Raw genomic sequence first — 55,423 nt, 5'->3', positions numbered from 1 at the left:
CGTCGCCGCTCGTGATGCGAGAGGCGACGAGATCGCGGACGAGAGCCGGGACGGTCTCGTCGATCGCGACACGCGCCGCTCCCGACGCGTGGATCGCGAATGTCATCGCTGGGCCTCCAGCGCCTCGGTCACCTGACCGAGGAGGTCGTGCCACGAGTCGATGAACTTGGCGACGCCCTCGTCCTCGAGCACCTGGGTGACGTCGACGAGGTCGATGCCGACGGCGGCGAGCCGGTCGAAGACCTCGTGGGCCTCGGCGTACCCGCTCGTGATGGTGTCGCCCGTGATGACGCCGTGGTCGAACGTAGCGTCGAGGGTCTTCTCGGGCATCGTGTTCACGACGCCGTTCGCGACCAGCTCGGTCACGTAGAGGGTGTCGGGCAGGCTCGGGTCCTTGACGCCGGTCGACGCCCACAGCGGACGCTGGAGGTTGGCCCCCGCGGCAAGGAGGTCCTGCGCGCGCTTCTCGGCGAAGGACTTCTCGAACAGCTCGTATGCGAGACGGGCGTTCGCGAGTCCGGCCTTGCCCTTGAGTGCGGCGGCCTCGTCGGAGCCGATGGCGTCGAGACGCTTGTCGGTCTCGGTGTCGACGCGCGACACGAAGAACGACGCGACCGAGTGGATGGTCGACAGGTCGGTGCCGGCATCCTTCGCCTTCTCGAGGCCGGTGAGGTATGCGTCGATGACCTCGGCGTAGCGCTCGAGGCTGAAGATCAGCGTGACGTTGACACTGATCCCGGCCGCGATGGCCTCTGTGATGGCGGGAAGTCCGGCCTTCGTGGCGGGGATCTTGACGAGCAGGTTCGGGCGGTCGATCTTCGACCACAGCTGCTTCGCGGAGGCGACCGTGCCCTCGGTGTCGTGCGCGAGGTCGGGGGAGACCTCGATCGAGACGCGGCCGTCGACGTGGCCGGACTTCTCCCACACGGGGCGGAACACATCGAGCGCGTCGGCGACGTCCTGCGTGGTTGCCGCGAAGACGGCATCCTCGGCGGTGGTGCCCGACGCAGCCAGCTCGGTGAGCTGCGCGTCGTACGAGGTGTCGTTCTTGTTGGTGATCGCGTTGGCGAAGATGGTCGGGTTCGTGGTGACGCCCACGACGTTCTTCGTGTCGATCAGCTCCTGCAGGTTTCCCGACGAGATGCGCGTGCGGGAGAGGTCGTCGAGCCAGATGCTGACGCCGGCTGCCGCGAGGTCTGCGGTGGGGGTGCTCATGAAATGCTCCTCAATCAGTTGGCGCTGTCGGCCAGGGTCTCGCGGGCGGCGGCGACGACCGCCTCGGTGGTGATCCCGAACTTCTCGAACAGGGTCTTGTAGTCGGCGGAGGCGCCGAAGTGGTCGATGCCGACCGAGCGACCGCGGTCGCCGACGATGCCGCGCCAGCTCAGCACGGAGCCGGCCTCGACCGACACGCGCGCGGTCACGCTCTTCGGGAGGACCGACTCGCGGTACGCCTCGTCCTGCTCGTCGAACCACTCGAGCGACGGAGCGGAGACGACACGGACGTTCACGCCCTCCTTCGCCAGCTCGGCGCGAGCGTTGATCGCCAGCTGCACCTCGGAGCCCGTTGCCACGATGATGACGTCGGGCGTGCCGTTCGGCGCCTCCGCGAGCACGTAGGCGCCCTTCGAGACGCTGTCGGCGGAGGCGAGCACATCGCCGGATGCCGCGCCCTCGCCGCGCTCGAACACCGGGATGTTCTGACGGGTGAGCGCGATACCGGCCGGGCCCTCATGGCGGCGGAGGATCTCGAGCCACGCGGCGGCGGTCTCGTTAGCGTCGGCGGGGCGCACGAGCGTGAAGTTCGGGATGGCCCGCAGCGTGGCGAGCTGCTCGACCGGCTGGTGCGTGGGGCCGTCCTCGCCGAGGGCGACGGAGTCGTGCGTCCAGACGAAGATGCTGGGCACGTTCATCAGAGCGGCGAGACGCACCGGCGGGCGCATGTAGTCGCTGAAGATGAGGAAGGTGCCGCCGAAGGCGCGCGTCGGGCCGTGCAGCACGATGCCGTTGACGATGGCGCCCATGGCGTGCTCGCGGATGCCGAAGTGCAGCACGCGGCCGTAGGGGCTGCCCGACCACTCGTGCGTCGACCACTCGGCCGGGATGAAGGACTTCGCGTCCTTGATCGTGGTGAGGTTCGACTCGGCGAGGTCGGCGGATCCGCCCCAGAGCTCGGGGAGCTCGGCGGCGAGGGCGTTGATGACCTGACCGGATGCCGCGCGGGTGGACACGTCCTTGCCGCTCTCGAACACGGGGAGGGCCGACGTGATGTCGGAGGGGAGCTCCTTCGCCTCGAGGCGGTCGAGCAGCGCCTTGTGCTCGGGGTTCGCGGCGGCCCAGGCGTCGAACGCCTTCTGCCACTCGGCACGCTCCTCGGCGGCGCGAGCGGCGAGACCACGGGTGTGCTCGATCACGTCGTCGGCGACGACGAAGTTCTGCTCGGGGTCGAAACCGAGGACCTTCTTCGTGGCGGCGAGCTCGTCGGCGCCGAGCGCCGAGCCGTGGATCTTGCCGCTGTTCTGCTTGCCGGGCGACGGCCAGCCGATGATGGTCTTCAGGATGATCAGCGACGGCTTGTCGGTCTCACCCTTGGCCGCCTCGATGGCGGCGTAGAGCTCGGCGACGTCCTCGACGTACTCGCCGGTCTTCTTCCAGTCGACGGTCTGCACGTGCCAGCCGTAGGCCTCGTAGCGCTTCGCGACGTCTTCGGTGAACGCGACGTTGGTGTCGTCCTCGATCGAGATCTGGTTGGAGTCGTAGATCGCGATGAGGTTACCGAGCTGCTGATGTCCGGCGAGCGAGCCGGCCTCGCTGGTGACGCCCTCCTGCAGGTCGCCGTCACCGGCGATCACGTACACAAAGTGGTCGAAGGGGCTGGTGCCCGCAGCGGCCTCGGGGTCGAACAGGCCGCGCTCGTAGCGAGACGCATACGCGAAGCCGACGGCCGACGCGAGACCCTGGCCGAGCGGGCCCGTGGTGATCTCGACGCCCTTCGTGTGGCCGTACTCCGGGTGGCCCGGCGTGAGCGAGCCCCACGTGCGGAGTGCCTCGAGGTCGCTGAGCTCCAGACCGAAACCGCCGAGGTACAGCTGCACGTACTGCGTCAGCGAGGAGTGACCCGCGGAGAGGATGAAGCGGTCGCGGCCGAGCCAGTGCGTATCGGCCGGGTCGTGGCGCAGAACCCGCTGGTACAGGAGATAGGCGGCGGGAGCGAGGCTCATCGCGGTGCCGGGGTGGCCGTTGCCGACCTTCTCCACTGCATCCGCAGCCAGCACACGGGCGGTGTCCACCGCGCGCCGATCGATTTCATCCCACTGCAATTCCGACACGGTGAAGCCCTTCTGCAACAGTTCGATAGCGCCTGGATCGCAGCATCGCGGTCCGCTTCGTCACGGAGATGGTGGATGTGCGCCGGGCGCGCGAGTCCCCCCAGCATAGCGCCGCGGGTCTACTCGCTTACCCCCTTTACAACGCTGCATGACGGGGGTAATTCCCGCGCGGGCGGGTGCCCTGCGTCGCTGCCGGGACTGGGGTTCTCGAGGCTTGGAACGCGGTGTCTCAGCAGCCGGGCGCGTCGCGTCTCTCGGCGCAGGTATGGGCGACGAGAGCGGTGCGCGCCTCGAGAACGCGGATGCGCTGCGCGGGACCGTCGGTGCGGACCTCTCCGGGAACGGGCATCCATCCGGCGCCGAGATCGACCTCTGCCGAGTAGCGAACGTCGACGTCGGCGAAGTACACGCCGCGTCGGGCGTAGACATGGCTGGTCGGTGTCGGCGTGAACTGCGCCTGGCCGAGATCGGCCCAGGTGCGACCCGGCGTGGAGAGGGTGGCGGACGACCCGTCGCCGTACGTGTAGTCGTACGCGATCGGCGTGAAGCGCGCCGTGATCGGGGCGCCGAACAGCGTTCCTGCAGTGGTCTGGACGGATGCCGAGGCGACGAAGTTCGTCGGAAGCCCCGCGATGCCGACACCGCCGGGCTCGGTGGCCGCCAGCGTCGGCGCGGGCGCGAACTGCTGCAGGTCCGTGATCGTCACGGCGGGGCGACCTGGCGTAGGTGGGATGCCGGGTTGAGGACGCAGCAGATCGGCGCAGCGGGTGGTGCCGCCGGCGTCGAGGCATTCCGCGAGTTCCTTGGATCGCTGGCTCGGCTCGCGAGGCGTCGCGGGGCCGTTGTCTGCGTGGGGACGCGAAGAGGGCGGCCCGCCCGGGTTCTGCCGTGTGCCGGAGATCGTGAGAGTGGAGCCGTCGGTGGCGCTTGCGGGGCAAGAGCCGATTACCTGCAGCACACTGATATTGCACCCTCTATCGGTCGGCACGGAAAACGATGAGAATGCGAGGGCTAGGAAAACCAGAGCAGTTAGCACGCGAGCTCCTCGGTCGCGGAAGAGGACGCAATCCTCAGGTCTTTCGACGAACCGGTGAATCGGATCTCGAGTTCAGCTCGTGGCGGTCGTTCGACGGGAGTGCGATCAGCTCCGGTAGTGTCTGTCACCCTGGTGGACGCCAGATCGACGCAGACACGCGCGACGAGATCAACGTCGGGCGTCATGCGTTTGATCTGACCGCTGTCGAAGGATCTCAAGGACGCTGTCCCGAGCACCGTTAATCCAGCTTCCCTCAATGCGCGCTGACCCTCGATATCGTCTTCGAGCGCTTGTCCGATCAAGAACTGCTGCGGATCAGCTGTCGGGTCGCCGGCGGCCCTCGCTTCGACTTCGATGAGATACGCCCGGTACACCTCCTCCGCCGCGGCAAACGCCTCCTCCTCGCTCGCGAAGGCCGGAGTGGGCGTCGGGCTCGGATCGGGCGAGGGGCTGCATCCGGCCAGAAGCAGGCTCAACACGACGACCGGACCGGCGAGGAGGGACGAGCGGTGAAGGAGGAGCATCAGGTCACGGTAGACGGAACTCCACCCGGCTCGCCGACGTTATCCACAGGGGCGGGCGGCCCCGCAGCGCGAACGGGGCCGGCATCCGCGTGCCTTAGACTGGAAAAGCTGTCGTGACGCGTGTGGAGGAGGCGATCGAGATCTCGACGATGTCTGATCAGACCGTTGTGAAGAAGTCCATCGGTCGCACGGTGAAGGCCTACGTCGCCCTCACCAAGCCGCGCGTCCTCGAACTTCTGCTGGTGTCGACCGTCCCCGTGATGTTCCTCGCCCAGGGTGGACTCCCGAACATGTGGCTCGTCATCGCGACCGTGATAGGCGGCTCGATGAGCGCCGGATCGGCCGCCGCGTTCAACATGTACCTCGACCGCGACATCGACGCGCACATGCACCGCACCGAGAACCGTCCGCTCGTGACGGGAGAGATCACTCCACGAGGCGCGCTGATCTTCTCGTGGACGCTCGCCGTCCTCTCGACGGTCTGGCTCTGGTTCACGACGAACTGGCTCGCGGCGACGCTGTCGGCATCCGCCATCTTCTTCTACGTCGTGATCTACACCATGATCCTCAAGCGCCGCACCGAGCAGAACATCATCTGGGGCGGTATCGCCGGTTGCTTCCCCGTGCTCATCGGCTGGGCCGCGGTCACAGGTTCGCTCGACTGGCCGGCCTTCATCCTCTTCGCCCTCATCTTTCTCTGGACGCCGCCGCACTACTGGCCGCTGTCGATGAAGTACAAGGACGACTACGACGACGTCGACGTGCCCATGCTCGGCGTGACGCGCAACGCCTCACAGGTCGGCCTCCAGGTCATCCTCTACGCCTGGGCGACCGTCGCCTGCTCGCTGCTGCTCATCCCGATCGCGAGCATGGGCCTCGTCTACACCGTCTCCGCCCTCGTGTTCGGCGGATGGTTCATCTACGAGTCGCACCGCCTGTACAACCAGGCCGTGCGGGGGAACGAGGCGCGGCCCATGCGGGTGTTCCACGCCTCGATCACCTACTTGACGCTGATCTTCGTCGCCGTCGCGGTCGACCCGCTGCTGCCGTTCTGACGCTCGTCGGCATCCGTCGTCTCGACGACAGCACCTTCCGCAACCCCTGAGTCCTCCGCCACCGTCTCATCGACCGGCGCGGCCAGCGCTTCGGCCGTCGCCGGCTCCTGCGCGGTCCAGTCGATCGCCTCCACAGCGACCGGGGCAGCCGACGGAAGCACCGACTGCACGGCGGTGAGTGCGACCGCGATGAAGATGCCGATGACGCCCGCGCCCAGGAGCACCGCTCCCACGACGACGAGCGACTGTCCCACGTACACGTCGACACCTGTCGCGGTGTTGGCGAGCAGCGTCGTGGTCATCGAGCTGATCTGACCGGCGACGAGCCAGCCGCCTACTCCCGCTGCGACGAGCGAGAGGATGAGGAGGAGCCAGAAGCCGATGCTGCGTGTGAGTGACTTGTTCATGTCAGCCACGGTGCCGGACGACGTGATGAGACCCTGATGCGAGCGCTATGCATCACCTGTGCCGGGCTGACCCGGATCCCCGCGTCCCGATCAGCGGACAGGGGCCCGATCGACGGACGGGTCGGCGTCTTCGATCCGCAGAACGGGACCGGATCAGCTGATCTGGGCCTCGACGGCGACCGGCTTCTTCAGGTGCAGCACGACCACCGTGTACGTCGCGGCCGACAGCGAAGCCAGAACCATGTGGATCCCGACGAGCAGCGGCGGGAGCCCCTCGCGCGCCTGCCACACTCCGACGCCGACCTGCACCGCGATCGCGATCACGAGCACGAGGAGCCACTTGCGCGGTTCGAGCTTCAGCACCCAGGCCGACACCGTCAGGGCGAGCACGAGGGCAGCCAGGATGTACCCCGGCCAGGAGTGCACGTGCGCGAGGACCGTCGCGTCGAAACCGTGACGCAGCACGTCGGCGTCACCCGAGTGCGGGCCGGAGCCCGTCGTCAGCACACCGAACACGATGGTCACCGCGAGGGCGAGGCCGGTCACGTGGCTCAGGGCGGCGAACCAGGTCGGCACCGCCCGCTCGCGCGGACCGGGCACGGCGTAGAGGCGCACCAGGAAAGCAGCCGTGACGCACACGAGCAGCAGTGACGAGGTGTAGTGGAATCCGACGATGAAGGGGTTGAGACCCGTCAGCACGGTGATGCCGCCCACGAGTGCCTGCGCCACGACGCCGATGAGGACGATCCAGGCCAGCGCGAGGAGGTCGCGGCGCTCCGGTGAGCTGCGGGTGAAGCGCACGGCCGCGACGATCACCGCAAGCAGCAGCACCGCCGTGGCGACGGAGAAGACCGGGGTGTCCTGACCGGGGGCGACGAGGTTCGCGACGAGCGTCGCGACGCCGAAGGCGACCGCCGCGGCGACGATTCCACCGGCGGCGAACCACAGCGCCGAGACGACGCGGCGACGACCGCCGAAGCGGTGCAGCACCAGCAGCACGACGACGAGCGCGATGATGCCGACGACCCCCGTCATCAGCCGGTTGCCGAACTCGATCAGTCCGTGGATTCCCTGATCCGCATAGATCGGCACCAGGGATTCCGGCGTGCAGAGCGGCCACTCCGAGCATCCGAGTCCCGAACCGGTGAGCCGCACCGCACCGCCCGTGCCGATGATGATCGTCTGCGCCAGGAACGACAGCCAGGCGAAGATCCGCAGCATCCGTCCCCACACGTCGGTGCGTGCCGCCACTGGAACGGCGGAGCGGGGGGAGAAGGCGATGGTGGTGTCGGGCATGGGGTCTCTCCGAACCGCGGGGCGGACACGGCGAGCGGCCCTGTCGTCAGGCGGAACCTGTAGAATCGGATTGTTGCGATGAGCGCTGACCGCGCTGAAGCATCGACAACAGTTTAGGCGCGATGGAAGCGCCGGTGATGAGGGCCCACCAACGGCACCCGCTCCCGCAGACTCGACGGGGATCAGGTGTGTCGGGGCGGATTACACCGTTTTGGGACCTGTGAGGAGAGTGTGTGATGTCGGATGTGCTGATCGACCGCCCGGAGCTCGAAGGCCTGGGGGTGTACGAATTCGGATGGCACGATGAGGACGCCGCAGGAGCGGTCGCGCAACGCGGCATCTCCGAAGAGGTGGTCCGCGGGATCTCCAGCCTCAAGAGCGAACCCGAATGGATGCTGAAGACCCGTCTCAAGGGATACCAGCTGTTCGGACGCAAGCCGATGCCGACCTGGGGCGCCGACCTCAGCGACATCGACTTCGACAACATCAAGTACTTCGTCCGCTCCACCGAGAAGCAGGCGCAGTCGTGGGAGGACCTCCCCGAGGAGATCCGCGAGACCTACGAGCGTCTCGGCATCCCGGAGGCCGAGCGCCAGCGCCTCGTCGCCGGTGTCGCCGCCCAGTACGAGTCCGAGGTCGTCTACCACCAGATCCGCGAGGACCTGGAGCAGCAGGGCGTCATCTTCATGGACACCGACACGGCCCTCCGTGAGCACCCCGAGTTCTTCGAGGAGTACTTCGGCACCGTGATCCCCGCCGGCGACAACAAGTTCGCCGCGCTGAACACGGCCGTCTGGTCGGGCGGATCGTTCGTCTACGTCCCGAAGGGCGTGCACGTGGAGATCCCGCTGCAGGCGTACTTCCGCATCAACACCGAGAACATGGGCCAGTTCGAGCGGACCCTGATCATCGCCGACGAGGGAAGCTACGTCCACTACATCGAGGGCTGCACGGCTCCGATCTACAAGTCGGACTCACTGCACTCGGCCGTCGTCGAGATCATCGTGAAGAAGAACGCCCGCGTGCGCTACACGACGATCCAGAACTGGTCGAACAACGTCTACAACCTCGTCACCAAGCGCGCCGTCGCCCACGAGGGCGCGACCATGGAGTGGGTCGACGGCAACATCGGCTCCAAGGTCACGATGAAGTACCCGTCGATCTACCTGATGGGCGAGCACGCGAAGGGCGAGACGCTCTCGGTCGCCTTCGCCGGACCAGGCCAGCATCAGGACGCCGGCGCGAAGATGATCCACATGGCGCCGTACACGCAGTCGTCGATCGTCTCGAAGTCGATCGCCCGCGGCGGCGGTCGTGCCGGCTACCGCGGCGAGGTCCGCGTCGACGCGAACGCCCACCACTCGGCGAACACGGTGCGCTGCGACGCGCTGCTCGTCGACACCAAGTCGCGGTCCGACACCTACCCGGCCATCGACATCCGCGTCGACGACGTGCAGCTCGGTCACGAGGCCACGGTCTCGAAGGTCAGCGAGGAGCAGCTCTTCTACCTGCAGTCCCGCGGCATGCCCGAGGACGAGGCGATGGCGATGATCGTGCGCGGCTTCATCGAGCCGATCGCGCGCGAGCTGCCCATGGAGTACGCGATGGAACTGAACAAGCTCATCGAGATGGGCATGGAAGGATCGGTCGGCTGAGATGACGACCCCTACGACGACGCCCACCGCGTCGCGCTCCTCCAGCGCGCACGTGGACCCCGCCGCCCAGGTGGCCGATGCCGGTTTCGTGCCGGTTCAGACGCGCTCCGAGCGACCGCATTCGTTCGAGCCGGCCGACTTCGGCACCCCCTCGGGACGAGAGATCAACTGGAAGCACACTCCCGTCGCACAGCTCGCGCCGCTGTTCACGGTCGCCGGCTCGACCGACGGTGTCATCCACTCGTTCGGCGCGGGGGAGCAGTACCTCGCCGCTCCGCTCACCGCCGATGCGGCGCCGCGCGGTGAGGTCTTCCTCGCGGAGGACGTCACGTCGGCCGTCGCCTGGCAGGGCGCGACCGAAGCACTGCACGTCCGCATCCCGCGCGAGGAGGAGGTCGCCGAGCCGATCTTCCTCACCATCGAGGGCCAGGGCGCTGACCGGCGTGCCGACGCGCACATCGTGATCGAGGCGCTCGAGCACAGCGCAGCGACAGTCGTGCTGCAGCACACTGGCTCGGCCCAGTACGCGCAGAACGTCGAGATCATCGTGCGCGACGGCGCGAAGCTCAGCGTCATCAGCCTGCAGCAGTGGCAGGACGACGCGGTGCACGCGTCGGCCCACCAGGCCCGCGTCGGGGCGGACGCCACGCTCAAGCACTTCGTCATCAGCTTCGGCGGCGGCGTCGTCCGAGTGAACCCCAGCGTCGAGCTCGCAGGCGCCGGCTCCGAGGGATACCTCTACGGACTCTCCTACGCGGATGCCGGGCAGCACCTCGAGAGCCAGGTCTACCTGCACCACAAGGGCCCGCACACGAAGGGCGACGTGCTCTACAAGGGCGCCCTGCAGGGCGAGAGCGCCCACTCGGTGTGGATCGGCGACGTGCTGATCGGCCCGGATGCCACGGGCACCGACTCGTACGAGGCGAACCGCAACCTGGTGCTCACCGAGGGCGCGCGCGCCGACTCGATCCCGAACCTCGAGATCGAGACCGGCGACATCGTCGGCGCAGGCCACGCCAGCGCGACCGGTCGCTTCGACGACGAGCAGCTGTTCTACCTGCAGGCCCGCGGCATCACCGAGGAAGAGGCGCGCCGTCTCGTCGTGCTCGGCTTCCTCAGTGACATCGTGCAGCGCCTCGGCATCCCCTCCCTCGAGGAGGAGCTGCTTGCCGCCATCGAGACCGAGCTCGCCGAGGTGAACGCATGACCGCCCAGCGCGTCTGCGGCGTCGACGAGCTCGAACTCGACACCCCTCTGCGTGTCGAGCCGAACGGCGTCCCGATCACCGTGATCAAGGACTCCGAGGGCGTGATCCACGCGATCGGCGACACGTGCACCCACGGCGACATCTCGCTGTCCGAGGGCTTCGTCGAGGGTGACACGGTCGAATGCTGGGCCCACGGCTCCGCGTTCTCCCTGATCACCGGCAAGCCCCAGAACCTCCCCGCTTATGAGCCCGTCCCGGTCTACGTCGTCGAGATCGACGGCGACGACGTGCTCATCGACCCGACTGTGACGAAGGAAGTCTGAATGTCTGTTCTCGAAATCCGCGACCTGCACGTGACGGTCGAGACCGAGGCGGGGACCACCCCGATCCTCAACGGAATCACCCTGACGATGAACACGGGCGAGACGCACGCCATCATGGGCCCCAACGGCTCGGGCAAGTCCACCCTCGCGTACACGATCGCCGGTCACCCGAAGTACACCGTGACCTCCGGCTCGATCACGTTCGACGGCCAGGACGTCCTCGAGATGAGCGTCGACGAGCGTGCGCGCGCCGGCCTGTTCCTCGCGATGCAGTACCCCGTCGAGATCCCCGGCGTCACCGTCACGAACTTCCTCCGCACCGCGAAGACGGCTCTCGACGGCGAAGCGCCCTCGATCCGCCAGTGGACGAAGGACGTCAAGGCGTCGATGGCGAACCTGCGCATGGACCCGAAGTTCGCGCAGCGCAACGTCAACGAGGGATTCTCGGGCGGCGAGAAGAAGCGCCACGAGATCCTGCAGCTCGAGGTGCTGAAGCCGAAATTCGCCGTGCTCGACGAGACGGACTCGGGTCTTGACGTCGACGCACTGAAGATCGTCTCCGAGGGCGTGAACCGCGCCAAGGAGGCCACCGGCCTCGGCGTGCTGCTCATCACGCACTACACCCGCATCCTCCGCTACATCCGCCCCGACTACGTGCACGTCGTCGTCGCGGGCAAGATCGTCGAGGAGGGCGGCCCCGAGCTCGCCGACCGTCTCGAGGACGAGGGATACGACCGTTTCCTCGACCCCGCGGCTCCTCTCGAGGCGTAGGCTGATCGCATGACAGCCGCCACCCTCACCGACGAGAAGTACGACGAAGTCACCGAGGCTCTCAAGGACGTCATGGACCCGGAGCTCGGGATCAACGTCGTCGACCTCGGCCTCATCTACGACCTCGCGTGGGATGACGAGAACGACGCTCTCGTCATCCACATGACGCTCACCAGCGCCGGCTGCCCGCTCACCGACGTGCTCGAGGACCAGACCGCTCAGGCCCTGGACAACGTGGTCGAGCGCTTCCGCATCAACTGGGTGTGGATGCCGCCGTGGGGCCCGGAACGGATCACCGACGACGGCCGCGACATGATGCGCGCCCTCGGCTTCGCGATCTGAGGATGCTCGAGGTCACCGCGCTTCCGCTCGCGGAGCTGCGACAGCGCACGAGCGAGAAGTGGCGCGAGTACCCCGAGGACGTGCTGCCGCTGTTCGTCGCCGAGACGGACTTCCCGCTCGCTCCGGCGATCTCGGAGACTCTGCACCATGCCGTTGAGATCGGTGACACCGGCTACATCGCGTCCCGCACGCCGCTACCGGCGACGTATGCGGCGTTCGCTGAGCGCCGGTTCGGCTGGGCTCCCGATCCTGCTCGCATGCGCAGCACGGCGGATGTCAGCATGGGTATCGTGGAGATCCTCCGCCGAGTGACGCAGCCGGGGGAGCGCGTCGTCGTGACGCCTCCGGTGTACCCGCCCTTCTACGAGCTCGTCGCGGAGGCCGGCGCCGAGGTCGTGCGCGTGCCGCTGCGCGACACCGGCACGGCGTGGGAGCTCGATCTCGACGGCATCCGCTCTGCCTTCGAGGACGGCGCGACGGCGATCCTGCTCTGCAACCCGCACAACCCGACCGGGACCGCACACGATCGTGCGTCGCTCCGAGCCCTCGCCGAGCTGGCTGACGAGTTCGGCGCCTCCGTCGTCTCCGACGAGATCCACGCGCCGTTGGCGCAGCCGGGCACCGGGTTCACACCGTTCCTCGACACCGGGGAGGCTGCTGAGCGGGTCGGGTATGCCGTGGTCAGCGCCAGCAAGGCGTTCAACCTCGCCGGGCTCAAGTGCGCGCTCATGGTGACGGCATCCGACGCGACGAGCGCCGTCGTGCGCGGACTCCCGATCGAGGTGGAGTGGCGCACGGGACAGCTCGGTCTGCTCGCCGCGACCGCGGCGTTCTCCGAGGAGAGCGACCCGTGGTTGGACGGCCTGCTGCGCACCCTGGACGAGAACCGCGTGCTGCTGGAAGACCTGCTCGCGGCTCGTCTCCCGCAAGCGCGGTATCGCATACCGGATGCGGGCTACCTCGCGTGGATCGACCTCTCCGGACTCGGGTGGGGCGACAATCCGTCTCGTCGCATCCTGCGCGAGGCGAAGGTCGCCCTTCACTTCGGTCCCGCGTTCGGCGCGGAGGGCGCGGGATACGTGCGACTCAACTTCGGCACGAGTCCCGAGATCATCACCGAGGCCATCGAGCGCATCGCCGCGCTCGTCGGTCGATGAGCGACTTCGCCGCCGTCGTCTCCATCTGGGACCGCGAGCGGATCTGGGTCACCGCCGGCTCGGTCGCCCTCATCTTCCTCGCGGCCATCGAGGCGCTGGCCGTCACCACGGTCATGCCCATCGTGAGCGACGCCCTCGACGGGCAGGCGCTGTACGCGGTCGCGTTCGCGGGCACACTCGCGACCAGCGTGATCGGAATGGTCGCCGCGGGAGCCTGGTCGGACGCGCGCGGGCCGCGCGGAGCGCTGTATGTCGCGGTCACGCTGTTCATCGTCGGGCTTCTGCTCTCGGGGCTCGCCACGACCATGCACCAGTTCCTCGTCGGCCGTCTCGTGCAGGGGCTCGGCACCGGCGGACAGACCGTGGCCCTGTACGTGGTCGTGGCCCGGCTCTATCCGCCGCACCTGCACGGGCGGATCTTCGCCGCATTCGCGGCGGCGTGGGTGGTGCCTTCGATGATCGGACCGTTCCTCGCTGGAGCGGTCGCCGAGTATCTCGACTGGCGCTGGGCGTTCCTCGGGGTGGCCGTTCTCACGGCCGTCGCGTTCGTGATGATCGCCGTGCGTCTCCGCGGACTCGACCTCGGGCGGGGTGAGCCGCAGGACCGGCGTGCCCTCGTCGTGCGGATGGCGCTGGCGGTCGTGGTCGCGGTGTTCGCCGTCGTCGTCGGTTTCAGCGCCGACATGGATGCCGCGATCGGCTGGCCGGTGGCGGTGGGCGCGATCGCCGTGATCGCCGTCGCCGTGCTGCCGCTGCTGCCTCGTCGAACCCTGCGCGCCGGACGCGGTCTACCGAGCGTCGTGCTCATGCGGGGGATCGTCGCCGGCACGTTCTTCGCGGCAGAGGCCTACATTCCCTACCTGCTCATCGAGCGGTACGGCTTCACCGCGACATGGGCGGGGCTCGCGCTCATGTTCGCCGCCTTCGCCTGGGCGGGGGCGTCGCAACTGCAGGGTCGGTACGGCGAACGGCTCGGAAACCTGCGGATCACGCTGCTCAGCCTCGCCCTGCTGTTCGTCGCCATGATCCTGGTCATCCTGGCCGCTCTCGGCGCTGTCTCTCCGGTGCTCGTCGTCATCGGCTGGGGCTTCGCGGGGGGAGGCATGGGGCTGCTCTATCCGCGGCTCACCGTGCTCACGCTCGCCTACTCGGAACCCGGCAATCAAGGCTTCAACTCGTCGGCCCTGTCGATCTCGGATTCCACCGGCGCGGCCATCGTGATCGCCGTGGCCGGCCTGTCGGTCGCCACACTCGGCGGAGGGGTCGACGCCTTCCCGGTGGTCTTCGCGCTGTGCCTCGGGCTCACCGTCGTCGCGCTCATCCCGGGCCTGCGGCTCGGTCACGCCGGGGAATCCGCGGTAGAGTCGGCCACGACCCCGGGCCCCTGATTCAGGACACGGATCGGGAACGCGCGGAGCCGGCGAGGGCTGCGATCCCCAGGTCGAAGACACGGTCGAGACCCGCGGTCGCGTCGTCGCCGGCGGTCGGCGATGCCGCGCCGTAGCTGTCGGCGTGCATGCGCTGCTGGACGAGGGTCGCGTGGCCCAGGATGAAGTGCATCAGCGCGACGGCTCGATCCGGTGGATCGTCGGCATCCGCTCGTCTCAGCGCGTCTTCGAGAGCGGACTGCGCGTGCGATGACCCGAGTCCGAGCGCCGACGAGCTGAGCACGAGTTCGGCCCCGTCGCGATAGGTGAACAGTGCGTCACGGATGCGGCGGGCGAGGGCGAGCACGTCGCCGTCGGCAGCGCGGAGGGAGGCCGTGATCCGGTCGCTGAGCTCGGCGAGCAGCTCCTGCTTGCTCGAGAAGTGCCAGTAGAGCGCGCTGGGCTGCACATCGAGGCGGGCGGCGATCCGTCGCATCGAGAGATCGGCCAGGCCGACCTCGTCGAGCAGCGAGAGAGCGACGTCGGCGACGCTAGCGCGGTCGTGTCGTGACGAGTCGTGCTCCGGAGTCATGACCTCAGTATAGTGAACACCGCTCAGGTGAACACTGTTCAGGAGGAAACCTATGACCCCGCACCGCACCGAGATCGGCCGTGATCTCGCCCGCATCGCCGTCTTCGCCGCGCTTATCGTCGTGCTCGGGACCGTCACGATCCCGATCCCCGGGGGCGTGCCGATCACGGCGCAGACCCTCGGCGTGATGCTTGCGGGCGCCGTGCTCGGCCCCCGCCGAGCTCCGCTTGCGGTCGCGCTCGTCCTCGTCCTCGCCGCGGTGGGCCTCCCGGTCCTCGCCGGCGGTCGCGGCGGACTCGGGGTGTTGGTCGGACCGACGGCCGGATATCTGATCGGCTGGGTGTTCGGCGCCATCGTGATCGGTCTCATCGTCCACGCGGATCGGATCACGTGGTGGCGCACGGCGCTGGGTGTCGTCGCCGGCGGGATCGCCGTCGTCTACGCCTTCGGCATCCCGGTCCAGGCTCTCGTGCTCGGCATGGATCTCGCCCCCACGGCGCTCTCGAGCCTCGCCTTCCTGCCCGGAGACGTGCTCAAAGTGGCTGCCGCCACCGCGCTCGTGGTGGCCCTGCGCCGCGCGTATCCGCCGGCATTCGCAGCGCGGTCGGCGACAACCGCTCCTGCCCGTGCCGTCTGAAGCTGCCATCCCCGCGAACGCGGTCGACGGGGCTGCCGTCGACCGCGTCTCGATCGACGGCGTGTCGGTCGCCCGGGAGGGGCGGACGGTCCTGCGCGACGTGACGCTGGATCTCTCCGCTCGGCGGACAGCCATCATCGGCGCGAACGGCTCAGGGAAGTCGACGTTCGCACGCCTGCTGAACGGACTGGTCGCGCCGACCAGCGGCAGGGTCCTCGTTCACGGACTCGACGTTCAGCGGGACCTCAGAGCCGTGCGCCGCGAGGTCGGATTCGTCTTCACCGATCCGCAGGCGCAGATCCTCATGCCGACTCCCGCGGAGGATCTCCTGCTGTCCCTGCGCGATCTCCCTCGTATCGAGGCGCGAGACCGTATCGCGGCGATCCTCGATGAGCACGGTCTGGCGGGTCATGCCGACGCCCCGGTATCGACGCTCTCCGGAGGCTAACGACAGCTGCTCGCCCTGGCCTCCGTGCTCGCCACGACGCCATCTCTGATCGTGGCGGATGAGCCCACCACGCTGCTCGATCTCCGCAACGCGCGGCGGATCGGCGATCTCCTGCTCGCTCAGGACGCACAGGTGATCATCGTCACGCACGACCTCGACCTCGCGGCGAGATGCGACCACGCGGTGCTGTTCGATGACGGGGGTGTCGCCGCATCCGGCGAGCCCGGCGCGGTCATCGACGACTACCGCCGGAACTGCGCGTGATCCAGCTCTATCGCCCGGGCACCAGCATCCTGCACCGACTGCCGGCCGGACCGAAGCTCACGGGGCTCGCCGTCGTCGCGATCGCCGTGTCGACGTTGGCGCACGACGTGCGGGCGTCGTCGGGTGTGCTCGTCGGTGTGTGCGCTCTGTATGCGCTGGCCCGGATGCCGTGGCGAGTCCTCGCGGCTGAGGTCTGGCGTCTCCGATGGCTGGTGCTCGTGCTGGGCGGATTCCTCTGGGTCTTCGTGTCGCCGATCGCCGCCTGGATGAGCACGACCCGCGTCGTCGCCCTCATCCTCCTCGCGGGCCTGCTCACCCTCACTAACCGGATGGGCGACCTGCTCGCGACTCTGCGCCGCGCCCTCCGGCCGCTCGGGCGCTGGGGCATCGACGTGGACGCGGTCGCGATGACGATCTCCCTCGTGATCACGCTGATCCCCGTCGTCGCGAATTTCGCGAGCGAGCTGCGTGACGCGCAACGGGCACGGAACGTGCGGGTCGGCCTCCGCGGCATCGTCCCGTTGCTGGTGCGCACGCTACGCCACGCGGACGACGTCGGTGACGCCCTCGCGGCGCGCGGGCTCGTCTGAGCGGCGAGCGAGCCGCAGCGCGGCGGCGAAGGCGAGCACGGCGACGGCGGCTGTCAGGACCGAGGTGCCGGTGACCAGCAGCAGCACGACCGCGCCGATGCCGACGACGACGGCCCATCGCAGCCGTCGATGCGACGTCGTCGCGACCGGTGCTGCACGGTTCTCGAATCGCCCGAGCAGCACTGCGACGAACGACGTGGCGACGAGCGCGGTCGCGAGCCACAGCGGACGCTCCGTCCACCAGGTCGGGCTGCCGGGTTCCGAGGGCATGACTCCCGTCGTCAAAGCCACGAGGGCTGTCAACCCCGCCATCGTCAACAGGACGGGCATGTGCCAGAGATAGATCGTCATGGTGCGGCGGTTCACGAACGCCGAGAACGCGGCGGGGGTCCGACGACGGCTGACCCGCGCGATGCGCTCCCGCAGCAGCGCGACAGCGCTGAGGTGCACGACGCCCACGAGGAGCAGCGCGCCGGTCGGCGGATTGATGTTCGCGACGAGATCGGGGGAGTAGACGCCCGAGACGAAGGTCACGATCAGCGCGATGAGCGCGGCACCGCCGGCGGCAGCGACCGTGCCACGGCGCAGACGACCGATCGTGCCGTCGGCGAGAAAGAACCCCAGCTGCTGGAGCGTCAGCCACACGAACGCGAGGTTGAGGAAGCCGATGCCGTCGATCCCGGCCATGGCGCGCGCGACGTCGACGGCAATCGACGCCGTCACGAGCACCGCGAGCGTCGACACCGGCGCCCGGCGGTGCGCTGCGGCCAGAGCGGGCAGCAGAGCCTGGCACAGCAGGAACACGCCGAGGAACCACAGTGGCTGTCCGAACCGGAAGCCGGCGGTGGCGACGATAGCGTCCGGGACGCCGCTCAGGCTCAGTACGGCGAGCAGGCTGCCGACGACCCCGACCGTGAGAGCCGCAGGGCGCAGCAGCCGGTGCACGCGGCCCGCCACGAACGATGCCGCGGTTCCTCCCCCCTCCGCGGCGCGGCGGTAGGCGAGATACCCGGCGAACCCGCCGATGACGAAGAACAGCGGCATCACCTGCAGAGCCCAGCTGACCGGGACGATCCACCATGCACCGTCGCTCGCGTTCGCGAAGACGGGGCCGGAGTCGGTCACGGTGACGCCGACCATGATGCCGTGCAAAAGCACGACGCCGATCACGCAGAGCGCGCGGAGCAGGTCGATTCCCGTGTCCCGTCCGCCCGGTTGCGACGCGGGCGGGGCGGTGAGACGGGGAGCCTCGACGATGGCCATATGTCCTCCTCGGATCAGCTGTCCGAGGAGCGTATGAAGCCGATGAGACCGCCCGCATCACACCGGGGTGTCGTTCCACCCCCTACCGGGGTGGTACTCAGGGGGCCGGTTCGACGAGTCCGGTGTCGTAGGCGAGGATCACCGCGTGCACTCGGTCGCGGAGGCCGAGCTTCGACAGCACTTTGCCGACATGGGTCTTGACGGTCTGCTCGGCGATGAACAGGTCTGACGCGATCTCGGAGTTCGACCGGCCCTTGCCGATGAGCACAAGGACTTCGCGCTCGCGATCCGTGAGCTCCGCGAGGACTGTTGATGCGCGCGGCGTGCGCGGACGGCGCCCCGCGAACTGCTCGATCATGCGACGGGTGACGCTCGGCGCCAGCAGCGCATCGCCCGCGGCGACCACTCGGACCGCGTGCACGAGCTCCTCCGGCAGCGCGTCCTTGAGGAGGAACCCGCTGGCTCCCGCTTCCAGCGCGTCGTACACGTAGTCGTCGATGTCGAAGGTCGTGAGCATGAGGATGCGAGGCACGTGCGCGGCGGGGTAGCTCGGCCCGAGGATGCGGCGGGTCGCCTCGATGCCGTCGACATCCGGCATCCGCACGTCCATGAGGATCACGTCCGGATCGAGCCGGGCAGCCATCGTCACCGCTTCCGCGCCCGTCGCGGCTTGACCTGCGACACGGATCCCCTCGTGTGCATCCAGCAGGGCGGCGAAACCCGCGCGCACCATGGCCTGGTCGTCGGCGATCAGGACGGATACGGTCACGAGGTCTCCTCGGGGTCGGCGGCGGAGGGATGCCGGGGAAAGGCGGCCGAGAAGGGCAGCGACGCCGTGACCTCCCAGCCTCCCTCGGTGGTCGGAGAGGCGATGAAGGTCCCGCCCAGCAGCTCGACACGCTCCCGCATGCCGCGCAGACCGTGACCTGATCCGCGGGACTCCGCGACCTGCCCGGGCGGCGAGTTGCGGACCCGGATGCTGATCGCGGCGGCCTCCGCCTGGACGCGCACCGTCACCGCCGCCCCGTGCGCGTGTCGGACGGCATTGCTCAGCGCCTCCTGGGTGATCCGATACGCCGCGATCTGCACCGCCTGCGGTGCGTCGGCGACGGAGCCCGTGATCTCGAGGCCGACGGTCACGCCGGCGCGGCGTATCGTGTCGACGAGAGCCGGGATGTCGTCGATGCGCTGCTGGGGTGCGAGCTCGACGGTCTGGTCCTCGGTTCGGAGCACTCCCAGCATCCGCCGCATCTCCGTCAGCGACGAGCGCGCGGTGGCCGCGATGCTCTCGAACTCCGCGACCGCCGCTTCGTCGAGCTCGGGCAGACGATAGCGCGCGGTCGACGACTGCACCTGGATCACCGACATGCTGTGGGCGATCACGTCGTGCAGCTCGCGCGCGATGCGCGTGCGCTCCTCGACGAGGGCTCGCCGAGACTCCTCGAGGGCCGAGTGCTCGCGCTCCCTGGTGAGCTCCGCCGCGACGCGCAGCCGGCCGGCGACGAGGGCGGCGATGAGATAGGCGGCGGTGGCGAGGGATGCCGTGACGATGAGGTTCGCGGTGACGTTGGCCGCCACGGAAGAGTTCGCGACCACGTCGGACCGCAGCATCGGGGCGGTGAGCGAGGCGAGCGCGCCGATGACGAGCGGGAACGCGCCGAGTCGGGCGCCGTGGCGGAACGTGACCGCGCCGACGGTGAGCACGAATGCGAGGAGCGTCGGGACCGACCAGGGCCACGGCGCTTCGGTCGCGAGCTCCGCCAGCACGAGCAGCGGCAGGGTGAACGACGCCGCCGTGAACGCGACGATCGCCCACCGCGGCCGGGTGATGGCGAGCAGCGGTGCGCCGCAGACCGCGGCGGCCAGGATGAAGGACAGCGGCAGGGGAATGCCGTAGAGGGCGGCCGCGAGCGGCACGAGCGTCGCATACAGCGTGACCACTGCCGCGCAGAGCAGGGTCAGGACCACCACACGGCGGCTGACACGCGGGCGCTCCGTGCGCTGCCGATCCCGTGCCATGACAGTCATCCTGCCAGGTGCGCGACCGGCACGCGCCGACGACGGGCGGCCGTGACCCGATCGATCACGAGACCGAGGGTCAGGGCGACCACGATCCCGATACCAGCGCTCGCCAACGGCTGGTCCTTCACCCAGCTGCCGGCGATGAGACCGATGACGAGACTGAGCGCGCTCCAGCTCACGCCGGCGATCAGACTCAGCGGCAGGAAGCGCCGCCACGCGAAACCGAGCGCACCGGCCGACATGTTCACGGCCACGCGACCGACCGGGATGTAGCGTGCGCCCAGGATCAGCGAGGCGCTGCGCCGATCGAGCGCCCTCTCGGCGTGGGCGAAGGCGGCGGCCACTCGAGGCCGCCGCATCCACGCCCACCGCGTCGTCCCCATCGAGCGACCGATCGCGAACGCGATGTTGTCGCCGATCGCGGCGCCGATCGCCGCGATGAGGCCGAGCGGCACGAGCATCCACCATTCTCCCGTGGATGCCGCGACGGCGGCGGCCGCGACCAGCACCGTCTCGCTCGGCACCGGTGGGAAGAACCCGTCGATCACGGTGACGCCGAACAGCACGACGTACAGCCAGGGGGAGGCGACGGTCTGCAGGATGAGCTCGTTGATGACGTCCACCCGAGAAGGCTAGGAAGCCGGAAGGGGCGAGGTCATCACTCCGGAGTATCGTCCTCGTCACCCCCGAGAGTGAGATCGGGACGCGGCGAGTGCTCACAGCCCGGCGACCTATACTGGGAGGCTGGCCGCTCGGCCGCTTTCCCCTCTGACGAACGGACATCCGCTGTGCTTGCCGTGCACGACCTCGAGATCCGCGTGGGCGCACGTCTCCTCATGGAGAACGTGTCATTCCGCGTCAGCGACGGCGACAAGATCGGGCTCGTCGGTCGCAACGGGGCGGGCAAGACCACGCTCACGAAGGTACTGGCCGGCGACGTGCTCCCGTCGGGCGGAGACGTGACCCGCTCGGGGGAACTCGGCTACCTGCCGCAGGACCCGCGCTCCGGCGACCCGGAGATGCTCGCGCGCACCCGCATCCTCGACGCCCGCGGGCTCGGCAGTCTCGCGCTCGGTATGGCGGAGGCCACCGTGGCGATGGGATCGGACGACCCCGCCGTGGCCGACAAGGCCATGAAGCGCTACGCGCGGCTGACCGAGCAGTTCGAGGGCCAGGGCGGATACGCCGCCGAGGCCGAGGCTGCATCGATCGCCAACAACCTCTCGCTGCCCGACCGCATCCTCGACCAGCCGCTGAAGACCCTGTCCGGTGGTCAGCGTCGTCGCATCGAGTTGGCCCGCATCCTCTTCTCGGATGCCGAGACCATGATCCTCGACGAACCGACCAACCACCTCGACGCCGACAGCGTCGTCTGGTTGCGCGAGTTCCTCAAGAACTACAAGGGCGGACTGATCGTCATCAGCCACGACGTCGAGCTCGTCGGCGAGACCGTGAACCGTGTGTTCTACCTCGATGCGAACCGTCAGGTCATCGACGCGTACAACATGAACTGGAAGAACTACCTCCGTCAGCGCGCCGCCGACGAGGAGCGCCGCAAGAAGGAGCGCGCCAACGCCGAGAAGAAGGCGACCACTCTGCAACAGCAGGCCGCGCGATTCGGCGCGAAGGCGTCGAAGGCCGCTGCCGCGCATCAGATGATCGCGCGCGCAGAGAAGCTCCTCGCGGGACTCGACGACGTTCGGCAGGAGGACCGCGTCGCGAAGCTGCGCTTCCCGAAGCCGGCACCCTGCGGAAAGACTCCCCTCATGGCGTCCGGGCTGTCGAAGTCCTACGGTTCGCTCGAGATCTTCACCGATGTCGACCTCGCGATCGACCGCGGGTCGAAAGTCGTCGTGCTCGGCCTCAACGGTGCGGGCAAGACCACGCTGCTGCGCATGCTCGCAGGCGTCGACCAGCCCGACACGGGGCAGCTCGAGCCGGGGCATGGACTGAAGGTCGGCTACTACGCGCAGGAGCACGAGAACCTCGACGTGAACCGCTCGGTGCTCGAGAACATGGTGTCGGCCGCGCCGCACATCACCGAGACCGAGGCGCGCAAGGTGCTCGGCTCGTTCCTGTTCACCGGTGACGATGTGCTCAAGCCTGCCGGCGTTCTCTCGGGTGGCGAGAAGACACGACTGTCGCTCGCGACGCTCGTCGTGTCGTCCGCCAACCTGTTGCTGCTCGACGAGCCGACCAACAACCTCGATCCCGCATCGCGCGAGGAGATCCTGGGCGCTCTGGCGCACTACGAAGGTGCGGTGGTGCTCGTCTCGCATGATCCGGGAGCCGTGCAGTCCCTCAATCCCGAGCGCGTTCTGATCCTGCCCGACGGCGTCGAGGACATCTGGAACCAGGAGTATCAGGAGCTCATCGAGCTGGCCTGACCGGCTCGGTCGTCGCGTCGGCGCGTGTCCTAGGCTCGGACTGTGACGCACGACGACTCGACGCTCGACACCCGGCTCAACGACGGGTTGCGAGGCAGGCACGCCCTCACCGGCCATGCGCCGGAGTGGGATCTCGAAGCGCTGCCCGAGGACCCGACGGCCCTCTTCGCCGCGTGGCTGGCGGCGGCGGACGCCGCAGCGGTCCCCGAGCCGCACACCGCGACGCTCGCCACGGTGGATGCCGAGGGGATGCCGGATGCGAGAACCCTCATCCTCAAGCGTGTCGACGAGCGTGGATGGGCGATCGCGAGCACGCGGTCGTCACGGAAGGGGACGCAGCTCGGTGCCGCGCCGGCCGCAGCGCTGAACTTCTGGTGGCAGCCGCAGGTGCGCGCCGTTCGGGTGCGCGGTCGCGTCGAGGAGGCGACAGCGGAGGAGAGTGCCGCCGATCTCGCCGCCCGGTCGCCGGCCGCCCGCGCGCGCGTCGCGGACGGGGACTGGGTACTGTGGCGGATCGTTCCCGAGCGCATCGAGTTCTGGCAGGGAGCACGGGACCGCGGTCACACCCGTGTCGTCTACGTGCCGGTCGGGCCTGGCTGGTCGCACACCGTCACCGTCGACTGAGCGAGGGGCGTCGCCCGCTCACACGTTCGCGTCGAGCAGTTCGTCTTCGACGTCCGCATCCGCATCGCGGCGACGAGACTTCTTCTCGGGCGTCGATTTCCCCTCGACCTCTTCGCGATGCTTCACGATCTCGGTGCGGATGATGTACCCGATGAAGATGAACCCCATGAGGGCGAACAGGATCCACTGGATCGCATACGAGAGGTGGGGACCAGGGTCGTCGGTGGGGGACTCGAAACCGCCCAGAGTGCCCTCGCCCGCGGGGTCCTCGCTCACGATCTGGCCGTACGCGCTGGGGATGACGTCTTCGCCGACGATCTCTGCGATCGATGGAACGTGGATCGTCGGCACCTGGCCGTCGGGAGCACCGCGGCCGGAGGCGGGAAGCTGCTCACTCGGCCGCAGGCGCACCACGACCTCGACCTGACCCTCGGGTGGAGCAGGCACGGCATCGGGCGAGTCGCCCTCGCCCGGCGGCACCCAGCCGCGGTCGACGATGAAGACGCGTCCGTCGACGTCACGGAACGGCACGAGCACTTCATAGGCGCTCGTTCCACCGTGCGGACGGTTACGGGCGAGAAGCTGCTCGTCGGCGAGGTACTCTCCGCGAAGGACGACCGGATGCCACACATCCCCGCGGTCGAGCTCCCCATCCGGTCCGATGAGGTCGGCCAGCGGGACGGGGTCGGCGTCGTAGTTCTTCTCGACGAGAGCGATCTGCTCGGCGCGTGACTCGTTCCTGTCGAACTGCCAGTTCGACAGGAACGCGCAGGCCACCGCGAATCCGATCGCGATCAGCACATAGACGGTCCACCGCAGCATCCGCGCGCTCATGAGGGCACTCCGTCTCGAACGGTGACCGGAAAATCACGGGCGGCGAGGTAGTCCCGCAGGAACTCCACGTGCTCGCCGCACGCGAGCCAGATCTTCTCGCGATCGGCGGCGTGGATGCGGGGATTCCGCCACACCACTCGAGCGATCGCCGCGTTCCGGCAGCCGGCGCGGGAGCACTGGAGTTCGCTCACGCGTCGCCCTTGCGGCTCTCGTGGATCGTGATCACGAACGGCTCCGAGGTGCTCTCTTCGACGACTGTCGGCTGCGGAGCCGGTGACTCCAGCTCCTGCACGGGCGACTCCGCCGTCGTCTCGGTGCTGTCGCTGCCGGCGTTCGCGAATACGACCGCGATGTACGGGAGCACCGCCGCGGCCAGCGCGAACACCCACGTATACCAGCCATAGGGCTGCACGAACATCATCAGGGCGAAGCAGACGATGCGGATCGTCATCGTGATGGCGTATCGGCGCACGCGGTGGTCCGCCTCGGCCTGCGGCGACTGCGGCAGGGAGGTGACAGCGGGGACCAGTCGCTTGTTCTTCACGATGAGTCCAGCCTACGCCGCTGCCGGGCCGACGGCTCACTTCACGGGCCGCCGTTCGACCGCTCGATGAGGACGGTCAGGACGTGAAGATGAACGGGATGGTGAATGCCCCGAGGAACAGGAAGCTGATGACGGTCGTCACGATGCCGACCGCCAGCACGGCGACCATGATGTATCCCATGATGAGGCCCGCGAAGGCCATGCCGCGGCCACCGATGGACGGGTCGGCCTTCGTCTGACGGAGCGCCATGTGGCCCGTGATGACGGCGATGATCGAGGCGATCAGCGGGATGACGGCCCAGAACAGGACCACGCCTGCGATGCCGCAGATGAGCGACGTGATCGCGAGCCCGCTCGTCGGACGCGACGCCGGATAGATCGACGCCGGATAAGCGGCTCCGTAAGGCTGCTGCGGGGAGGGCGCCCCGTAGGGCGGAACACCGCCCGCCGTCGATACGGACCCCGGGTACGCCTGCGCCGGGGGAGTCGAGGAAGGATACGCGGGAGGCTGCGGGTACGCGGGAGCCTGCGGGTAGGCGGGTGCTGCGCCATAGGGCTGCGGCGGCTGGTAGGGCTGCGCCGGCTGGGAAGGCTGCGCCGGTGGAGCCGCGGGAGGCGGCGGAGGAGTCGGCTGTACGCCGGAGGGGTGGGTGTCGTCGCTCACGGGCATGCCTTTCGTCGCGTTCAGCGTTCCAGTCGCACCGGGGTTCTGTCAAACATGCAGCCATCCCCGGCGAGGGGCGACGGATAGGATCGATGGCGACCCGGCCGCAGACCCTGCGCGGCCAGATCTGGAGTGGGAAATGAGTACTGATCGCGTCGTCCTCGTCACCGGCGGAAACCGCGGCATCGGCCGTGCCATCGCCGAGAGGTTCGTCCGTGACGGTTATCGCGTCGCCGTCACGGCCCGCAGCGGCGAGGGGCCCGAGGGCACGCTCACCGTGCGCGCGGACGTGACGGATGCGGCGGCCCTCGACGCCGCATTCACCGAGGTGGAACAGCAGCTCGGTCCGGTCGAGATCGTCGTGGCGAACGCCGGGATCACGAAGGACACCCTCCTGCTGCGCATGAGCGAGGACGACTTCGACAGTGTCGTCGCCACCAACCTCGGCGGGACCTTCCGGGTGGTCAAGCGGGCGTCGAAGGGCATGCTGCGCGCGCGCTTCGGCCGCGTCATCCTCATCTCCAGCGTGGTCGGCCTGCTCGGCTCCGCCGGACAGGTCAACTACTCGGCCTCGAAGAGCGCGCTCGTGGGGTTCGCCCGTTCTCTCACCCGCGAGCTCGGCGGGCGCGGGATCACTGCGAACGTCGTCGCACCCGGTTTCATCGAGACCGACATGACCGCTGAGCTGCCCGAGGACACCCAGAAGCAGTACAAGTCGAGCATCCCGGCCGGGCGTTTTGCGACGCCCGACGAGGTCGCCGGCGTCGTCACCTGGCTCGCCGGAGACGACGCGGGCTACATCTCCGGCGCGGTCATCCCGGTCGACGGCGGACTAGGGATGGGTCACTGACGCCTCGGGGCATCACCCATGACGCGTGGCCGCCGCGTCGATGAGGGCAGCGAGTCGACCCGGCACGGAGAACTGCGGCCAGTGCCCGGAGCCGACCTTGACGACCTCGACGTCGGTGATCGCGCGGAACTCGTCGGCGTAGGGCCCCCAGCTCTCCAGCTGCGATTCGAGCGACGCCCGATCGAGACCGCCCATCAGCAGCGTCGTCGGCACACGGTGCCGACCACCCTCGAGGACGATGTCATCCGTCGGCACCCGCGCCGGAACGCTCTTCGTCAGCGCAGCGGTGCGGGCTCGCGTCTCGTCGTCGAGGTCCGCCACATCCTCGGCGTCGAAGCTCTCCCACCCGGGGAAGGGCACGACACCGTCGACGACGTCGAACTCGCTGATGCCGAAACCCGACGGCGGCGGAACGGTGTCGACGAAGATCACGCGCGAGACGGCGTCGGGACGAGCGTCCGCGACGCCCCAGGCGACGTTCCCGCCGCCGCTGTGCCCGACGACCACGACCGGTCCATCGATCTCGTCGACGGCGGCGACGCCCGCGGCGACCCAGTCCGCGATGCCGATGTCGGCGGACTCCGATGCCGGGGCTCCGACTCCCGGCATGGTGAGCGCGCGCACTCGGTGACCGGTGCGTTCGAGGTCGGCGGTCACGTCGTTCCAGCTGGAGGCGTCGAGCCACAGCCCGGGGATGAGGATGATGTCCATGGCCCGACGATAGACCGGGCCTCCGACATCCGCTACGGCAGCAACGGGACGACCGCGGACAGGTCCTGCGGTCCGACCACGAGGCTGGCCGCGGCCCGCACCGCAGGCTTCGCATTGAAGGCGAGACCGAGCCCGGCGACCCCCATCATCAGCAGGTCGTTCGCGCCGTCACCGATCGCGATCGTGGCGCGACGAGACACGCCGAGCTCGTCGGCCCACTCCAACAGGGATGCGGCCTTCGCCGCGGCATCCACGATCTCGCCGTCGACGACCCCTGACAGCGCGTCGTCGGCCACCGCGAGGCGGTTCGCGCGCCAACGATCGACGCCCAGCTGCGGGGCGATGTGGTCGAGGATCTCGTGGAACCCGCCGGACACGACGCCCACGACCCCGCCACGCGCGTGCACGGCAGCGGTCAGCTCATGCACGCCGGGTGTCGGCTCGACGCGCGCGCGGACCCGCTCGAGTCGTGCCACGGGTACGCCCTCGAGCGCGGCGACCCGGGAGCGCAGACTGGCCGCGAAGTCGACCTCGCCCCGCATCGCGGCCTCGGTCGCGGCCTGCACCTCGGCACGGCGCCCCGCCTCGTCGGCGATCAGCTCGATCACCTCGTTGCGGATGAGCGTGGAGTCGGCATCGAGGACGACGAGGAAGCGCGGTGCGGTCACCCGACGAGCCTACCGAGCGCGGCAGCCCGCTCCGCACCGGGCGTCGCCCCGCGTCATCGCTCGATGAAGACGCCCTTCCCGACCACCGTGATGCCGGAATCGGTGACAGTGAAACCACGGGCGAGGTCACGCTCGCGGTCCACCCCGACGGTCGCGCCGTCCGCCAGGACGACGTTCTTGTCGAGGATCGCGCGATGCACCCGGGAGCCCGCGCCGACCTGCACGTGATCGAAGACCACGGAGTCCGTGATCGTCGATCCGCCGCCGGCGAGGGTCCAGGGACCGACCACGCTGCGCTCCAGGTGCGTTCCCGAGAGCACCGACCCGAGCGAGACGATCGAGTCGATGGCGTTGCCGATGCGGCCCACCGAGTCGCGCACGAACTTCGCCGGAGGGGAGTTGACCGCCTGCGAGTGGATCGGCCACTCCATGTTGTACAGGTTGAAGATCGGGAGCGTCGCGATGAGGTCGCGGTGCGCGTCGTAGAAGGAGTCGATCGTACCCACGTCTCGCCAGTACGAGCGGTCGCGCGGCGACGAGCCGGGTACGTCGTTCTGCTTCATGTCGTAGTAGCCGGCCTCGCCGCGGTCGACGAAGTAGGGAACGATGTCGCCTCCCATGTCGTGCCCGGAGGTGGGGGACTCGCCGTCTGCCTCGACGGCCGCGATCAGCGCGTCCGCGTCGAAGATGTAGTTGCCCATCGACGCCAGCACCTCGTGCGGGGAGTCCTCGAGGCCCGTCGCATCGGTCGGCTTCTCGAGGAACTGCTTGATGCGGCCGGTCTCGGTGTCGGCGTCGATCACGCCGAACTGCGAGGCCATCGCCAGCGGCTGCCGGATACCCGCCACGGTCGCCTTCGCGCCGGACTCGATGTGGGCGTCGAGCATCTGCCGGAAGTCCATCCGATAGACGTGGTCGGCGCCGATCACGACGACGATGTCGGGCTTCTCATCGTTGAGAAGGTTCATGCTCTGCAGGATCGCGTCGGCCGACCCCGAGAACCAGCGCTTGCCGAGACGCTGTTGCGCCGGCACCGAGGCGACGTAGGAGTCGAGGAGGGCCGACATGCGCCAGGTCTGCGAGATGTGCCGATCGAGGCTGTGCGACTTGTACTGCGTCAGCACCACGATCTGCCGCAAGCCGGAATTGATGAGATTCGAAATCGCGAAGTCGATCAGACGGTACTGCCCGCCGAACGGCACGGCCGGTTTCGCGCGATCGGCCGTGAGCGGCATGAGTCGCTTGCCTTCGCCACCGGCGAGGATGATCCCGAAGACCTTCTTTGGTGCTGACATGCACCCACCATAGATGCCGCGCGCCTCGCGGAACTAGCATCTGGACAAGTGAGTCACTAGCGTCTAGGCATGCGCGTCGAAATGATCACGAAGGAATACCCGCCGGAGATCTACGGAGGTGCCGGCGTGCACGTCGCGGAGCTCGTGACGGCGCTGCGGCGCGACGTCGATGTGCGCGTCCGCGCGTTCGGCGGCGAGCGCGAGGAGCCGGGGACCTTCGCCTACCGGACCCCGCAAAGCCTCGCTTCGGCCAACCCGGCGCTGCAGACCCTCGGCACCGACCTCGAGATCGTCGCGGCCATCTCCGACGCCGACGTGGTGCACAGTCACACGTGGTACGCGAACTTCGCCGGACACCTCGCGTCGCAGCTGCACGGTATCCCGCACGTGCTCACCGCGCACAGTCTCGAGCCGCTGCGCCCCTGGAAGGCGGAGCAGCTCGGGGGTGGCTACGCGGTGTCGAGCGGTATCGAGAAGCTCGCCTACGAGAACGCCGCCGCCGTCATCGCGGTCAGCGCCGGGATGCGCGCCGATATCCTGCGCAGCTACCCGGCTGTCGACCCGACCCGTGTGCGGGTGATCCACAACGGCATCGACGTCGACAAGTGGCACCCCGTGCAGAACGACGCGTTCCTGCAGTCCATCGGGATGGATCCGAGCCGTCCTTCGGTCGTCTTCGTCGGGCGCATCACCCGCCAGAAGGGTCTTCCGTACCTGCTGCGCGCCGTCGCGATGCTCCCGCCCGAGGTCCAGTTGATCCTGTGCGCCGGCGCGCCGGACACCCCGGAGATCATGGCCGAGGTGCAGGAGGGCGTGCGCCTGCTCCAGCAGACGCGCGAGGGCGTGGTGTGGATCGAGCGGATGCTGCCGCGCGAGGAACTCTCGGCGATCCTCACCGCCGCGACGACCTTCGTCTGCCCCTCCGTGTATGAGCCTCTCGGCATCGTCAACCTCGAGGCGATGGCTTGCGGTGCGGCCGTCGTCGGCACCGCGACCGGTGGCATCCCCGAGGTCGTCGCCGATGGGGTGACGGGACGGCTCGTTCCGATCGACCAGGTGCAGGACGGCACCGGCACGCCGGTCGACCCCGATCGCTTCGTCTCCGACCTGGCCGCGGTGCTCACCGAGGTGGCGACGGATCCGGTGCGGGCGCGGGAGTACGGCGACGCCGGACGCGAGCGCGCCCGGACCGACTTCAGCTGGGGCGCGATCGCCGACACCACGCGCGCGCTGTACGCGGAGCTGACCGCCTGAGCCGATAGGCTGGAGCGCATGTCGAGCGCTCTGGAATTCACCGACGTCGTCGTGCGCCGCGAGGGGCGCAACATCATCGATCACGTGACCTGGCAGGTCGCCGACGATCAGCGGTGGGTGATCCTCGGACCCAACGGCGCGGGCAAGACCACGCTGCTTCAGCTCGCCGACACGCTCATGCACCCGACCTCGGGAACCGTGACGGTGCTGGGTGAGACCCTCGGACGGACCGACGTGTTCGAGGTGCGCCCGCGCATCGGCTTCGCGTCGTCGGCGATGGCCAAGCGCGTGCCGCGCGACGAGACCGTGCTCAACACCGTCCTCACGGCCGCGTACTCGGTGCTCGGCCGCTGGAACGAGAGCTATGAGGACATCGACGAGCGCCGCGCCCTGCGCGTGCTCGGCGACTGGCGGCTCGACCACCTCGCCGACCGCACCTTCGGAACCCTCAGTGACGGAGAGCAGAAGCGCGTCCAGATCGCACGCGCCGTCATGACCGACCCCGAGCTGCTGCTGCTCGACGAGCCCACCGCCTCGCTCGACCTCGGCTCCCGCGAGGAGCTGCTCGCGCTGCTCAGCGGCTACGCGTCGTCGCCGACCACCCCGGCGATGCTCATGGTCACTCATCACGTCGAGGAGATCCCCGTCGGATTCACCCACGTGCTGCTGATCCGCGACGGCTCGGTCGTGGCAGCCGGGCCGATCGCCGAGACGCTCACCGCTGAAGCGCTCGGCGAGACCTTCGGCATGCCGATCACGCTGAGCAGTGAAGACGGGCGCTACGCGGCCCGCGCGGCATCCTGATCGCCGGGTTACTCACTGCGCGCAACTCCTGTTAGAATCGATCCTTGGTGCGTTCGGCACCGCAGACTTCCCTCGTCCCTGGCACAATCCAGGGCAGTAGCTAAGGAATCCCATGAAGACTGACATTCACCCCGAGTACAAGGCCGTCGTGTTCCGCGACCTCGGATCGGGCGAGACCTTCCTCACCCGTTCGACCGTGACCAGCGACAAGACCGTCGAGCTGGACGGCGTGGAGTACCCGGTGATCGACGTCGAGATCTCCTCGGCCTCGCACCCGTTCTACACGGGCAAGCAGCGCATCATGGACTCGGCCGGCCGCGTCGAGAAGTTCAACCAGCGCTTCAAGGGCTTCGGCGGCTCGTCCAAGTAACGACATCGCCACGATGAAGGCCCCGGTTCCTCGGAACCGGGGCCTTCATCGCGTTCGGGGCGCCGAACCGGCGGTCGCCGCCTCAGAGTTCGAGCGTGATGCGATCGCCGCGGATGCCGTCGGGCGGGTCACCCGCGACGGGAGCCGGTGCCGTGCGCTTCGTCTGACGGTCACGCTCGACGCCGGCGTCGTGAGCGGACGGCATCGAGACCGCCTCGAACGACCCGCCGAGCCCTCCGCCCGGGCCCTCGTACTTCCGCTCGAGCGGCATGCGCGAGTAGACGGCGACGATCACGACGACGATCATGATCACGACCAGCAGAACGATCGCGATCGTCAGAAGCATCCCTATCGTCTCGGCCATGGAACCAGGCTAGGCGACCCCGCCGTCGGCGGCATCCGACCACGGGATGATCTCAGCGGATGCGTCGGCCGTGGGCGAGATCGATCAGGTGCGTGAGCACCGGACCGGAGCGCAGGCCGTTGTGCTCGTGCTCGCTCGTCACCCAGAGCTCCACGCCAGGGAGCAGCCGACCCGTCTCGAGCGAGAACTCCAGCGGCACGTACACGTCGTTCGCGTAGACCGCGGCGGCGCCCGTGGCACCGGAAGTCTCGATGGCCACGCGATCGTACAGGCGCGGCCACTCGAACTCCGCGAGCTCGAGGGCGACGTCGCGCCACGGCTGGAAAGCCGGGACGGTGTCGGTCCACTCGCGGCGGATGTGCTCGCCGGTGAAGAGCGTGACGTCGTCGCGGAAGTCGTCCGGCTCGGTGCGCTCCGCCGACCATCGCGTCGCGTGCCCATCGGCGTAGCTCGACTCGTGGAAGACGAAGTAGAGCGGGTTGCGGCCTCCGTACGGCATCGCGTTCATGAGGTCGTAGCGGAAAGCGTTCGAGCGGTGATCGCGTTCGAGCAGCGACCAGAGCGTCTGCCACCCCTCGTTCATGCCGAGGGCCGACCCGACCGATCGCAGCCGCGAGCGCGACACGACCTCGCCGTCGGGAAGGACGATGTCTCCCGCGTCAGCATGATCGACCAGGCGACGCATGCGGTCGCGGTGCTCGGGGAAACGCCGGTAGTAGCGCTCCGAGGCGTCGCGCATCTTGTCGTAGCAGAGCGCGTAGACGTCGTCGGGGTGGCGTCCGACCGCGCTGAGCCCGCCGGTGATGAACACGTCGGCGAGCGAGCTCGCATCGGTCGAGAGGTAGGCCAGCGTCGTGAACCCGCCGAAGGACTGTCCGAGCAGACTCCAGGTGATGGCGCCCAGGTGCTCGCGCATCGCCTCGCAGTCGCGGACGATCGAATCGGCGCGGAGATGGGTGATGTACTCCGCGACGGCGGAGGCGCCGAGGCTCAGATCGTCGTCGCCGACGGGCGTCGACAGTCCTGTTCCGCGCTGATCCAGCATCACGACGCGGTAGTGCGCGAGCGCCTCGTCGAGCCAGGCAGGGGCGGTCGACGAGTGGAACGGGCGCGGGGCCTCGTGCCCCGGTCCGCCCTGGAGGTAGACGAGATAGGGGAGCGAATCCCCGCCGTCCCTGGTCACCACGCGCGCGAAGATGTCAATTGTGCGGGTGTCGGCCGGATCGTCCCACACGAGCGGGACGGTGAGCGTGTGCTCCTCGATCGCGAGGTCGAACAGGCGGTGGATGGTGGTGGTGCCGGTCATGTCACATCACGTTCCCGATGTAGGAGTACTTCACGAAGACCTCCGAGGCGATGCCCGCCTCCTGGAGCACGCCCTGGACGGCGCTCATCATGTAATTCGAGTCCCAGCCCATGTAGAGGTGGTGGGTGTCGTCGAGCTGGTCCCACTGACCCTTCCATGCGGTCTGATCGTAGATCGGTCCGCCGTGAGCAGCGCAGTACGTGACCGCGGCATCGCGCGTATCGGTCCAGGCCCGACGGAAGACCCGGTTGAAGAGGTGCTTGACGTCGTACACCTCCCAGCGCTCGCCCCGGTACTCGACGTACTCGAACTCGCGCTCCCACCCGGCGGGCCAGCCGCGTCGGCGCACAGCGTCGAGGATCGGGGTCAGGCCGTCGTCGTCGATCTCGGGCAGGGCGGGGCGCGCCCAGATACGGAGCAGATCGGCGGTCAGCCGGACCGTGCGCTGCGAGATGGCCGCCGTGCCCCAGGTCTCGGTGCCCTGCAGTGCAGCCGTCTCCGGCACAGCGCTCCTCGCGTACGCGGAGGTGCGCTTCACGGGGTAGGACTCGCCGAAGTACCGCTCGGACAGCGCCTGCTCGAGGAGCGTGAGGTTGCCGAGCGTCGGGGCGAGCGCCCGATGCGCGTTCCGCTCGTCGTCGGAGTAGTCGATCCATTCGCGTTCGCCGTCGCCCGACCAGGCGTCGCTGGGGACGGTCGGGACGATGTGCTCGACGTCGAAGTCGGCGGTGTCGTCGACGCCTTCAAGTCGCCCGAGCACGTACGCGGGATGGGGGAGCTCGCTGTACTTCAGGACCGCGCTCACTCGCTCGTCCGAGGGCGTGATGCGCGCGAAGGCCCGCTCCAGTGCGTCATGACCGAGCGCGCGTGCTCGGACGAGCCGAGCCACGAGGCGCTCGTTCGGAAGGTTCACGAGGGTGCGCCGCAGGTACACCGCCTGGATGCGCTCGAGCGTCAGGATGAGCTCGTCGCGGGAGATCAGACCCCGCGCGTGGTCGCTGTAAGCGCTCAGCACGAGCGGGTACGCCGCGCGCCCGAACGTGTTGACGAACTCCAACTGCCGTGCGATCCCCGGATCGCTCTCGAGCGAGGGATCGAGCAGGATGCCGTAGATCTCGGCGTAGTGGCGCCAGACCTCGGCATCCGCCTGCAGGTGCTCGACGTCGACGCGCGGAAAGGAGTGCCGGAACGCGCTGTACACGCCGTGCTCGCCGTTGGCCGCGACTTCCCGGCCGGTCGTCATGACGAGATAGTGGCGCCAGAAGGCGCCGATCGTCTCGCCCGTGTGCCGCTCGATCGGAAGCCAGAATCGCGCTTCGACGTCGAGCTGCTCGGCGTGTGTGAGGCCCATGAGAATGTAGTTGTGGATGAGCTCATGGTCGCGCAGCGGCTCGCCCGTCGAGTTCAGGCTCTCGAAGATCTGCTGCGCGTTCGCGCCGGAGCCCAACGTGATCGACACGTGCTCGAGTCGCTGCAGCCCCCGCCAGATCGCCGCCGCCTCGTCGGCGTGCACCTGGCTGCGGAAGAACGCGTAGTTGTCGTCGAACCTCGACTCGCGCGCGGTGCTGTCGCCGCGCTCGAGAACGACGGATTCGTACAGGTCCGCCCACGCGTCATGCGGTCGGAGCTTGGTGCGGTCGGCGTCGTCGGGGCGCACCAGCACGCGGGAGAGCTCGGCGGACAGGGCGGGGTCGCTGTCACGCACGGCATGCTGCAGCGCGGCGATGAGCAGCATGAGGGTGGTGATGCGCTGTTGCCCGTCGATGAGCACCAGGTCGGTGTCGGCATCCGAGTCGTCCGCCGCAGAGAGGATCGAGCCGATGAAGTGCCGATGCGACTCGTCCTCGGCGGCCACCGCGCGAACGTCGGCGAGCAGCCGCTCGCATCCGCCGATGTCCCACCGATACTGCCGCTGGTACACCGGTACAACGATGGTGGTGGAGTCCGCTGCGAGCCATTCGATCGTGTTGACAGCTGTCGCCTCGACGTTGGTCGCAGTGCTCATGCTGATGTCTCGCCCTCCCATGACGCCGGGCGCCGTGGAGTCGCCGGGCGCCCGATTCAGTCTATTCGCTTATTCACGGCGGCCCTCGGCTGGCGCTCCGCGCCCCGCTGTTAGGCTTGCCTTATCAGGGCCTGTTAAAACGTGCTGGCCCCCGATGAGAGGACATGACTCAGATCATGGGATACATCAAGTCCAAGGCGCTCGAAGACAAGGGCTTCGTCGTGCTCGACAGCTACAACCAGGAGCTCGACCCCAAGGAGTGGCTCGACATCGAGTACAACGACTGGAAGTCGTCCGGCGACACCCGCTTCGCACCGCTCGCGAGCGCCAAGGGTGAGATCGAGTGCAACGGCTTCTGGAACCACAAGCCGCCGCGCACCGACAAGGACGGCGTCTGGATCGATTCGCAGACCGCGAAGGCCCCCAACCTGACGCGTCGCGCTCAGGAGCCCGGTGCGAACGTCGGCCGCTGCCGCGTCATCGAGCTGCAGCCGACGCCGTACGGCGAGTGCCTCTACAACCTCCACCAGGACGACAACAACCGACTGAACCCCGACGGCACCGGCTGGGTCGTGCGCGGGTTCTTCAACCTCACCGACGACAAGGACAGCTTCTTCGTCCTGCGCGAGAACCGCACCGACCCGAGCATCGAGTACCGCATCGCTCTGCCGGCCGGTGCTCAGCTGATCGTCGACACCCAACGTCTGTGGCACGCCGCCACCCACGTGGGCACCGAGCCGCGCTACTGCCTCATCACCTCGTGGACCTCGGGCCCCGAGCTCGACGCCTACATCGAGAAGTACCACGGCACCCAGGACGTCCCGAACGTCGAGGTGCCGCAGGACGTGCTCGAGGCCGGCTACGCCGAGCAGGCCCGCCGCGACGCCGCTCGCGCCGCGTACTACGCGGCCAAGGGCCAGCAGGTCAAGCAGGCCATGAGCGAGGCGTGATCCTCGTCTGAACGGCCCGAACGGGTCGGAAGGCCCCGGTCGCGAGACCGGGGCCTTCGGCGTGTGAATGACACGCTTGTGATTTCCTCGTCTCTGGGCGAGAATGGGCGCATAACCGCATAGATCCGCCGGGCTCTCGGTGGTCAGGTCGTTGGGGAAGACGCACCTGATGAAACGGAGAGATCATGGCGACGACGTACGCACGCGGAGTGGTGTTCATCCACTCCGCACCTCGCGCGCTCTGCCCGCACCTCGAATGGGCGGTGGGACGCGCTATCGGTCGTGCGGTGAACTTCGACTGGTCGGACCAGCCCGTGCTCGACGGCGCACGCCGTGCCGAGTTCTACTGGGACGGACCGGTCGGCACCGGTGCTGCCCTCGCGACCGCGATCCGCGGTTGGGAGCACCTGCGCTTCGAGGTCACGGAGGATCCGACGCCGCGCAGCGACGGCGGCCGCTGGCTGCACACGCCCGACCTCGGCATCCACTACGCCCAGACGGATGCCGCCGGCAACATCGTGATCGGGGAGGACCGCATCCGCTACGCGATGGAGATCGCCGCGGGGAGCGCCTCGGAGCTGCAGCGCGAGCTCGACATCGCGCTCGGGTCTGCCTGGGACGAGGAGCTCGAACCCTTCCGTCACGCCAGCGACGACGCACGCGTCGTCTGGCTGCATAAGGTCGGCTAAGCGAGCTCGGTCAGGTGCAGAGACGTGGAGCGTGGAGGCGCGAGTGTCGGATGCCGGTGATCTCTCCCGGGCGTTGAGAAGGCGTATCCCGCTCCGGATGACGAGGACCCCGCCCCGCCAGGGACGGGGTCCTCGTCTGCGTCAGATGACCGCGGCGTGGGACATCTCGGTCAGGCGCGGTGCGCGGCCCGCGGTCACGGCCTCCCAGGCGGAGCCGAGGCGCTGCATCGCGAGAGCGGTGCGGTCTGGCGGCAGCGTGATCGGCACTCGCACGTGGCGCTCCAGGACTCCACCGGTCGCGAAGCGGGGGCCCGGAGGAAGGATGAGTCCGCGCTCGCGGGCCGCGAGGGAGAGCTCGGTCGATACGGGCGCGCCCAGGTCGAGCCACACCGACAGGCCGCCCGGCGCCGGCGGCATCGTCACACCGTCGATGTTCTCGATCCCCGCCGCGACGGCCGCGCGACCGTCGCTCAGGCGCCGACGGACGTGAGCCGTCAACGCGGGCATGTCCTGCAGGAGTTCCACCGCGATGCACTGCTCGAGTAACGCGGTTCCCAGCTCGAAGGAGGGGCGCGTGGCGAGCAGCCGGGCGATCAGCGAGCGGTCGGCGCGGATCCAGCCGAGCCGCAGACCGCCCCAGGCGATCTTCGACATCGAGCCGAGGGTCACGACCTCGGGGCTGGAGGCGGCGAGCGGGCGCGGCGCCCACCCGCGGTCGATGTCGAGCTCGGCCGTCGTCTCATCGACGATCAGCAGCGTGCCTGCGCTGCGCGCGGTCGCCGCGATGCGCTCCCGTGCTGGATCGGGCAGGGTCGCGCCGGTCGGGTTGTGGAAGTCGGGGATCAGGTAGGCGACGTGCGGTCGCCCGCTCAGGATGGTCTCGGCGACATGACGCTCGTCCCAGCCGCCGACATCGACGGGGGTCGGGAGCATCCGGTAGCCGTGTCGGTGCAGGGCCTCCAGCGCGTGGGGGAAGGTCGGCTGCTCGACGAGCGCCCGTTCGCCGCGGCGTCCGATCGCGGCCAGCACGAGGTTCAGGCCGTTGAGCGCTCCGGAGGTGATGATGATCTGATCGGCGTGGGTCGGGAGTCCGCGCTGGTTGAAGCGCTGCGCGACGGCATCCCGCAGCTCCGGCAGTCCGCGCAGCGAGTATCCGCTGGTGCCGCGCAGGGCGGCCAGGCGGGGGAGTGAGCGCACCGTGGCGTCGTACAGGCCCGGCGTGGAGTCCATCGACGCGATCGAGAGATCGATCGCGTCGTCGTCGACGGCGTCGCGGGGAGTCCAGGTGTCGCGAGGGAGCGAGACGCGCGTCCCGCCGCCGTGGACGCGCGAGACGTACCCGTCGTCCTCCAGCAGACCGTACACGCGAGTGGTGGTCGAACGCGATCGCCGGATCTCGAGTGCGAACGCCCGCTCGCTCGGCAGCTTCTCTCCGACCGTCAGTCGGCCGTCGAGGACGAGTGCCCTGATGCGGTCGGCGAGCTCTCGCGCGGTGGTTCCCGCGACCTGGTCGGCACCCAGGAGACTGACGAGTCGCGATGTCATGGGTCCATCATGCCGCGAAGTGGACTCCGATCATCATGCCACTTTGGTCTGAGTGGACTTCGTGCGCGGAAGAGCTGTGGGTCCACGATGGTCTCATGCCCTTCCGCTCCCTGTTCCTCCCCATCGCTGCGACGAGCCGACGAGACCTCGTCGAGCGTGTCGTCCAGCTCCTGGTCGGGCTGTTCCTCTACGGAGTCGCGCTCGGGCTCATGGTGCGCGGCGGTATCGGCGTGGCCCCGTGGGATGTCTTGGCGCTCGGCGTGTCGGGTAGCACCGGACTCGGGTACGGTCTGGTGACCGTGCTGGTCTCGATCATCGTGCTGCTGCTGTGGATCCCGCTGCGGCAACGCGTCGGGCTCGGCACTCTGCTCAACGCGCTTCTCATCGGTCCGAGTGCGGACCTCACGCTTGCGCTGGTCCCCGCGCCCCCGTCGATCTGGATCGGCGCGCCGATGTTCGTCGCGGGGCTCGTGCTGCTCGCCTTCGCGACCGGGCTGTACATCGCGGCCGACTTCGGCCCCGGACCGCGCGACGGTCTTATGACCGGACTCGTGCGCCGCACCGGCTGGCGCGTGTGGATCGTGCGCACCCTCATCGAGGGCAGCGTGCTTCTCGTCGGATTCCTGCTGGGCGGGCCCGTGGGTGTCGGCACCGTGCTCTTCGCCTTCGGCGTCGGACCGCTCGTCGGACTCTTCCTGCCGTGGTGCACCCGCGTTCGCGAAGCCCGTTCGCGGCAGCTCGCCGCGCGCTAGGACCACACAGAGAAGCGCCGTGCTGCGTGAGCAGCACGGCGCTTTCCTGCGGTCCGAGGTCAGTCGGTGCCGGCGAACACGGCGACGGCGTTGTGGCCGCCGAAGCCGAACGAGTTGCTGATCGCGATCTGCGGGCCGTCGCCGAGGGGCTGTGCCTCGCCGGAGAGCCGGAACGGCACAGCCGGATCGGGCTCCGTCATGTTGATCGTCGGCGGTGCGACGCGGTCGCGCAGCGCGAGGATCGAGAAGATCGCCTCCAGTGCGCCGGTGCCGCCGAGCAGGTGGCCCGTCGAGGCCTTGGTCGCGGAGACAGGGATCTCGTCGATCCGGTCGCCGAACACCTTCCTCAGCGCGACGTACTCGTTCGGGTCTCCGACCGGGGTCGACGTCGCGTGGGCGTTGATGTGGGTGACCCGGTCGGCGCTGATGCCGGCGCCCTCGAGAGCCTGCGTGACGGCGCGAGCCGCCCCGTTGCCCTCGGGGTCGTTGCCGGTGATGTGGTACGCGTCGGCCGTGACCGAACCGCCGAGGACGTACCCGTAGATCTTCGCGCCGCGGGCCTTGGCGTGCGCCTCGGTCTCGAGGATGAGAGCCGCAGCCCCCTCGCCCATGACGAAGCCGTCTCGGTCGATCGCGCCGGGACGCGAGGCCGCGGCCGGGTCGTCGTTGCGACGTGACAGGGCCTGTGCCGAGGCGAAAGCGGCCATGGTGATCGGGTGGATAGCCGACTCGGTGCCACCGGCGATGACGACGTCGGCGAGACCCTCCTGCAGGTGGTCGTAGGCGTGGATGATCGACTCGGTGCTGGACGCGCACGCGCTGACGACCGTCTGGGCGTAGGCGCGCGCCTCGAACTGCAGCGACAGGTTTCCGGCTGCGGCGTTCGGCATGAGCATCGGCACCGTCAGCGGCATCACGCGGCGCGGGCCCTTCTCTCGGAGAGTGTCCCACGCGTCGAGAAGCGTCCAGAGGCCGCCGATGCCGGTCGCGAAGTCGACACCGAGGCGCTCGGGCGCGACCTCCGGAGAGCCGGCGTCGGCCCAGGCCTCGCGCGCTGCGATGAGCGCGAACTGCGAGGACGGGTCGAGGCGCTTCGCCTCGTGGCGGGGCAGCACCTCCTCGGGGCGCACGGATGCCTCGGCGGCGAACGTCACGGGGAGGTCGTACTGCTCGACCCAGTCGTGCTCGAGCGTGCGGGCACCCGAGACGCCGGCCAGCAGATTGGTCCAGTTCTCGGAGGCGGTGCCGCCGATGGCGGACGTGGCACCGATGCCGGTGACGACGATGCGCTTGGTCATGTGTGGTTCCTTGTCAGGCGGATCGAACAGAAGATGGGCAAGGCAGAGGATGCCACGCCCCGCGAGCGCGGGGGTGGCATCCTGAGTGGATTACTCCTGGCCTGCGACGATGAAGTTGACGGCGTCGCCGACGGTCTTGAGGTTCTTGACCTCGTCGTCGGGGATGGTGACGCCGAACTTCTCCTCGGCGTTGACGACGATCGTCATCATCGAGATCGAGTCGATGTCGAGGTCGTCCGTGAACGACTTCTCGAGGGCGACCTCGGAGGCGTTGATGCCGGTCTCGTCGGTGATGAGCTCGGCGAGGCCCGCGAGGACCTCATCGTTGGTGAAAGCCATGGTGGTCTTCCTTCTCTTACGGGGTTGATTTCGGAACCGTGGAACAGTCTAGGGAAGGTCGGCGCGTTCTCAGGGGAGGACGACGACCTGGGCGGCGAACACGAGACCGGCGCCGAAGCCGATCTGCAGGGCGAGTCCGCCCGACAGCTCGGGGTGCTCGGCCATGAGCCGGTGGCTCGCCAGCGGGATGGATGCCGCGGACGTGTTGCCGGTCGTCTCGATGTCCCGTGCGATCACGGTGGTCTCCGGCAGCTTGAGCTGCTTCGCGAACTCGTCGATGATGCGCATGTTCGCCTGGTGGGGGATGAATGCCGCGATGTCGTCGGGGCCGACGCCCGCCTTGTCGAGCGCCTCGCGGGCGACCTTCGCCATCTCCCACACGGCCCAGCGGAAGACCGTCGGCCCCTCCTGTCGGAGGGTCGGCCACGCCGCCGCGCCGTCACGGAAGTCGGTGAGGGTGTTGTTCATACCGACGGCGTCGGCCTTCGAGCCGTCCGAACCCCACACGGCCGGCGCGATGCCGGGCGTGTCGCTCGGACCGATGAGCGCCGCGCCCGCACCGTCGCCGAGCAGGAACGAGATGCTGCGGTCGGTCGGGTCGACGATGTCCGAGAGCTTCTCGGTGCCGATCACGAGGGCGTAGCGGGCGGCGCCGGCCCTGATCAGGGCGTCGGCCTGGGTGACGGCGTAGGCGTAGCCGGCGCACGCGGCGTTGACGTCGTACGCGGCGGCGGGGTTCGCACCGACGCGATCGGCCACGATCGCCGAGACGGAGGGCGTCTGCTTCGGATTGCTGATGGTCGCGACGATCACGAGATCGACCTGGTCGGCCGGCACACCCGACTTCTCGATCGCCTCGGCGGCGGCGGTGGCGGCGAGATCGATCGCGTCGGTGTCCTTGCCCGCGCGGGTGCGGGTCACGATTCCGGTGCGCTGACGGATCCACTCGTCGCTGGAGTCGATCGGACCCACGAGATCGTCGTTCGGAACCGAGTTCTCGCCACGGGCGGCGCCGTAGGAGTAGATGCGCGTGTACGCGGGACCGGTGAGCTGGGTCAGCGTGGCGGTCATGCGGCTTCTCCGTTCAGCAGCGCGACGGCCGCGTCGAGGTCTTCGGGGGTCTTGACGGCGACGGTCGGCACGCCGCGGAGCCCGCGCTTGGCGAGCCCGGTGAGGGCACCCGCCGGGGCGAGCTCGATGAGCCCGGTGATTCCCTGCTCCGCGAAGGACGCCATGCAGAGGTCCCAGCGCACCGGCGACGACACCTGGTCGACGAGGTAGTCGAGCGCCTGCCGGCCGTCGGAGACGACCGAGCCGTCGCGGTTGGTCCACAGGGTGATCGACGGGTCGGCGGGGGTCACGGTGGCGACGGCGTCGCGCAGCGCATCCACTGCTGAGGCCATGAACGACGTGTGGAAGGCGCCGGCGACCTGGAGCGGGATCACCCGTGTGCCCTTGACGGGTTCGGCGGCCAGTGACGCGAGGGCGTCGAGCGGGCCTGCGACGACGAGCTGTCCGCCGCCGTTGTAGTTCGCGGGGGAGAGGTCGAGCTCGGCGAGACGCGAGAGAACGGCGTCCTCGTCGCCGCCGAGGACGGCGCTCATGCCGGTCGGGGTCTGCGCCGCGGCATCCGCCATCGCACGACCGCGGATGCCGACCAGACGCATGCCCGACGCGGCATCGATCACGCCGCTGTTCACGAGAGCGGCGATCTCGCCGACCGAGTGGCCGGCTACCCCGTCGGCGCGGCGGCCCGCACGCGACTCCAGCGCGGACGCGGCGACGAGCGAGGCGGCGACGATGAGCGGCTGCGCGATGCGCGTGTCGCGGATCGTGTCCGCATCCGACTCCGTTCCGTGGAGGCGGAGGTCGACCTCCGCAGCCTCGGAGAACGCTGCGACGGTTTCAGCAACGCCGTCCATCTCGAGCCAGGGGGAGAGGAAACCGGGGGTCTGCGAGCCCTGTCCTGGGCATACGACGACAATCACAACCCAAGTCTGCCAACGATCCGCGGGAAACGGTGGATGAACCATCACAAGATTTCGAAGATCCCTTGTGTGTGGCGAACAGATGCGACCCCTGGAACCGGATCAGCGCGTCGGACGACGCAGCGGCGCCCGGCGACGGCCCTGGTCGGCTGCGCCGATCGAGCCCAGGATGAGAGCGGTCTGCAGGATCAGTGCTTCGCGCGGACCCGTCGCATCCCATCCGATGACCTCGCTCACACGCTTGAGGCGGTAGCGCACGGTGTTCGGGTGCACGAACAGCTCGCGGGCGGTCGCCTCGAGGGAGCGCCCGTTGTCGAGGTAGCTCCACAGCGTCGTCACGAGGTCCGTCGAGTGGGCCTGCAGGGGGCGGTAGATCCGCTCGATGAGAGTCTGCTTGGCGAGCGGATCGCCCGCGAGGGCGCGTTCGGGGAGCAGGTCGTCAGCCTCGACGGGGCGGGGTGCACTCCGCCAGGCACGGGCGACCGCGAAACCGGCGAGGGCGGCCCTCGCGCTCTGGCTGGCGTCGACGAGCGCAGCCACGGCCGGTCCGAGCACGACGAAGCCGGAGCCGAAGGAGGGTTCGAGACGCGAGGCGATCTCCTCGAAGCCCAGCTCCTCCTCCTCGGCCTCCTGACCGGGCACCCGTGCGCGACCGATCACCAGGACGAGGCGGGACCCCTGCACGCCGATCAGCACGTCCACGGCGAGCTTGCGAGCGGTTCGCCGCACGAGGTCGACATCGAACTGCGGGGGAGTCGTGCCGACGAGAACCGCGACTTCGCCGTGTCCGTGCCAGCCGAGAGCCGCGATGCGGCTCGGCAGCTCCTCATCGGCCTCGCCCGTGAGGATCGAGTCGACGACCAGGGCCTCGAGGCGGGCATCCCACAGTCCGCGGGCCTCGGCGGCGCGCGCGTACACGTCGGCGGCCGCGAAGGCGACGTCACGCGAGTAGAGCAGGATCGCCTCCCGGAGGTCCTCGCCCTTGCCGGCGACGCGCTCCTCCGTGACCTCCACCGTGACGCGGATGAGCTGCAGCGTCTGCTGCAGGCTCACGCTGCGGAGCAGCTCACGCGGAGCGGCGGCGAAGATGTCTGCGGCGATCCACGGGGTCGACGTCGGATCGTCGTACCACTGGATGAACGACGTGATGCCGGCCTGCGCCACCAGCCCGACCGCAGAGCGGCGGGCCGGTGGCATGTCGGCGTACCAGGGGAGGGTGTCCTCCAGGCGCTTGATCGTCACCGAGGCGATGTCGCCGGAGATCCGCCGCAACCACGTGAGTGTCGCGGCCTTGTCCATGCCGCGAGGAGACGATCCTGTCACCGATGGCTCAGCTTTCGCCGCCTGCGTTGCCGCTGGTGCCGGCGTTCACGTCGTGCAGACGGTACTTCTCGATCGCCTGCGCGGCGAGCGAGCGGTCGACCGTGCCCTCCTCTGCGAGCGACTGCAGCGTGCGCACCACGACCGACGGTCCGTCGATCTTGAAGTAGCGGCGAGCGGCGGCGCGCGTGTCGGAGAAGCCGAAGTCGTCGGCACCGAGCGTGGCGTAGCGGTTCGGCACCCACGGGCGGATCTGGTCCTGCACGGCGTGCATGAAGTCGCTGACCGCGACGACCGGACCCTCGGCGCCCTGCAGCTTCTGCGTGAGGTATGCCGTGCGGGGTTCCTCTTCGGGGTGCAGGAAGTTGTGCTCGTCGGCGGCGAGGCCGTCGCGGCGCAGCTCGGTCCACGAGGTGACCGACCAGACATCGGCGATCACGTTCCAGTCGTTCTTCAGCAGCTCCTGCGCCTCGAGGGCCCAGGGCAGGCCCACGCCCGACGCGAACAGCTGCGCACGGGGCCCGTCTCCCTCGCCGACGGAGACGCGGTGGATGCCGCGCACGATGCCGTCGACATCCACGTCCTCCGGCTCCTTGGGCTGGACGAGCGGCTCGTTGTAGACGGTCATGTAGTACATGACGTTCGGGTCGGGGTGGTTCCCGCCGTACATGCGCTCGAGGCCGTCGCGCACGATGTGGGCGATCTCGTAGCCGTAGGCGGGGTCGTACGACACCGTCGCCGGGTTCGTCGACGCGAGCAGGTGCGAGTGACCGTCGGCGTGCTGCAGGCCCTCACCCGTGAGAGTGGTACGACCGGCTGTGGCGCCGATGATGAAGCCGCGAGCCATCTGGTCGCCAGCGGCCCACTGGGCGTCGCCCGTGCGCTGGAAGCCGAACATGGAATAGAAGATGTAGATCGGGATCAGCGGCTCGCCGTGCGTGGCGTACGAGGTGCCCGCCGCGGTGAAGGCGGCCAGTGCGCCGGCCTCGTTGATGCCGACGTGCACGATCTGACCCTGCGGGCTCTCCTTGTAGGCGAGGAGCAGCTCACGGTCGACCGAGGTGTAGTGCTGGCCGTTCGGGTTGTAGATCTTGGCGGTCGGGAAGTACGCGTCCATGCCGAACGTGCGCGCCTCGTCGGGGATGATCGGCACGATGCGGTGGCCGAACTCCTTGGTGCGCAGCAGGTCCTTCAGCAGACGGACGAACGCCATGGTCGTGGCGATCTCCTGCGTGCCGGAGCCCTTCTTGGGCAGCGCGTACGCGGAGTCGTCGGGGAGTGAGAGGCCCACGTGCGTCGAGCGGCGCTCCGGCAGGAAGCCGCCGAGAGCCTTCCGGCGCTCGAGCATGTACTGGATCGTCTCGTCCTGCGGTCCGGGGTTGTAGTACGGGGGCAGGTACGGGTTCTCCTCGAGCTGCGCGTCCGTGATCGGGATGTGCATGGTGTCGCGGAACGTCTTGAGGTTGTCCAGCGTCATCTTCTTCATCTGATGCGTCGCGTTGCGGCCCTCGAAGTGCGGGCCGAGGCCGTAGCCCTTGACCGTCTTCGCCAGGATGACAGTCGGCTGGCCCTTGTGCTCGGCCGCGGCCTTGAACGCCGCGTAGACCTTGCGGTAGTCGTGGCCGCCGCGCTTGAGGTGCCAGATCTGCTCGTCGGAGTAGTCGGAGACCAGGGCCGCGGCGCGCTCGTCCTTGCCGAAGAAGTGCTCACGGACGTACGCGCCCGACTCGGCCTTGTACGTCTGGTAGTCGCCGTCGGGCGTCTGGTTCATGATGTTGAGCAGCGCGCCCTCGGTGTCGCGGGCGAGCAGGTCGTCCCACTCACGCCCCCAGACGACCTTGATGACATTCCAGCCGGCGCCGCGGAAGTACGACTCCAGCTCCTGGATGATCTTGCCGTTACCGCGCACCGGGCCGTCGAGGCGCTGCAGGTTGCAGTTGATCACGAAGTTGAGGTTGTCGAGGCCCTCGTTGGCCGCGACCTGCAGCTGGCCGCGGCTCTCGATCTCGTCCATCTCGCCGTCGCCGAGGAAGGCCCACACCTGCGAGGACGAGGTGTCCTTGATGCCGCGGTTCTCGAGATACTTGTTCGACATGGCCTGGTAGATCGCGTTGATCGGGCCGAGGCCCATCGACACGGTCGGGAACTGCCAGTAGTCCTGCATCTGCCGGGGGTGCGGGTACGAGGGGATGCCGAAGGGAGCCTGCGACTGCTCCTGGCGGAAGCCGTCGAGGTGCTGCTCGGTGAGGCGACCCTCGAGGAAGGAGCGGGCGTAGATGCCGGGGGAGGCGTGGCCCTGGATGAAGATCTGGTCGGCGCCACCGGGGTTGTCGGCACCGCGGAAGAAGTGGTTGAAGCCGACCTCGTAGAGCGCCGCCGAGGACGCGTAGGTGGAGATGTGACCGCCGACGCCGATGCCCGGGCGCTGCGCGCGGTGCACCGTGACCGCGGCGTTCCAGCGGATCCACGCCCGGTAGCGGCGCTCGATCTCCTCATCGCCGGGGAACTCGGGCTCGTTCTCGGCCGCGATCGTGTTGATGTAGTCCGTGGTCGGGACCATCGGCACGCTCAGGTGCAGCTCCTTCGAGCGCTTGAGCAGGCTGAGCATGATCTCGCGTCCGCGGCCGTGGCCCTTGGCCTCGACGAGCTCGTCGAGGGACTGCTGCCACTCGCCCGTCTCTTCCGGATCGCTGTCGAGGTTGCCCTGGGAGTACGGATCCTGGTCGTGCACAGTCACGGGGAGCCTTTCGTCATGCTGGCAGGTCATGCCAAGGAAACGGGAAGCGACGCGGGCAGCCTTGTCGGCTGTTCACAACGCGTGCCGCCCTCAGCCTATCCCTCTTCCACGACATCGGTGCGCATCGGTCTGCGGATACACTGAGGACACCAGGGCCTTTAGCTCAGCTGGTAGAGCGCCACGTTTACACCGTGGATGTCGTCGGTTCGATCCCGGCAGGGCCCACCGTCATCGGGTACCGGCTGATACGCGCACCGCTCGGGCTGTCACAGCTCGATCGGCCGCGGTGCGGCGACCTCGGCCGGGAGGCCGACGGAGAGGATACGCGCGACCATGTCGACTGCCCGATCGGTCAGCCCGTCGCCGGGATAGAAATCGGCGTACAGCGACTCCGCCTCGTCCAGCGTCGCGACCCCGCACAGGGCCAGCAGTTGACGAATGTCGTCCGTATCTCTTCCGGGCCGGTTGGCTCGCAGCTTCATAGCGAGCAGGGCTTCTTTTGCGGCGACCTCGATGACGACGCCGTCGTGGTCGTACACCGTCTCCCACTCCACGGGTCGCCGGCCGAACACCGGGATGGAGTCAGCCCGCTCGACGGCGAAGTTCACCCACCCGTCTGCCCATCCTCTTCGGGCGGCGACGGTCGCCGCGGCCGAGAGCACGGCCTCGTTCGTCCCGGGGTTCACGTGCAGAGCATCGAGATCGCTCGTGGTGCGCCGCTCGAAGTACCGCAGCGCCAGTGCGGCTCCGCCGACGAGGCGGATGCCCGCGACCTCGCCGCTCGCATGCAGCTCGGCCACGAGATCTCTGAGGCCATCGACGATGTCGGCGCGGGTCAGCGAGTCCGCCATCAGACGCTCGCGAGCGAGTCGGCCCAGATCAGCACGCCGCGCTCGTAGAACTCCCCGGGGACGTCGTCGCGCGTCGGAACCGGATCCGCCGCGTCGACGTCGAGAGTGCGTGGCCGAGCGAGGTGACGAAATGGCGAGTTCACCCAGTCGGGGAGCGGCAGTCCCTCTTCGGCGAGCCTCATCGCGACGAGGGCTGCGAGCGCCGAATCCCACGCCTGATCGCCGGTGGGTTCCGGCTCCGCCAACCCGAGTATGCCTCGGATCAGACCGTGTTCGGAGGCGAGGTTGTCGTTCAACTGGATCAGCTCGCGGAAAGCACTGTGCTTGTCTCCGCTCCGCAGGTGATCGTGGATCGCGCCGGCGATGCTCGCGACGTCGTCGCGGCGGGTCGGCGCGGAGTAGAGCCGGTGCCCGGTTGCTCCCAGTACACGGTCGACTGTTCCGAATTCGGCTTCGCGTCCTTTCTCCAGACGCGATACACGGCCCTGGTCGAACGCAACGGCTTCGGCCAGCGCACGCTGAGTGAGTCCGCGGCTCTTGCGTGCGGCTCTCAGAAGCGTGGACGCGACAGCCATGATGTCCCCCAAAATATGTGTTGAGAGACATATTATACCCCTGATCGATCGTCGAGTGCGGGAAACGGTGAATGTCTTCCTGCGGCTGATCTCTGCTCCGGCTCGCCATGCACCCGCACCTAGGATTGTGCGAATGGCGGGGTGGACGTGGCAGGCGTGGTTCGGGCTCGTCGGCGGGGGTCTGCTCTTCGCCGCGGTGCTCGTGCCGATCCTGGTCGTTCAGGTGCGGCGCTACGGCACGCTGTCGTTCCGTCGCCTGCTGGGCGCGGCGGTAGTGAGCGTCTACGCCGTCGCCCTGGTCGCCTACACCCTGCTGCCCATACCCGAGGTCCGCGCCAACTGCGGCGCGGGAGGAGGCGGACTCGAGGTCGTTCCGGGACACTCGATCGGCGACATCCTGCGCGAGACCGAGGGCCTTTCCCTGCTGCGTACCCTGACGAGTCGCGCCACGCTGCAGGTGGTGCTCAACGTCGCGCTGTTCGTTCCTTTCGGGATCATCGCGCGGCGCTACTGGAATCGCGGACCTGTCGTCTCGATCCTGTGGGGCGCCCTGCTGTCCCTGGCGATCGAGACGACGCAGCTCTCCGGGGTCTGGGGGCTCTTCGAGTGCTCCTACCGCGTCGCCGACGTCGATGACCTCATCGCGAACACCGCAGGCGCCGCGATCGGCGTGCTGATCGCCCCGGTCGTCCTGGCCTGGATGCCGAGCGCGACGAACCTGCGGGTGGAGCGAGGGAAGCCGCGACCGGTCACGGTCTGGCGTCGCTGGTTCGGGATGATCCTCGACGCGGTCGCCGTGCAGGTCGCCGTGACTCTCGTCTCCCTGATCGTGCTCGTGCCCAAGCTCATCGTCTCCGGGGGATCAGGACAGGGTGTGCCGGAGAACGCGACGGAGCTTGCGGTGATCGGGCTCGGCGCCGCGGTACTCGTCGTCGTGCTCCCCGCCGTCACATCATCGGGAGCCTCGATCGGCCAGCGTCTCGTCTGGCTCGCCCCTGACTGGCCGGGTGGCCGTGGCGGGTTGGGGCGACGCCTCGCGCGAGCGGGAGTCGTCGGCCTGCCGTACACCGCGGCGACGACGCTCGCTCAGCTGCCGGACTCGGTATCGGACGCGGTCCAGACGGTATCCGGCGTCGTTGGCATCGTCAGCTCCGTGGTCGTGGCGATCGCGGTGGTCTCCGTCCCCTTCAGTCGAGAGCGGCGAGGCCTTTCGCTCGTGCTCGCTGGGGGAGAGCTGCGCGACTCGCGCGCCTGAGCCGCATCGCCGGCGCGATCCCGCCCGCCGGGCGGAAGGTCTGGCGTGCAAACTTTTTCTTCGGAGACGTGCGCTTCGTGCTATTTTCACTGATAAACCAGTTGATAGAGCTACGGAGTCACATTGCTGAGCCAATCCGCTTTTTCTGCTGATTCCGCCCCCTCCCCTCAGACGCACCCGACCCCCGAGCAGCTCGCCAGGGAGAACATGCCTCTGGCGACGTTCCTCGCCGTGGAAAAGGCGAGGTCGGCCGCGCACGTCGATCTCGACGACCTGCTCTCGGCCGCGCGCCTCGGTCTCGCCAGGGCGGCGATGTCGTACGACCCCGAGCGCGGCATCCCCTTCGGAGCGTTCGCCAGCAGTCAGATCAACTGGGCGATGCTCTCCGAGATGCGACGAGCGGACCCCGCGGGTGAACGCGGGCGCGACAAGATCGACAAGGTCCGGATGGCTGCCGAGGCCGTGCTCGCGCGCACCGGCCGACCTGCCAGCGTCGCCCAGCTCGCGAAGGAGTCGGGGCTCGACCCCGATGTCGTCGTCGAGATGATGCAGCTCGACGACATGGTGCGCGGGGCGACCAGCTTCGAAGAGCACTTCGACGCGGAATCGGGACGGCAGGCCGTCGATCTCACCGACAGCGTCATCCTGCCCGAGCATGCGGCGGAGCAGACCGAGATGCGCACCATGATCACCCGGTGCGTCGATGCGCTGCCGGCGGCGATGCAGCAGGTCATCCGAGGGATCTACCTCGACGACCGGATGGTCAAGGACATCGCGGAGGAGCTGGCGGTCAGCCACGCCTACGTCTCCAAGCTCCGCACTCGGGGTCTCGCCCTGATGAGGGAGGCGATGGAGGCGTGGGAGGACGGGTCGACCGGTGACCGGTCGACCAAGGCCAAGGCCGAGTTCTTCGAGGCGCTGTTCGGCGCGGCCCGCCCCGCGGCCGCTGACAGGGCCCTGGCGACCGCCGTCTGACCGGCATCCGGAAATTCCTCCGCTGCCGCGGTTACGCGGCTCGGGCATGTCGCGAATGTGGACTGTGCAGGGCCACGGACGGACCTGCATCCGACCCCACAACCACGGAGGAACACCATGGGTCTTCAGATCGCAACCAACGTCGGTGCACTCAACGCGTACCGCAACCTGTCGGTCAACCAGAACGACGTGTCGAAGTCGCTCGAGAAGCTCTCGAGCGGTCTGCGCATCAACCGTGCTGCTGACGACGCCGCCGGTCTCGCCATCTCCGAGGGCCTGCGCTCGCAGGTCAACGGCCTGAATGTCGCGGCCCGCAACGCCCAGGACGGCATCTCGGTCATCCAGACCGCGGAAGGCGCCCTGACCGAGGTCCACTCCATCCTGCAGCGCGTGCGCGACCTCGCGGTGCAGGCCGGTAGCGACTCGAACAACGCCGACTCCCGTACGGCCATCAAGACCGAGATCGACGCCCTCGGCGACGAGCTCACCCGTGTGGCCGCCAGCACGAACTTCAACGGCATCAAGCTGCTCAACAGCGACGACACCCTGACGTTCCAGGTCGGCGCGGGCTCGACCGCCGCCGAGGATCAGATCGCGGTCACCCTGACCGATTTCTCGGGCCTCGGTGCCGCCGTCAAGAACCTCACCGTCGACAGCGCGGCGAACTCGCTCACCACGATCGCCGCGATCGACACGCAGATCACCAACGTCTCGACCGCTCGCGCCGGCTTCGGTGCGGTGCAGAACCGCTTCGAGTCGACGATCAACTCGCTGCAGGTCTCGGCCGAGAACCTCGCCGCCGCGAAGAGCCGTATCGCTGACACCGACATGGCGGCCGAGATGGTCAAGTACACCGCTGCGAACATCCTGCAGCAGGCCGGCACCGCCATGCTCGCGCAGGCGAACCAGTCGGGCCAGGGCGTCCTGCAGCTGCTCCGCTGAGCCGCTGCGCTTCTGGCGCACGCACTGATCACCGCGCGCTCTTCACCGAGCACGCTCTGATCGAGCACGGGGCGCTCGAGCGGACTTCCCTCCGCTCGAGCGCCCTTCTCGCTCCGCTCCGCATTCGAAAGGCGAACCACGATGAAGCTGGACGGTCTGATCTCCGGTCTCAAGACCGGCGAACTCATCGATGCCCTGATGCAGGTGTCGGCCATCCCGAAGACGCAGATCACCGCGAAGATCACCGACCGCAACGCGATCATCACGAACCTCCAGTCGCTGAACAAGTCGCTGCAGGACCTCATGGCGAAGGCGAAGACGGCGGCGTCTCCGAGTTCGCTCGCCGCATTCACGGCGACGTCGTCGAGCGAGACCGTCACGGTGACGGCCGGTTCGAAGGCCAGCGCGTTCTCCACCGGAGTGGTCGTGGATGCCGTGGCCGTACCGCACTCGATCGTCACCGCCGCGGGAGGTGCGACCTCCTGGGGCGGCACCTTCACGCTCGTCGCCGCAGACGGCGAGAAGACCGAGATCACGCCGACCGGAACCGGGCCGCAGGAGCTGGCCAAGGCCATCAACGCCGCGAACGCCGGAGTGTCGGCGACCGTGGTCCCCGCGGGAACGGATGCCGACGGCAAGCCCCTCTCGCGCATCCAGCTCACCTCCACCGAGACCGGCGAGACGGCGCGTTTCGCGCTGCACCGAGGAACGGGAGCCGAAGTGGATGCCGGTACGTCGACCGACCTGTCGACCCAGGCCGGCGCCGCGGTCATCAGCCAGGGCAGCGACGCCCGCATCCGCCTCTTCGCCGGGACGAGCGCCGAGCAGACCCTCAGCAGCGCGAGCAACACGATCACCGTCGGGGAGGACATCTCCGTCACGGTGTCGAAGGTCAGCCCGGACCCGGTCACGGTGTCCGTCGCCCTCGACGCGAAGGCGCAGTCGGCGACGGCATCCGCCTTCATCAAGGAGGTCGCGGCGCTCATCACCCGCATCGACAACGGATCCAAGGCGACCGTCGGCAAGGTGGGGGAGACGACCACCCTCGGCGTCTTCACCGGCGACAGCACCGTTCGAACCCTGCGTACCGCCCTCGCGAACGCCGTGCAGCACCCCGTTGACGGCGTATCGCCCTCGACCATCGGCATCTCGATCGACGACAAGGGCGTGCTCGCCTTCGACGCCGACACCTTCGCGAAGGCGCTGGCCGAAGACCCGCAGGCGACGCAGAAGGTCTTCTCCGCCGTCGGCGCTCGCCTGGAGGGCGTCACCGACCAGTACTCCGACAAGTACGACGGCCTGCTCACCCAGCGCATCACCGGACAGGAGACCGAGGTCAAGACGCTCAAGACGCAGGTCGAGCGCTGGGACATCCGGCTCGAGCAGCGTCGGGCCACCCTCGAACGGACGTACGCGCAGCTCGAGGTGCAGCTGTCGAAGATGCAGTCGCAGTCGTCGTGGCTCGAGTCGCAGCTCGCCGGGCTCGTCCCCAAGTCCTCGTCCTGACAGACCGACTCCCCGCACACCTGGAGATCCTGACGATGCCCATCACGAACCTCGACCGCGCGAAGCAGCAGTACCTCGAGCAGCAGGTCGCCTCCGCGTCTCCCGAACGACTGCTCATCCTTCTCTACGACCGCCTGCTCGTCGACATCGACCGCGCTGCCGCGGCTCAGGCCTCGCAGGACTGGGTCGCCGCGGGTACCCACCTCACACACGCGCAGTGGATCGTCTCCGAGCTCAGCGAGACCCTCACCGATGCTTGGGACGGGGCCGAGCAGCTCCGGTCCGTGTACACGTACCTGACCGGGCGGCTGATCGCGGCGAACCTCTCGCATGACGGCGCGGCCACGGCCGAATGCCGCGAGATCGTCGCGCCGTTGCGCGATGCGTGGCGACAGGCCGCCGACGAGCTGACGTCTGCCCCCGCCCTGGGCGCCTCCGCGCTGGCCTGATCGCCGTGAGCGACAACCTCCGCGCGTGGCTCGCGGTTCTCGATCGGTTCGAACGAGCGCTCGACGCAGCCGACGGCGAACTCGACGACGGTGCGTTCGACGCCCCGCACGGGCCGGTTCCGGAGGAGCTCCGCGACCGAGCGGAGGCCGTGCTGGCCCGGCAGAAGGTCATGATCGACGGCCTCGCCGTGTCCCGCGCGAACGTGGCACGGGAGCTCGCCGCGCTGCGCCGCGTTCCGACGGTCTCGACGGACGCGCCGGCATACCTCGACGTGCAGGGCTGATCGGGTTACGGCCGGGGTCGCCTGTCGCGATAGTGGGCGTCGAGCACGGATAGCTCGACGATTGGCCAGGGATCGGCTTCTCCCCACGAACGTCCGGAGTACCACCGTGCTCGAATCCGTCACCTCCTCCGCGCTCATCAGCGCGCTCGACGGGCTGGCGCTGCGACAGCGCTCGATCGCCGAGAACATCGCGAACGTCAACACCCCCGACTACCACGCCAAGCGCGTCCGCTTCGAGGACGAGCTGCGTGCCGCCGTCGAGAACGGCAGCGGCGCCGTCTCGCCGACCGTGCAGCGCTCGCTCGAGCCGACCCGGCTCAACGGCAACAACGTCAACCTCGACACCGAGACGCTCTCGAACATCGACACCGTGCTGCGGTTCCAGTTCGCGAGCCAGGCGATCGGCGGTCAGGCCGCATCGATCTCGAAGGCGATCGGGCAGGCGTCGGCATGACCTTCGACGCGATCGGCATCGCCGGCACGGGTCTGACCGCGCACCGCAAGTGGCTCGACGCGGTCAGCGACAACATCGCCAACGTGAACACCGCCACCCCTCCTGGCCAGGAGGCGTTCCGCGAGCGCCTCGTGACCGTGCAGGCGGGCACCGAGAGTCCGGGCGTCTACGTCGCGGGAGTCGTCGAGTCGGAGGCCACGCCGAAGCTCGTCTACGACCCTGAGCACCCCTACGCGAATGAGGACGGCTACGTGCAGTACCCGAACGTCGACCTCGGCGACCAGATGAGCATGCTCATCATCGCCCAGCGCGGGTACGAGGCGAACGCCGCGGTCGTCGACCGCGCCAAGTCGACGTACGAGGCCGCACTGCAGATCGGACGCAGCTGATGAGCACGCCGATCGCCCCCGTCTCGGCCGCCGGCGTGAGCCCCCTGGGCGCGCTGAGCTTCGAGTCCACCGCGCCCGAGGCCGCCGGGTCCGCCTCGGCCAGCGCCTTCGCGACCTCGCTGACCGGCGCCGTCGAGAACCTGCAGCAGCTGCAGTCGACGTCGAACGAGCTCGCCGTGCAGGCCGTGACGGGCGATCTGCAGGACATCCATCAGGCGATGATCGCCTCGGCGCGGGCATCGGTCACGCTCGACCTCGTCGTCGCGGTCCGCGACCGCAGTGTCGCCGCATTCAACGACATCATGAGGATGCAGGCCTGACATGCCGAAGGTGCTGACCACGTACTACGACCGCGCGAAGCAGGTCGTCTCCGGCTTCTCCGTCGCTCAGCGCACGATCGCCGTCATCGGCGTCGCGCTGCTCGTGATGGGAGCCATCGCCCTCGGAGCCTGGCTGACCCGGCCGCAGATGAGTCCGCTGTTCACTGGCCTGAGCGCGGGCGACGCCTCGGCCGTCGTCGAGCAGCTCAAGTCCGCAGGAGTGAACTACGAGCTCGCGGAGGGCGGCTCGACGATCCTCGTGCCAGACGATCAGGTGTACGCGCAGCGGCTCGCCGCGGCATCCGCCGGTCTTCCCGGCGACACGAGCGAGGGATACACGCTGCTCGACAAGATGGGCGTCACGGCGAGCGAGTTCCAGCAGTCGGTGACGTACAAGCGCGCGATCGAGGGCGAGCTCGCCGGCACGATCGGCGCGATGGACGGCATCTCGATGGCCTCCGTGCAGCTCGCGATCCCGGAGGAGAGCGTCTTCGTCTCGGAGAAGCAGAACCCGACGGCATCGGTGTTCGTGCAGACGCGGAACGGCTCGACGCTCAGCGACGAGAAGATCGAGGCGATCGTGCACCTGACGAGCGCTTCGGTGCCCGGCATGACGCCGGAGGACGTCGCGGTCACCGACCAGAACGGCCGCGTGCTGTCGGCGGTGGGCGCGGGCCTCACGGGCAACTCGTCGAAGCAGGCGACCGAGCACGAGGCGAAGGTCGCGGCGTCGGTGAGCAGGATGCTCGAGACCATCGTCGGAGCGGGCAACGCCACGGTGACCGTGTCGGCCGACGTGGCGAACTCGACCTCTGAGCGCATGGACGAGACCTACTCCGC

The 55,423-nt window shown here is 68.7% G+C and carries 60 protein-coding genes, 1 tRNA gene and 1 pseudogene (2 of these 62 cut by a window edge); 31 read left to right on the top strand and 31 right to left on the bottom strand.

What is annotated here, in order from left to right:
* From M3195_RS12845 to M3195_RS12825, 5 genes are all read right to left on the bottom strand, one after another.
* A protein-coding gene (locus tag M3195_RS12845; RefSeq protein WP_251588100.1) for a glucose-6-phosphate isomerase crosses the window boundary here: on the bottom strand, positions 1–106 show its beginning. It extends 1,502 nt beyond the left edge of the window; 106 of the gene's 1,608 nt are visible here — the first part of the coding sequence; the start codon lies at positions 104–106; the stop codon falls past the left edge of the window.
* Positions 103–1,215: a transaldolase gene (gene tal / locus M3195_RS12840; RefSeq protein WP_251588098.1), complete on the bottom strand. Its 1,113-nt coding sequence runs from the start codon at positions 1,213–1,215 to the stop codon at positions 103–105. Before tal ends, M3195_RS12845 begins: the two co-directional genes overlap by 4 nt.
* A 14-nt stretch (positions 1,216–1,229) precedes the next feature.
* On the bottom strand, positions 1,230–3,329 hold the full coding sequence (tkt, locus tag M3195_RS12835; protein ID WP_251588096.1) for a transketolase: 2,100 nt from the start codon (positions 3,327–3,329) through the stop codon (positions 1,230–1,232).
* A 229-nt stretch (positions 3,330–3,558) separates the two neighbouring features.
* Positions 3,559–4,035, bottom strand: a complete 477-nt coding sequence (locus M3195_RS12830) for a hypothetical protein (RefSeq protein ID WP_251588095.1) — start codon at positions 4,033–4,035, stop codon at positions 3,559–3,561.
* Between the two features lie 323 nt (positions 4,036–4,358).
* A complete protein-coding gene (locus M3195_RS12825; protein ID WP_251588092.1) occupies positions 4,359–4,889 on the bottom strand; it encodes a hypothetical protein in 531 nt (176 codons plus the stop codon).
* 140 nt (positions 4,890–5,029) lie between these two features.
* Here M3195_RS12825 and M3195_RS12820 point away from each other — a divergent pair, with 140 nt between their 5' ends.
* Entirely contained in the window at positions 5,030–5,944 is a 915-nt protein-coding gene (locus tag M3195_RS12820; protein WP_374209326.1) for a heme o synthase, read from the top strand.
* On the opposite strand, the gene M3195_RS12815 is transcribed toward M3195_RS12820, so the two are convergent.
* Together M3195_RS12815 and M3195_RS12810 are read right to left on the bottom strand one after the other, a co-directional pair.
* Positions 5,890–6,351, bottom strand: a complete 462-nt coding sequence (locus M3195_RS12815; RefSeq protein WP_251588091.1) for a hypothetical protein — start codon at positions 6,349–6,351, stop codon at positions 5,890–5,892. The two genes, M3195_RS12820 and M3195_RS12815, sit on opposite strands and share 55 nt — an antisense overlap.
* Positions 6,352–6,504: 153 nt before the next feature.
* Positions 6,505–7,647, bottom strand: a complete 1,143-nt coding sequence (locus M3195_RS12810; RefSeq protein WP_251588089.1) for a COX15/CtaA family protein — start codon at positions 7,645–7,647, stop codon at positions 6,505–6,507.
* Positions 7,648–7,883: 236 nt separating this feature from the next.
* On the opposite strand from M3195_RS12810, the gene sufB reads away from it, so the two are divergent.
* From sufB to M3195_RS12775, 7 genes are read left to right on the top strand one after another with little or no spacing between them, the layout of a single operon-like run.
* Positions 7,884–9,302, top strand: coding sequence for a Fe-S cluster assembly protein SufB (gene sufB, locus M3195_RS12805; protein WP_096715514.1), 1,419 nt, complete (start codon positions 7,884–7,886; stop codon positions 9,300–9,302).
* A 1-nt stretch (position 9,303) separates the two neighbouring features.
* Positions 9,304–10,509, top strand: coding sequence for a Fe-S cluster assembly protein SufD (gene sufD / locus M3195_RS12800; protein ID WP_251588088.1), 1,206 nt, complete (start codon positions 9,304–9,306; stop codon positions 10,507–10,509).
* A complete protein-coding gene (locus M3195_RS12795; RefSeq protein WP_251588087.1) occupies positions 10,506–10,832 on the top strand; it encodes a non-heme iron oxygenase ferredoxin subunit in 327 nt (108 codons plus the stop codon). The genes sufD and M3195_RS12795 overlap by 4 nt, the downstream gene beginning before the upstream one ends.
* Positions 10,833–11,603 carry a Fe-S cluster assembly ATPase SufC gene (sufC, locus tag M3195_RS12790; RefSeq protein WP_096715511.1) on the top strand — a complete coding sequence of 257 codons (771 nt, stop codon included), beginning with the start codon at positions 10,833–10,835 and terminating at the stop codon, positions 11,601–11,603.
* A 9-nt stretch (positions 11,604–11,612) separates the two neighbouring features.
* Positions 11,613–11,945 (top strand): metal-sulfur cluster assembly factor, encoded by a 333-nt coding sequence (locus M3195_RS12785; protein WP_096715510.1) that lies wholly within the window; start codon positions 11,613–11,615, stop codon positions 11,943–11,945.
* 2 nt (positions 11,946–11,947) lie between these two features.
* Positions 11,948–13,102: a MalY/PatB family protein gene (locus M3195_RS12780; protein ID WP_251588086.1), complete on the top strand. Its 1,155-nt coding sequence runs from the start codon at positions 11,948–11,950 to the stop codon at positions 13,100–13,102.
* Entirely contained in the window at positions 13,099–14,490 is a 1,392-nt protein-coding gene (locus M3195_RS12775; protein ID WP_251588081.1) for an MFS transporter, read from the top strand. Before M3195_RS12780 ends, M3195_RS12775 begins: the two co-directional genes overlap by 4 nt.
* A gap of 1 nt (position 14,491) precedes the next feature.
* Here the strand turns inward: M3195_RS12775 and M3195_RS12770 are convergent, their stop codons facing one another.
* Positions 14,492–15,061, bottom strand: a complete 570-nt coding sequence (locus M3195_RS12770; protein ID WP_251588080.1) for a TetR family transcriptional regulator — start codon at positions 15,059–15,061, stop codon at positions 14,492–14,494.
* Positions 15,062–15,113: 52 nt separating this feature from the next.
* Here M3195_RS12770 and M3195_RS12765 point away from each other — a divergent pair, with 52 nt between their 5' ends.
* From M3195_RS12765 to M3195_RS12755, 3 genes and pseudogenes are all read left to right on the top strand, one after another.
* The gene (locus M3195_RS12765) at positions 15,114–15,698 is read left to right on the top strand and encodes a biotin transporter BioY (RefSeq protein WP_251588079.1); all 585 of its coding nucleotides are present in this window, start codon (positions 15,114–15,116) and stop codon (positions 15,696–15,698) included.
* Between the two features lie 7 nt (positions 15,699–15,705).
* Positions 15,706–16,410, top strand: a pseudogene (locus M3195_RS17190) (energy-coupling factor ABC transporter ATP-binding protein).
* Entirely contained in the window at positions 16,407–17,000 is a 594-nt protein-coding gene (locus M3195_RS12755) for an energy-coupling factor transporter transmembrane component T family protein (RefSeq protein WP_251588076.1), read from the top strand. Before M3195_RS17190 ends, M3195_RS12755 begins: the two are co-directional and overlap by 4 nt.
* Here the strand turns inward: M3195_RS12755 and M3195_RS12750 are convergent.
* From M3195_RS12750 to M3195_RS12735, 4 genes are all read right to left on the bottom strand, one after another.
* On the bottom strand, positions 16,947–18,263 hold the full coding sequence (locus tag M3195_RS12750) for an acyltransferase family protein (protein ID WP_251588075.1): 1,317 nt from the start codon (positions 18,261–18,263) through the stop codon (positions 16,947–16,949). The genes M3195_RS12755 and M3195_RS12750 overlap by 54 nt on opposite strands.
* Before the next feature lie 97 nt (positions 18,264–18,360).
* Positions 18,361–19,032 (bottom strand): response regulator, encoded by a 672-nt coding sequence (locus tag M3195_RS12745; RefSeq protein ID WP_251588074.1) that lies wholly within the window; start codon positions 19,030–19,032, stop codon positions 18,361–18,363.
* Complete coding sequence (locus tag M3195_RS12740) at positions 19,029–20,282, bottom strand: sensor histidine kinase (RefSeq protein WP_251588072.1); 1,254 nt, start codon at positions 20,280–20,282, stop codon at positions 19,029–19,031. The genes M3195_RS12745 and M3195_RS12740 overlap by 4 nt, the downstream gene beginning before the upstream one ends.
* Before the next feature lie 5 nt (positions 20,283–20,287).
* Positions 20,288–20,908: a DedA family protein gene (locus M3195_RS12735; protein WP_251588070.1), complete on the bottom strand. Its 621-nt coding sequence runs from the start codon at positions 20,906–20,908 to the stop codon at positions 20,288–20,290.
* 165 nt (positions 20,909–21,073) lie between these two features.
* On the opposite strand from M3195_RS12735, the gene M3195_RS12730 reads away from it, so the two are divergent.
* Complete coding sequence (locus tag M3195_RS12730) at positions 21,074–22,672, top strand: ABC-F family ATP-binding cassette domain-containing protein (RefSeq protein ID WP_251588068.1); 1,599 nt, start codon at positions 21,074–21,076, stop codon at positions 22,670–22,672.
* A gap of 42 nt (positions 22,673–22,714) precedes the next feature.
* Positions 22,715–23,296 carry a pyridoxamine 5'-phosphate oxidase family protein gene (locus M3195_RS12725; protein ID WP_251588066.1) on the top strand — a complete coding sequence of 194 codons (582 nt, stop codon included), beginning with the start codon at positions 22,715–22,717 and terminating at the stop codon, positions 23,294–23,296.
* 18 nt (positions 23,297–23,314) lie between these two features.
* Here the strand turns inward: M3195_RS12725 and M3195_RS12720 are convergent, their stop codons facing one another.
* The 4 genes from M3195_RS12720 to M3195_RS12705 form a co-directional block, all read right to left on the bottom strand.
* Positions 23,315–24,130, bottom strand: coding sequence for an SURF1 family cytochrome oxidase biogenesis protein (locus M3195_RS12720; RefSeq protein ID WP_251588065.1), 816 nt, complete (start codon positions 24,128–24,130; stop codon positions 23,315–23,317).
* The gene (locus tag M3195_RS12715) at positions 24,127–24,321 is read right to left on the bottom strand and encodes a hypothetical protein (RefSeq protein ID WP_251588064.1); all 195 of its coding nucleotides are present in this window, start codon (positions 24,319–24,321) and stop codon (positions 24,127–24,129) included. Before M3195_RS12715 ends, M3195_RS12720 begins: the two co-directional genes overlap by 4 nt.
* The gene (locus tag M3195_RS12710) at positions 24,318–24,674 is read right to left on the bottom strand and encodes a DUF3099 domain-containing protein (protein WP_251588063.1); all 357 of its coding nucleotides are present in this window, start codon (positions 24,672–24,674) and stop codon (positions 24,318–24,320) included. The genes M3195_RS12715 and M3195_RS12710 overlap by 4 nt, the downstream gene beginning before the upstream one ends.
* A 76-nt stretch (positions 24,675–24,750) precedes the next feature.
* The gene (locus M3195_RS12705; RefSeq protein ID WP_251588061.1) at positions 24,751–25,338 is read right to left on the bottom strand and encodes a DUF4190 domain-containing protein; all 588 of its coding nucleotides are present in this window, start codon (positions 25,336–25,338) and stop codon (positions 24,751–24,753) included.
* A 139-nt stretch (positions 25,339–25,477) separates the two neighbouring features.
* Here M3195_RS12705 and M3195_RS12700 point away from each other — a divergent pair, with 139 nt between their 5' ends.
* Positions 25,478–26,188 (top strand): beta-ketoacyl-ACP reductase, encoded by a 711-nt coding sequence (locus tag M3195_RS12700; protein WP_251588059.1) that lies wholly within the window; start codon positions 25,478–25,480, stop codon positions 26,186–26,188.
* A gap of 12 nt (positions 26,189–26,200) precedes the next feature.
* On the opposite strand, the gene M3195_RS12695 is transcribed toward M3195_RS12700, so the two are convergent.
* Genes M3195_RS12695 through M3195_RS12685 form a run of 3 tightly spaced genes read right to left on the bottom strand, consistent with a single transcriptional unit; the run spans position 26,201 to position 28,862 of the window.
* Positions 26,201–26,899: an alpha/beta fold hydrolase gene (locus tag M3195_RS12695; RefSeq protein ID WP_251588057.1), complete on the bottom strand. Its 699-nt coding sequence runs from the start codon at positions 26,897–26,899 to the stop codon at positions 26,201–26,203.
* Positions 26,900–26,931: 32 nt separating this feature from the next.
* Positions 26,932–27,567, bottom strand: a complete 636-nt coding sequence (serB, locus tag M3195_RS12690) for a phosphoserine phosphatase SerB (RefSeq protein WP_251588056.1) — start codon at positions 27,565–27,567, stop codon at positions 26,932–26,934.
* 53 nt (positions 27,568–27,620) lie between these two features.
* Positions 27,621–28,862 (bottom strand): glucose-1-phosphate adenylyltransferase, encoded by a 1,242-nt coding sequence (locus tag M3195_RS12685; RefSeq protein ID WP_251588055.1) that lies wholly within the window; start codon positions 28,860–28,862, stop codon positions 27,621–27,623.
* A 69-nt stretch (positions 28,863–28,931) separates the two neighbouring features.
* Here M3195_RS12685 and glgA point away from each other — a divergent pair, with 69 nt between their 5' ends.
* The 3 genes from glgA (at position 28,932) to M3195_RS12670 (ending at position 31,290) form a co-directional block, all read left to right on the top strand.
* On the top strand, positions 28,932–30,116 hold the full coding sequence (glgA, locus tag M3195_RS12680) for a glycogen synthase (RefSeq protein WP_251588054.1): 1,185 nt from the start codon (positions 28,932–28,934) through the stop codon (positions 30,114–30,116).
* An 18-nt stretch (positions 30,117–30,134) separates the two neighbouring features.
* On the top strand, positions 30,135–30,920 hold the full coding sequence (locus M3195_RS12675) for an ABC transporter ATP-binding protein (RefSeq protein ID WP_251588051.1): 786 nt from the start codon (positions 30,135–30,137) through the stop codon (positions 30,918–30,920).
* Between the two features lie 112 nt (positions 30,921–31,032).
* Entirely contained in the window at positions 31,033–31,290 is a 258-nt protein-coding gene (locus M3195_RS12670; RefSeq protein ID WP_096715489.1) for a type B 50S ribosomal protein L31, read from the top strand.
* An 82-nt stretch (positions 31,291–31,372) separates the two neighbouring features.
* Here the strand turns inward: M3195_RS12670 and M3195_RS12665 are convergent, their stop codons facing one another.
* The 3 genes from M3195_RS12665 to M3195_RS12655 are packed head-to-tail and all read right to left on the bottom strand — an operon-like array spanning position 31,373 to position 34,965.
* The gene (locus M3195_RS12665) at positions 31,373–31,654 is read right to left on the bottom strand and encodes a hypothetical protein (protein ID WP_251588050.1); all 282 of its coding nucleotides are present in this window, start codon (positions 31,652–31,654) and stop codon (positions 31,373–31,375) included.
* Between the two features lie 52 nt (positions 31,655–31,706).
* Positions 31,707–32,960 (bottom strand): alpha/beta fold hydrolase, encoded by a 1,254-nt coding sequence (locus tag M3195_RS12660; RefSeq protein WP_251588049.1) that lies wholly within the window; start codon positions 32,958–32,960, stop codon positions 31,707–31,709.
* 1 nt (position 32,961) lies between these two features.
* The gene (locus tag M3195_RS12655) at positions 32,962–34,965 is read right to left on the bottom strand and encodes a DUF262 domain-containing protein (protein ID WP_251588048.1); all 2,004 of its coding nucleotides are present in this window, start codon (positions 34,963–34,965) and stop codon (positions 32,962–32,964) included.
* A 176-nt stretch (positions 34,966–35,141) separates the two neighbouring features.
* Here M3195_RS12655 and M3195_RS12650 point away from each other — a divergent pair, with 176 nt between their 5' ends.
* Complete coding sequence (locus M3195_RS12650) at positions 35,142–35,915, top strand: hypothetical protein (RefSeq protein ID WP_096715745.1); 774 nt, start codon at positions 35,142–35,144, stop codon at positions 35,913–35,915.
* 185 nt (positions 35,916–36,100) lie between these two features.
* Positions 36,101–36,604 (top strand): DUF3145 domain-containing protein, encoded by a 504-nt coding sequence (locus tag M3195_RS12645; RefSeq protein WP_251588046.1) that lies wholly within the window; start codon positions 36,101–36,103, stop codon positions 36,602–36,604.
* A 141-nt stretch (positions 36,605–36,745) separates the two neighbouring features.
* Here the strand turns inward: M3195_RS12645 and yczR are convergent, their stop codons facing one another.
* Positions 36,746–38,149: a MocR-like transcription factor YczR gene (gene yczR, locus M3195_RS12640; protein WP_251588045.1), complete on the bottom strand. Its 1,404-nt coding sequence runs from the start codon at positions 38,147–38,149 to the stop codon at positions 36,746–36,748.
* 95 nt (positions 38,150–38,244) lie between these two features.
* Between yczR and yczE the strand changes: the two genes are divergently transcribed.
* Complete coding sequence (gene yczE, locus M3195_RS12635) at positions 38,245–38,901, top strand: membrane protein YczE (RefSeq protein ID WP_251588044.1); 657 nt, start codon at positions 38,245–38,247, stop codon at positions 38,899–38,901.
* Positions 38,902–38,960: 59 nt separating this feature from the next.
* Here yczE and M3195_RS12630 read toward each other — a convergent pair whose 3' ends face one another.
* The 6 genes from M3195_RS12630 to aceE form a co-directional block, all read right to left on the bottom strand.
* Positions 38,961–40,199, bottom strand: coding sequence for a beta-ketoacyl-[acyl-carrier-protein] synthase family protein (locus tag M3195_RS12630; RefSeq protein WP_251588043.1), 1,239 nt, complete (start codon positions 40,197–40,199; stop codon positions 38,961–38,963).
* A gap of 90 nt (positions 40,200–40,289) precedes the next feature.
* Positions 40,290–40,538, bottom strand: a complete 249-nt coding sequence (locus M3195_RS12625) for an acyl carrier protein (RefSeq protein ID WP_017202249.1) — start codon at positions 40,536–40,538, stop codon at positions 40,290–40,292.
* A 69-nt stretch (positions 40,539–40,607) separates the two neighbouring features.
* Positions 40,608–41,609, bottom strand: coding sequence for a beta-ketoacyl-ACP synthase III (locus M3195_RS12620; protein ID WP_251588042.1), 1,002 nt, complete (start codon positions 41,607–41,609; stop codon positions 40,608–40,610).
* Complete coding sequence (locus M3195_RS12615) at positions 41,606–42,526, bottom strand: ACP S-malonyltransferase (protein WP_251588035.1); 921 nt, start codon at positions 42,524–42,526, stop codon at positions 41,606–41,608. Before M3195_RS12615 ends, M3195_RS12620 begins: the two co-directional genes overlap by 4 nt.
* A gap of 102 nt (positions 42,527–42,628) precedes the next feature.
* Positions 42,629–43,825 carry a PucR family transcriptional regulator gene (locus M3195_RS12610; protein ID WP_251588034.1) on the bottom strand — a complete coding sequence of 399 codons (1,197 nt, stop codon included), beginning with the start codon at positions 43,823–43,825 and terminating at the stop codon, positions 42,629–42,631.
* A 31-nt stretch (positions 43,826–43,856) separates the two neighbouring features.
* Entirely contained in the window at positions 43,857–46,583 is a 2,727-nt protein-coding gene (gene aceE / locus M3195_RS12605; protein ID WP_251588033.1) for a pyruvate dehydrogenase (acetyl-transferring), homodimeric type, read from the bottom strand.
* A gap of 152 nt (positions 46,584–46,735) precedes the next feature.
* Here aceE and M3195_RS12600 point away from each other — a divergent pair.
* Positions 46,736–46,808, top strand: a tRNA-Val gene (locus M3195_RS12600).
* 41 nt (positions 46,809–46,849) lie between these two features.
* Here M3195_RS12600 and M3195_RS12595 read toward each other — a convergent pair.
* Complete coding sequence (locus M3195_RS12595; RefSeq protein ID WP_251588030.1) at positions 46,850–47,434, bottom strand: hypothetical protein; 585 nt, start codon at positions 47,432–47,434, stop codon at positions 46,850–46,852.
* A complete protein-coding gene (locus M3195_RS12590) occupies positions 47,434–48,009 on the bottom strand; it encodes a helix-turn-helix domain-containing protein (protein WP_251588029.1) in 576 nt (191 codons plus the stop codon). The genes M3195_RS12595 and M3195_RS12590 overlap by 1 nt, the downstream gene beginning before the upstream one ends.
* A 133-nt stretch (positions 48,010–48,142) precedes the next feature.
* Between M3195_RS12590 and M3195_RS12585 the strand changes: the two genes are divergently transcribed.
* The 10 genes from M3195_RS12585 to fliF all read left to right on the top strand — a co-directional run.
* Positions 48,143–49,264 carry a VanZ family protein gene (locus M3195_RS12585; protein ID WP_251588028.1) on the top strand — a complete coding sequence of 374 codons (1,122 nt, stop codon included), beginning with the start codon at positions 48,143–48,145 and terminating at the stop codon, positions 49,262–49,264.
* 123 nt (positions 49,265–49,387) lie between these two features.
* Positions 49,388–50,239 carry a sigma-70 family RNA polymerase sigma factor gene (locus M3195_RS12580; protein ID WP_285885914.1) on the top strand — a complete coding sequence of 284 codons (852 nt, stop codon included), beginning with the start codon at positions 49,388–49,390 and terminating at the stop codon, positions 50,237–50,239.
* A gap of 117 nt (positions 50,240–50,356) precedes the next feature.
* Positions 50,357–51,181, top strand: coding sequence for a flagellin N-terminal helical domain-containing protein (locus M3195_RS12575; protein WP_251588026.1), 825 nt, complete (start codon positions 50,357–50,359; stop codon positions 51,179–51,181).
* A 141-nt stretch (positions 51,182–51,322) separates the two neighbouring features.
* Positions 51,323–52,687, top strand: a complete 1,365-nt coding sequence (fliD, locus tag M3195_RS12570; RefSeq protein ID WP_251588025.1) for a flagellar filament capping protein FliD — start codon at positions 51,323–51,325, stop codon at positions 52,685–52,687.
* A gap of 35 nt (positions 52,688–52,722) precedes the next feature.
* Complete coding sequence (gene fliS, locus M3195_RS12565) at positions 52,723–53,136, top strand: flagellar export chaperone FliS (protein ID WP_251588022.1); 414 nt, start codon at positions 52,723–52,725, stop codon at positions 53,134–53,136.
* A 5-nt stretch (positions 53,137–53,141) separates the two neighbouring features.
* Entirely contained in the window at positions 53,142–53,420 is a 279-nt protein-coding gene (locus tag M3195_RS12560) for a hypothetical protein (RefSeq protein WP_251588021.1), read from the top strand.
* 106 nt (positions 53,421–53,526) lie between these two features.
* Positions 53,527–53,874: a flagellar basal body rod protein FlgB gene (locus tag M3195_RS12555; RefSeq protein WP_251588020.1), complete on the top strand. Its 348-nt coding sequence runs from the start codon at positions 53,527–53,529 to the stop codon at positions 53,872–53,874.
* A complete protein-coding gene (gene flgC / locus M3195_RS12550; protein WP_096715451.1) occupies positions 53,871–54,263 on the top strand; it encodes a flagellar basal body rod protein FlgC in 393 nt (130 codons plus the stop codon). Before M3195_RS12555 ends, flgC begins: the two co-directional genes overlap by 4 nt.
* Positions 54,263–54,583 carry a flagellar hook-basal body complex protein FliE gene (gene fliE, locus M3195_RS12545; RefSeq protein ID WP_251588019.1) on the top strand — a complete coding sequence of 107 codons (321 nt, stop codon included), beginning with the start codon at positions 54,263–54,265 and terminating at the stop codon, positions 54,581–54,583. The genes flgC and fliE overlap by 1 nt, the downstream gene beginning before the upstream one ends.
* Position 54,584: 1 nt before the next feature.
* Positions 54,585–55,423: the 5' portion of a flagellar basal-body MS-ring/collar protein FliF gene (gene fliF, locus M3195_RS12540; RefSeq protein WP_251588016.1), read on the top strand. Its footprint extends 805 nt past the window's final position; 839 of the gene's 1,644 nt are visible here — the first part of the coding sequence; its start codon is at positions 54,585–54,587; its stop codon lies off the right edge, out of view.

This window comes from Microbacterium hydrocarbonoxydans (genome assembly GCF_023715885.1).
In the GTDB taxonomy this organism is placed as follows: domain Bacteria; phylum Actinomycetota; class Actinomycetes; order Actinomycetales; family Microbacteriaceae; genus Microbacterium; species Microbacterium hydrocarbonoxydans_C.
This window is presented reverse-complemented; position numbering and strand designations above follow the sequence as displayed.

Coding starts and splice junctions, on each gene's coding strand:
- tal (WP_251588098.1), bottom strand. CDS start 1,215: ATGAGCACCCCCACCGCAGACCTCGCGGCAGCCGGCGTCAGCATCTGG.
- M3195_RS12825 (WP_251588092.1), bottom strand. CDS start 4,889: ATGCTCCTCCTTCACCGCTCGTCCCTCCTCGCCGGTCCGGTCGTCGTG.
- M3195_RS12815 (WP_251588091.1), bottom strand. CDS start 6,351: ATGAACAAGTCACTCACACGCAGCATCGGCTTCTGGCTCCTCCTCATC.
- M3195_RS12810 (WP_251588089.1), bottom strand. CDS start 7,647: ATGCCCGACACCACCATCGCCTTCTCCCCCCGCTCCGCCGTTCCAGTG.
- sufB (WP_096715514.1), top strand. CDS start 7,884: ATGTCGGATGTGCTGATCGACCGCCCGGAGCTCGAAGGCCTGGGGGTG.
- sufD (WP_251588088.1), top strand. CDS start 9,304: ATGACGACCCCTACGACGACGCCCACCGCGTCGCGCTCCTCCAGCGCG.
- M3195_RS12795 (WP_251588087.1), top strand. CDS start 10,506: ATGACCGCCCAGCGCGTCTGCGGCGTCGACGAGCTCGAACTCGACACC.
- sufC (WP_096715511.1), top strand. CDS start 10,833: ATGTCTGTTCTCGAAATCCGCGACCTGCACGTGACGGTCGAGACCGAG.
- M3195_RS12785 (WP_096715510.1), top strand. CDS start 11,613: ATGACAGCCGCCACCCTCACCGACGAGAAGTACGACGAAGTCACCGAG.
- M3195_RS12780 (WP_251588086.1), top strand. CDS start 11,948: ATGCTCGAGGTCACCGCGCTTCCGCTCGCGGAGCTGCGACAGCGCACG.
- M3195_RS12775 (WP_251588081.1), top strand. CDS start 13,099: ATGAGCGACTTCGCCGCCGTCGTCTCCATCTGGGACCGCGAGCGGATC.
- M3195_RS12770 (WP_251588080.1), bottom strand. CDS start 15,061: ATGACTCCGGAGCACGACTCGTCACGACACGACCGCGCTAGCGTCGCC.
- M3195_RS12765 (WP_251588079.1), top strand. CDS start 15,114: ATGACCCCGCACCGCACCGAGATCGGCCGTGATCTCGCCCGCATCGCC.
- M3195_RS12750 (WP_251588075.1), bottom strand. CDS start 18,263: ATGGCCATCGTCGAGGCTCCCCGTCTCACCGCCCCGCCCGCGTCGCAA.
- M3195_RS12740 (WP_251588072.1), bottom strand. CDS start 20,282: ATGGCACGGGATCGGCAGCGCACGGAGCGCCCGCGTGTCAGCCGCCGT.
- M3195_RS12720 (WP_251588065.1), bottom strand. CDS start 24,130: ATGAGCGCGCGGATGCTGCGGTGGACCGTCTATGTGCTGATCGCGATC.
- M3195_RS12700 (WP_251588059.1), top strand. CDS start 25,478: ATGAGTACTGATCGCGTCGTCCTCGTCACCGGCGGAAACCGCGGCATC.
- M3195_RS12695 (WP_251588057.1), bottom strand. CDS start 26,899: ATGGACATCATCCTCATCCCCGGGCTGTGGCTCGACGCCTCCAGCTGG.
- M3195_RS12685 (WP_251588055.1), bottom strand. CDS start 28,862: ATGTCAGCACCAAAGAAGGTCTTCGGGATCATCCTCGCCGGTGGCGAA.
- glgA (WP_251588054.1), top strand. CDS start 28,932: ATGCGCGTCGAAATGATCACGAAGGAATACCCGCCGGAGATCTACGGA.
- M3195_RS12675 (WP_251588051.1), top strand. CDS start 30,135: ATGTCGAGCGCTCTGGAATTCACCGACGTCGTCGTGCGCCGCGAGGGG.
- M3195_RS12670 (WP_096715489.1), top strand. CDS start 31,033: ATGAAGACTGACATTCACCCCGAGTACAAGGCCGTCGTGTTCCGCGAC.
- M3195_RS12665 (WP_251588050.1), bottom strand. CDS start 31,654: ATGGCCGAGACGATAGGGATGCTTCTGACGATCGCGATCGTTCTGCTG.
- M3195_RS12660 (WP_251588049.1), bottom strand. CDS start 32,960: ATGACCGGCACCACCACCATCCACCGCCTGTTCGACCTCGCGATCGAG.
- M3195_RS12655 (WP_251588048.1), bottom strand. CDS start 34,965: ATGAGCACTGCGACCAACGTCGAGGCGACAGCTGTCAACACGATCGAA.
- M3195_RS12650 (WP_096715745.1), top strand. CDS start 35,142: ATGGGATACATCAAGTCCAAGGCGCTCGAAGACAAGGGCTTCGTCGTG.
- M3195_RS12645 (WP_251588046.1), top strand. CDS start 36,101: ATGGCGACGACGTACGCACGCGGAGTGGTGTTCATCCACTCCGCACCT.
- yczR (WP_251588045.1), bottom strand. CDS start 38,149: ATGACATCGCGACTCGTCAGTCTCCTGGGTGCCGACCAGGTCGCGGGA.
- yczE (WP_251588044.1), top strand. CDS start 38,245: ATGCCCTTCCGCTCCCTGTTCCTCCCCATCGCTGCGACGAGCCGACGA.
- M3195_RS12630 (WP_251588043.1), bottom strand. CDS start 40,199: ATGACCAAGCGCATCGTCGTCACCGGCATCGGTGCCACGTCCGCCATC.
- M3195_RS12625 (WP_017202249.1), bottom strand. CDS start 40,538: ATGGCTTTCACCAACGATGAGGTCCTCGCGGGCCTCGCCGAGCTCATC.
- M3195_RS12620 (WP_251588042.1), bottom strand. CDS start 41,609: ATGACCGCCACGCTGACCCAGCTCACCGGTCCCGCGTACACGCGCATC.
- M3195_RS12610 (WP_251588034.1), bottom strand. CDS start 43,825: ATGGACAAGGCCGCGACACTCACGTGGTTGCGGCGGATCTCCGGCGAC.
- M3195_RS12595 (WP_251588030.1), bottom strand. CDS start 47,434: ATGGCGGACTCGCTGACCCGCGCCGACATCGTCGATGGCCTCAGAGAT.
- M3195_RS12590 (WP_251588029.1), bottom strand. CDS start 48,009: ATGGCTGTCGCGTCCACGCTTCTGAGAGCCGCACGCAAGAGCCGCGGA.
- M3195_RS12585 (WP_251588028.1), top strand. CDS start 48,143: ATGGCGGGGTGGACGTGGCAGGCGTGGTTCGGGCTCGTCGGCGGGGGT.
- M3195_RS12575 (WP_251588026.1), top strand. CDS start 50,357: ATGGGTCTTCAGATCGCAACCAACGTCGGTGCACTCAACGCGTACCGC.
- fliD (WP_251588025.1), top strand. CDS start 51,323: ATGAAGCTGGACGGTCTGATCTCCGGTCTCAAGACCGGCGAACTCATC.
- fliS (WP_251588022.1), top strand. CDS start 52,723: ATGCCCATCACGAACCTCGACCGCGCGAAGCAGCAGTACCTCGAGCAG.
- flgC (WP_096715451.1), top strand. CDS start 53,871: ATGACCTTCGACGCGATCGGCATCGCCGGCACGGGTCTGACCGCGCAC.
- fliE (WP_251588019.1), top strand. CDS start 54,263: ATGAGCACGCCGATCGCCCCCGTCTCGGCCGCCGGCGTGAGCCCCCTG.